Consider the following 41,812-nt stretch of genomic DNA (forward strand, 5'->3'; position numbering starts at 1 on the left):
CCTCGACGACCCGAACCGGCTGGAGCCCGTCGCCCCCGCCGCAGCTCTGAACCGTCTGCTGCGTTCCGCCCGGGGCCGGATCGCCGCCGAACGGCGCCGCGAAGAAAGGCTGGTGGAGCTGTTCGAACCGCTCATGCGGGCCGACGGCCCGCGCGGCGCCTCCTCGGACGTCCCGACGATCAGCGTCCTCAGCGGACTCGACCGCATCGGTGAGGTCATCACCGAGGCCATGGTCGCCAGTTCCGGCGAACTTCTCACAATCCAGCCGCACACCACCAACATCGTGGCCCACACCCCTTCCAGGAGGCATGTCGAAGCCCTGGTCCGCGACCAGGCGCTGCTCGACCGCGGCGGCCGTATCCGCACGCTCTACCAGCACCCCCTCCGCCACTCCCCCACAGTCGTCGCACGCTACGAGTACCTGCACGGCGACGTGGAGGCCCGCACGCTCGACGAAGTGACGGCACGCCTCATCGTCATCGACCGCACCGTCGCCTTCGTGCCCGCGAACGCGGACCGCACCCTCGCCCTCGAGATCCGCCACCCCGCCCTCGTCAAGTACCTCGCCACCCTCTTCGACCGGCTCTGGCGCCTGGCCACGCCCATGTACCCGGAGCCGGCCCGCCGCCCCAGTGTCAACGGCATCACCCCGCGCCAGCAGGCCATCGCCGCCCTCCTCGTGGACGGCCACACCGACGCCGTCATCGCCCAGCGGCTCGGCATGAACATCCGCACCGCCCGCGTCCACATCGCCAAGCTCGCCGACACTCTCGGCAGCGAGAGCCGCGCCCAGCTCGGCTACCTCATCGCACGCTCGGGGATCCTTGATCCGGAAGGCTGACCGCGTCCGAGGCCGGGTCGGGGGCCGTGCCCGGGGCCGTGCCGGAAACCCCGCTCGCCCCGCCCGGCGGCCGGTCCAGCCCCACCTGGGCTATCCGCACGCCGAGTTGGGTGCGGCTGGCCGCGCCCAGGGTCTCCGAGAGGCGGGCGATGTGGGCTCGGCAGGTGCGCACGCTGATGCCGAGGCGTTCGGCGATCACCGCGTCCTGGTGGCCCTCGGCGAGCAGCGCGGCGATGGACTGCTCCCGGTGCGAGATGCCCTCGATGCCGGTGTCGGGGAGCGGGGCGGTGAGCGGGATCGCGAGGCGCCAGAGACGTTCGAAAACCGTGACGAAGTACTCGACGAGGGCGGGGTGGCGCAGCTCCAGGGCCATCGTGCGGTCCGCGTTCGCGGGGATGAACGCCACCGTGCGGTCGAAGAGGATGAGCCGGTCGATGACCTCGTCCAGGGTGCGGGCCTCGACCGCGTCGCCCATCAGCTCCAGGTAGTTGAGCAGGCCCTGGCCGTGCCGGGCGACGTGCGTGTACAGGTCGCGCATCCGCACGCCCCGCCCGCGCAGGGCGACGGCCCGGTGCAGGCCCTCGGTCAGCTCCGACTCGCGCCGGATGCCGCCGGGCTGCACGGTCAGCACCTCCTGCGTGCACGCCTCCGTCGCCTCGTCCATGGCCGCCTGGATCCGGGACAGCCCGTCGAGCACCCGGATGGCCGCCGTGCCCTCCGCGGACGCCGAGACGGCCTGCAGATGCCGTCCCAGACCGGCGTACCACTCGAACGCCGCGACCGCCGACCCCATCCGCCGCTGGCTGTCCGTCACCTCGTCGTAGACCCCGCGCAGCAGCCGGGTCATGACCTCCTGCGGAGCGGTCGGCACCAGCCAGTCCATGTCGTCGGGATCGGGGTGCAGCAGCGCCAGTTCAAGCAGGCAGGGCACCACGTCGGCGTCCGTGCGCCGCACCCGGCCCCGGCGCACGGCCCGGGAGTACACCCGGTCCCCGGCGGCGCACAGCCGGTCGGCACCGTGTGGATGCTCCTCCGTCCCGTGCCCGGCCATCGCCCATTCCACCCCCGGTTTGCTGCCTCTTCCGCAGCGCAACTATGAGCGGTCCGGACCGGGTCCGCAACACGGCTCCCCTCGCACAGGGCGCCGTAATGCCCGGATGCGACCGGATATCGCACCGCCTCCGCCGACCACATTGCAACAAGATGACGGTGGTGGCAGGGGGGTGCGCGCGGCATCGTGAGAGCCGCTTCCCACGGGTGTCGCCGGACACCCGGCGGGGCCCCGGGCCATCCTCCCCCGATCGGGCCGGGGCCCCGTGCAACGCGCCCACGGGGGAGATGCGTTGCAGGGAGGGCCGCTCGCGGGCGCGTGGCGCGGCGGTCTCGGCGAATCCCCGAAATCCGCCAGTGATCGCCGCGTTACGTGCCCGCTCTAACGTCCCTCCATGGCGGACATATTCGACGCGTACGCGTTGGCCGACGCGTGGGACGAGATGTTTGTGCGGCCGGGTGAGGTCAGGACCGCCTATGAGCCGGTACTGGCTGCGCTCCAGCCGATCGAACCGAGTGAACTGCGGTTCCGGGCCGACCAGATGGCCCGGGCCTTCACCGACCGGGGGGTGACCTACGCCTTCGCGGGCGAGGAACGGCCCTGGCCGCTGGACCTGGTGCCGAGGATCCTCGACGCCCTGGAGTGGGATCTTCTGCGAAGAGGCGTGGCCCAGCGGGTCCGGGCGCTGGAGGCCTATCTGGCCGACGCCTACGGACACGCGCGGGCCTTCGAGGACGGGGTGGTGCCCTGGCGGCTGCTCCTTGGCTCGCCGCACTTCCACCGGGCCGCGCACGCGGTGGAGCCGCCCGGCGGGGTGCGCATCCATGTGGCCGGAATCGACCTGGTCCGCGACGAGGCCGGGGCCTTCCGGGTCCTCGAGGACAACGTGCGGGTACCGAGCGGGGTGTCGTACGTCATCGAGAACCGGCGTGCGATGACCCGGATCTTCCCCTCGCTCTTCGCCGAGCAGCACGTGCTCCCGGTGGACGGGTATCCGGGCCGGCTGCTCGCCGCCCTGCGGGCCGCCGCGCCCGGCGGGGCGGCGAGCGATCCCCGGGTGGTCGTCCTCACCCCCGGGCCCAGCAACGCGGCGTACTTCGAACACGCCCTGCTGGCACGGCTGATGGGTGTGCAGCTGGTGGAGGGGCACGACCTGGTGTGCCGGAGCAACCGCGTGTGGATGCGCACGACGCGCGGCGAGGTGCCCGTGCACGTCGTCTACCGGCGCCTCGACGACGACTTCCTCGACCCGCTGCACTTCCGCTCCGACTCGGTGATCGGCTGCCCCGGCATCCTGAGCGCCGCCATCGCGGGGAACGTCACACTCGCGAACGCTGTCGGCAACGGCATCGCGGACGACAAACTCCTCTACACCTACGTCCCGGACCTGATCCGCTACTACCTCGGGGAAGAACCGGTTCTCCCCAACGTCGAGTCCTACCGGCCTGATGAACCAGGCCAGTTGGACGCGGTCCTGGACCAGATCGACCAGCTGGTGGTGAAGCCCGTGGACGGGGCCGGCGGGCAGGGCATCGTGATCGGCCCGAAGGCCGACAAGGAGACTCTGGAACGCACTCGCAAAGCCGTCGCGGCCGACCCGCGCGGCTTCATCGCGCAGCGCCCGGTCGCCCTCTCCACCTCCCCCACCCTCTCGGGTGAACGGATGGCCCCGCGCCACATTGACCTGCGCCCGTTCGCCGTGAACGACGGCGACGGCATCTGGGTGCTGCCCGGCGGCCTCACCCGGGTCGCCCTCCAGGAGGGCAACCTGATCGTCAACTCCAGCCAGGGCGGCGGCTCCAAGGACACCTGGGTGCTCGCCGAGGGCCCGGCGGATCGCCCCGAGCCGGTCGGCGCGGGCCCGATCCCCGCCGTCGCCCCGCGCCGCCTCGGCCCCGACGGCACCCGTGCGGTCGTAGCGGAAGGAGCGCAGCAGCAGTGAACGACGTGATCCTCTCCCGTATCGCCGAGTCGCTGACGTGGACCGGCCGCTACGTCGAACGGGCCGACGCCACCGGCCGGATCCTCGACGCCTACCTGCACCGGCTGCTCGAGGACCCCTGGCGCGACGAGGACGCCGCCTGCCGGTCGCTGTACGCGATCCTCGGCGTGGACGCCGGTCCGGAACGGGTGGACATGCAGCAGGTCCTGGACCAGCTCGCCTTCGACGCCCGCTCCACCTGCTCCATCGAGGGCGCGCTCGGCGCCGCCCGGCTGAACGCGCGCAGCGCCCGCGAGGCCGTCTCCTCCGAGATGTGGGAGTGCCTCAACTCCACGTGGCACGCGCTCGGCGACCGGCGCCGCGCCGCCCGCCGCACCGGCCCCTACGCCTACCTGGAACTGGTGCGCAGCCGGGCCGCGCTCTTCTTCGGGCTCGCCGACTCCACCATGAGCCGGGACGACAGCTGGCGGTTCGTCGTCCTCGGGCGGAGCCTGGAGCGGGTGGACATGACGGTACGGCTGCTCTCGGTGCGCGTGCTGGACGCGGCGCACGCGCCGGACTGGCCGACGCTGCTCAGCGCGAGCGGCGCCGACGAGGCGTACGCCCGGGTGCACAGCGGCTTCGGGGACACCCCGAGGGTGGCCGAATTCCTGCTCCTGGACCGGGACTTCCCGCGGTCGGCGCTGCACGCGCTGACCACCGCCGAGGAGTGCCTGGCCGCGCTCGGCCGGCCCCGCCAGGATCCGGCCCGCTCCCCCGTCGGCCGGGCCCGCACCCGCCTCGAATACCTCGACACCGCCACCCTGGAGGAGCAGCTGCCGGTCCTGCTGCGCGACCTCCAGCAGGCCTGCATGGCGTCCGCCGACGCGGTGGCGGAGCGGTTCTTCCCGTACCAGGGGCCCGTGCAGTGGGCCCAGGAAGGAGCCTGAGATGGCTCGTCGCCTCCGCATCCGGCACACCACCCGGGTCTCCTACGCGCAGCCCGCGGCCTCCTCGCACAACGAGGTCCGGATGACGCCGCTGACCCTGCCGGGGCAGACCACGCTGGACGCGCGGGTCACGGTGCAGCCGGCGACCGCCGTCTGGTCGTACTGGGACTACTGGGGCACCCAGGTCACCGGCTTCGACCTCCTCGAACCGCACGAGGAGGTGACGATCACCGCGTCCAGCCTGGTGGAGACGGCGGCGCCGGGCCCGCTGCCGGCCGCGCCGGGGTGGCGGGAGCTGGCCGAACGCGCCTCGGGGTCACGGCTGTTGGAGTTCGTGACGCCGACCGCGCGTACGTCGGTGCCGAAGAAGCTGGTGAAGAAGGCGCTGGGCGCGGCGGCGGGGCTGGGCCCGCACGAGGCCGCGGTGGCCGTGTCCGGGATGGTCGCGGACCGGGTGACGTACCTGCCGGGGGCGACCGGGGTGAACACCTCGCCCGCGGAGGCGTGGGCCCAGCGGGCGGGCGTCTGCCAGGACATCACCCACCTCACCGTCGCCCTGCTGCGGGGGCTGGGGCTGCCGGCCCGGTACGTGTCCGGGTACCTGCACCCCGAGCGGGAGGCCGAGCTGGACCGGCCCGTCGCCGGGCAGAGCCACGCCTGGATCGAGTACTGGGCCGGCGACTGGTGCGGGTACGACCCGACGAACCGGGTGCGGGCCGGGGAGGACCACGTGGTGGTGGGCCGGGGCCGGGACTACGACGACGTGACCCCGCACAAGGGGATCTACCGGGGGGTGCCGGGAGGGGCGCCGGAGGTGACGGTGGAGTTCACCAGGGTCGCGTAGCCGGTCGGCTGCGGGCCGGTGGGGGTTGCTCGCGCAGTTCCTCCCCCAGCCTTCGGCCGGGGGGGGTACCCCCAGCGCCCCTTACGGGGCGCGGCAGAGGCGTCAGCCCCCGACTCCCGGCGACTCCCCTACTTGAGGCCCGCCTGCGCGCAAGCGGTCTTGTACGCGGCCGTGCAGATCTGCGAGATCTTGTAGATGCCGTCCGCGACGACGGTGTCCTTGATCTTGCTCTTGGTCACGGCGCTGACCTGCACCAGCTGGGACGGGATGTCCTTGTTGGTCGGGCTGTCGACGGTGTCCTGGGTGAGCGCGTCGAACTGGATGTCCTTGCCCTGGACCTTGTAGACGGCCATCTGGGCGGCGGCCTCGGCCTCGTCGGGGTACGGCTTGTAGACCGTCATGTACTGCTCGCCGATGAGGATCCGCTGGATGGCGTCGAGGTCCGCGTCCTGGCCGGTGATCGGCGGCATGTTGGTCACACCCGCGGCCTTGAGGGCCTTGACGACACCGCCCGCCATGGCGTCGTTGGCGGAGTAGACGGCGGCGATGTTGTCCTTGCCGAGCAGGTCGACGGCCTTGGTGACCTCCTGCTCGGCGATGTCCGGGTTCCAGTCCTTGGTGTCGTACGAGTAGCCCGCGGTCGTCACCTTGCCGTTCAGCTCGGACAGGGCACCCGTCTTGAACTGCTTGGCGTTGGGGTCGGTCGGCGAGCCGTTGATCATGACGACCTTGTCGGAGGTGTCGACGTTCGAGCCGAGCGCCTCCAGGAGGGTACGGGCCTGGACCTCGCCCACCAGCTCGTTGTCGAAGGACACGTAGGCGTCGATGGGGCCCTCGGCGAGGCGGTCGTAGGCGATGACCGGGATGCCCGCGGCCTTGGCCTTCTTCACCGTGCCCGCGATGGCGTGCGCGTCGACGGCGTCCAGGATGATCACGTCGTCCTTGTCGGCGATCATCTGCTGCATCTGCGTCGCCTGCGTGGCGGCGGACGAGCCGGCGTTCTGGTAGTCGACCTTGCCCTGGTTGTTGGTCAGCTCGGCGATCTTCGACTTCATGATCGGGTAGTCGAAGTTGTTGTAGCGGGTGTTGATCTTGTCCGGCATCAGCACGCCCACCGTGATGTCGTTGCCCTTCGTCGGGGTCGCGGACGTCGACGAACCTGTCGCGTTGAGCACGCCGCAGCCGGCAAGCGAAAGGGTCATCGTGGACGCGGCCACAAACATGGCTATTCGACGCATACGGGGGCTCACTTCAGGTGCGTTCCGGACGTGGGCTGCTTTGCGACCCAGATGTCTGAAAAGCCAACGCGTAGGCCACACCCGGCGTCAAGCGGAACTACTTAACGAGTGCGCAACACCACGCTCCGCTGCTTCTGTGAAGGCTCAGCGGAATCACCTCCAAACACTCTTTACGGACCCTCCATCCAACGGGAGTTCACGGGCAGGCAAAGATCAGTACAACCAACGCGGTTCCTCACGAGTCGACATCCGGAACGGCCGTTCCGGTCGTGCGGATGCGACCAGAGGATCGAATGAACCCAGCCAGAAGCGCCACGGCCGTCGCCGCGGTGTTCGCCACCGCCGGCACGTTGCCCGGCGGCGCCGCCTGCACCGCCTCGGCGGCCACGGCCTGCTCCTCCCCCGTCTTCACGCGGCAGTTGTTCGCGAACACCACGTTCAAGGGCACCCCGAAGAAGACCGCCTGCGACTCCGCGGTCGACGAGAGCTGGAGCGGTGCGCCGGCGTCCGGCCTCCCGAAGGACGACTTCGGCGTCCACTGGACCGTCACCCGCGACTTCGGCTCCGGCGGCCCCTTCGCCTCGCCGCCTCCGGCCTCGACGGCATCCGTGTCTACCGGGTGGTCCGCACCGACAGGGCGACCGGCGTCAGCAGCACGGTGGCCGGGTGCAAGCCGAACAGCTCGCAGGACCCGCCGCTGACGGATCCTCACACCTACTGGACCTGGACCGGCGACGCCCCCGGGTACGCCGGCGACCGCCAGATCAACGGCTCCTGCTGGGACGTCTCCGGCGCGTCCGAGACGACGTACGACTACACGGTCGTGACGATCGACCCGTACGGCCATGAGTCGCCGCCCGGTCCGGCGGCCACGGCGACCACGCCGGACAGGGTGCGGCCGGCCCCGGTGGAAGACCTGACGGCCGAACCCGTCCCGCTGGGCGTCCGCCTGACGTGGACACCGCCCGCCGACGACGACGTCACCGAGTACTACGTCTGGCAGGGCACGACCGACCCGGACACCGGCGAGACGGTCTGGAAGAAGAACTGCTGGAGCTCGGACTCGTCCGCGACAGGGATCGTCTGCCCGACCGTCCCGGACGGCGCCACCCACGTCTACCGTGTGGCCGCAGCGGACGGTCACCACCTGTACGAGAACGAGGGCCCCGACTTCTTCCACACCACGGCCGTCCAGGTCGCCCTGCCGGACACCCGGCCGCCCGGCTGGACCACGACCGGTGTCCGTGCCGACCGTTACCCGGAGCCGTACGTCACCTGCTCGGAGAGCTCCGGCCTCGGCGACTGCTCCCGGTTCGCCGCCTACCGGGTGGAGCGCTGGGACCCCGCGGCGGCCGCCTGGAGCACCCTGGCCGAGGGCCCTGCGGGCACCGCCGCGTCCTACATGGACACGACCGTGTCCGGGGACGAACTGGGCCTCTACTACTACCGCGTCGTCCGCCTGGACGCCTCGGGCGCCGAGGCGTCGGTCACCTCGGCGGCCTACGGCATCTGGGACTACTGAGGGGACTACTGACCGGACGACGAAAGGGGCCCGGAGGTCGTGACCTCCGGGCCCCTTCGCACGCGTACCGCTAGTCCTTGGCCTTCTTCGGCCGCCACACCACCAGCGCGCTGGTCTGCTGGACCTCCTGGTACGGGACCAGGTCGCGGCGGTAGGAGGCGTGGACGGCGGCCTCGCGCTGCTGCATCGCGGCCGCCGCGCCGTCGACGGTCGCCTGGAGTTCGGCGACGCGCTGCTGGAGTGCCATGACCTGGTTCTCCAGTTCGATGATGCGCTTGATGCCGGCCAGGTTGATGCCCTCGTCCTGGGACAGCGCCTGCACCTGGCGGAGCAGTTCGATGTCGCGGGCCGAGTAGCGGCGGCCGCGCCCGGCCGTGCGGTCGGGGGAGACCAGGCCGAGGCGGTCGTACTGGCGCAGCGTCTGCGGGTGCAGTCCGGAGAGCTGGGCCGCCACCGAGATGACGTAGACCGGAGTCTCCTCGGTCAGTTCATACGGGTTACGTCGACGGCCGTCCATCTGCGTCATGCTCCCTTCGCGGCATCGAACAGCTCGGCGCGCGGGTCCTCGCCCGCGGTCGCCTCGCGATACGCCTCCAATGCGTCCCGAGCATTCCCCGACAGGTCCTTCGGGACACTCACCTCGACGGTGACCAGGAGGTCGCCGCGGGTGCCGTCCTTGCGGACCGCGCCCTTGCCACGGGCGCGCATGGTGCGGCCGTTGGGCGTGCCCGGGGGCAGCTTCAGGGTGACCGGCGGTCCGCCCAGGGTGGGCACCCTGACCTCGCCGCCGAGCGCCGCCTCGGTGAAGGTCACCGGGACGGTCACCGTGAGGTTGTCGTCCTTGCGGCCGAACACCGGGTGGGTGTCCACGTGCACCATGACGTACAGGTCGCCCGCGGGGCCGCCGCGTTCGCCCGGTGCGCCCTTGCCGCGCAGCCGGATGCGCTGGCCGTCGGTCACCCCCGCCGGGATGCGGACCTGCATGGTCCGGGACGACTTGGCGCGCCCGCTGCCCTTGCAGTCGGGGCAGGGGTTCTCCGCGATCAGGCCGCGGCCCTTGCAGTCCGGGCAGGGGTCGGTCAGCGAGAAGCCGCCGCCGGAGCCCCGAGCAACCTGGCCGGTGCCGACGCAGGTCGGGCACACCCTGGGCGTGCCGTTCGCGTCGCCGGTGCCGGAACAGGCCTTGCAGGGGGCCTGCGAGGACATCCGCAGCGGGACCGTGGCGCCCTCGATGGCCTCCGTGAAGCTCAGCGTGACCTCGGACTCGATGTCCTGGCCGCGCCGCGGCTGGGTACGGCCGGCCGTGCCGCCGCCCCGGTTGAACAGGCCCCCCAGGACGTCACTGAAGCCGCCGCCGCCGAAGCCGCCCCCGCCCTGGGCGCTGCCCCCGAAGAGGTCGCCCAGGTCGAAGTTGAAGTTGCCGCCGCCCGCGCCCGGCCCCGGGCGGAACCCGCCGTTACCGAAGAGGGCGCGGGCCTCGTCGTACTCCTTGCGCTTCTTGGGGTCGCCGAGTATGTCGTTCGCCTCGGAGATCTCCTTGAAGCGCTCCTCGGCCTTGGCGTTGCCCTTGTTGGCGTCCGGGTGGAACTCGCGGGCGAGCTTCCGGTACGCCTTCTTGATCTCGGCCTCGGTGGCGTCCTTGGGGACGCCGAGGACCTTGTAGTAGTCCTTCTCGATGAAGTCCTTGGTGCTCATCCCCGACGCCCCTCCTTCCGCTCGGTACTTATTACGTCAGCCCTCCTCAGGGCCGTTGTCCTTCTCGTCGGCCGCGGGGGCCTCCTCGGTCCCCTCGGCCTTCGCCGGCGTCGCCCCCGGCTGGGGTTCGGCGACCGCCACCCGCGCGGGGCGGATGGTGCGCTCGCCGATGCGATACCCGGGCTGCAGGATGGCCACGCACGTCGTCTCGGTGACGTCCGGCGCGTAGCTGTGCATCAGCGCCTCGTGGATCGTCGGGTCGAAGGGCTCGCCCTCCTTGCCGAACTGCTGCAGGCCCATCTTCGCCGCGACCGTCTCGAGCGACTCGGCCACCGACTTGAAACCGCCCACCAGTTCGCCGTGTTCCCGAGCGCGGCCGATGTCGTCGAGCACGGGCAGGAGTTCGGTCAGGAGGTTCGCGATGGCGATCTCCCGGACCGTGATCCGGTCGCGCTCCACCCGGCGGCGGTAGTTCTGGTACTCGGCCTGCAGGCGCTGGAGGTCCGCGGTGCGCTCGCCGAGCGCGGTGCGTACCTGGTCCAGCTGCGCGGTCAGGCCGGCCAACTGTGCGCTTGCGTCCCCGGCCGGGGCCGCCCCCTGTGCGGGAGCGGCCTTCGGCTCGGCGTCGTCGGGGGTGGCGCCGGAGGGGACGTCGGGCTTCTCCTCGAAGCCCGGGGTCTCCTCCGTCACGCGGCACCGTCCTTGCGCTCGTCGTCGACGATCTCGGCGTCCACCACGTCGTCGGCGGCGTCACCGGCGGGGGCGCCGCCGGCCGCGGCACCCGCGGCCTGGGCGTCGGCGTACATGGCCTGGCCCAGCTTCTGGGAGACGGCGGCGACCTTCTCGGTGGCGGTGCGGATCTCGGCGGTGTCCTCGCCCTTGAGCTTCTCCTTGAGCTCCTCGACCGCGGACTCGACCTCGGTCTTGATCTCGCCCGGGACCTTGTCCTCGTTGTCCTTGAGGAACTTCTCGGTCTGGTAGACGAGCTGCTCGCCCTGGTTGCGGGTCTCGGCGGCCTCGCGGCGGCGGTGGTCCTCCTCCGCGTACTGCTCGGCCTCCTGGCGCATCCGGTCGACCTCGTCCTTCGGCAGCGAGGAGCCGCCGGTGACGGTCATCTTCTGCTCCTTGCCCGTGCCCAGGTCCTTCGCGGTCACGTGCATGATGCCGTTGGCGTCGATGTCGAAGGAGACCTCGATCTGCGGGACACCGCGCGGGGCCGGCGGCAGACCCGTCAGCTCGAACATGCCGAGCTTCTTGTTGTACGCCGCGATCTCGCGCTCGCCCTGGTAGACCTGGATCTGCACGGAGGGCTGGTTGTCCTCGGCGGTGGTGAAGATCTCGGACCGCTTGGTCGGGATCGTCGTGTTCCGCTCGATGAGCTTGGTCATGATGCCGCCCTTGGTCTCGATACCGAGGGACAGCGGGGTCACGTCGAGGAGCAGGACGTCCTTGACCTCACCCTTGAGCACACCGGCCTGGAGCGAGGCGCCGATGGCGACGACCTCGTCCGGGTTCACACCCTTGTTGGCCTCCTTGCCGCCGGTCAGCTCCTTCACGAGCTCGGCGACGGCGGGCATGCGGGTGGAGCCGCCGACGAGAACGACGTGGTCGATCTCGCCGAGCTGGATGCCGGCGTCCTTGATGACGTTGTGGAACGGCGTCTTGCAGCGCTCCAGGAGGTCCGCGGTCAGCTGCTGGAACTGGGCGCGGGTGAGCTTCTCGTCGAGGTGCAGGGGGCCCTCGGCGGAGGCGGTGATGTACGGCAGGTTGATCGAGGTCTCCGTGGAGGACGACAGCTCGATCTTGGCCTTCTCGGCGGCCTCGCGGAGGCGCTGCAGGGCCATCTTGTCCTTGCCGAGGTCCACGCCGTGGCCGGCCGCGAACTGCTTGACCAGGTAGTCGACGATGCGCTGGTCCCAGTCGTCACCACCGAGGTGGTTGTCGCCGTTGGTGGCCTTCACCTCGACGACGCCGTCGCCGATCTCCAGGAGGGACACGTCGAAGGTGCCGCCACCGAGGTCGAAGACGAGGATCGTCTGGTCGTCCTTGTCGAGGCCGTACGCCAGCGCGGCGGCGGTGGGCTCGTTCACGATGCGCAGGACGTTCAGACCGGCGATCTCGCCGGCCTCCTTCGTCGCCTGGCGCTCGGAGTCGTTGAAGTAGGCCGGGACGGTGATGACCGCGTCGGTCACCTTCTCGCCCAGGTAGGCCTCGGCGTCCCGCTTGAGCTTCTGCAGGATGAACGCGGAGATCTGCTGGGGGTTGAAGTCCTTCCCGTCCAGCTGGATCTTCCAGTCGGTGCCCATGTGACGCTTCACGGACCGGATCGTCCGGTCCACGTTGGTGACCGCCTGGCGCTTGGCGACCTCGCCGACCAGGACTTCGCCGTTCTTCGCGAAGGCGACGACGGACGGCGTGGTCCGGGCACCCTCGGCGTTGGTGATGACGGTGGGCTCGCCGCCTTCAAGAACGCTGACGACGGAGTTAGTCGTGCCCAGGTCGATGCCGACCGCACGTGCCATGGTGAATTCCTCCAGCTGACTTGAGTGGAACGGACTCAAGTGTGCATCAAGCCGCGCCCGGGGTCAACAGACCTGAGTCCAGCCGACTCAAGTCTTATCCGTTCCTTACACGCAAGTGCCCGCTGACCTGCGTCGGTACGGCGTTCTTCGCCCCGTACACCGGAACCCGAAGGAGGAGCAGCACGATGCTGAAGGTGACGCAGGCGACGCACGTGGCGCCGGTCCGGCCGACCCAGCCGCCGTGCACGAGCACCGCGACGAGCACCCCGGCGAAGGACGCGGCGCCGAGGACGACGGTTGCCCGCTGCGAGGTGAGCCCGAGGCGCCGCAGCCGGTGCGCGAGGTGGTCGGGCCCGCGCCGCAGCACCGGGCGCCCGGCGAGCAGCCGCGACAGCACGACGAGCAGCACGTCGCCGCTCGCCACGGCGGTGAGCGCGAACAGCACGCCCGCGCTGGCCGCGGGGTCGTAGCCGGACCGGGTGATCAGCGCGGCCGCGGCCAGCACGAACCCGGTGAACAGCGAGCCGGTGGCGCCGAGGGCGATCCGCGCGGGAGCCCAGTTGTGCAGCAGGAACCCGGTGAGCGCGGCCGCGAGCACGCTCAGCAGCACGGCGAGCCCGTCCATCACCTCGGCGGCGGCACAGGCCCCGACCCCGAAGGAGGTCACCACCCCGACGGTCCCGGCCAGTCCGTCCGCATGGTCGAGCCCCTTGAAGGCGACGGCGACGAAGGCGATCCAGGCCGCCCCGAGCACCCCGCCGACGATCCCGAACTCGCCGTAGGGCACCACGCACGCGGCCGCCACCGCCGTACCGAACAGCAGGAAACGCGTCTTCAGCCGCCACACGTCGGCGACCACCCCGAGCAGCGCCACCGCTCCCCCGGCGGCCACCAGCTCCCCGACCCCGGTGCCGAGCGGCGCGACCCGGGTCCAGTCGCCGGCGAACGCGACCAGACAGGTGGCGCCGACCACGGCGAGACCGCCCAGCGCGGGCACCCGCCGGGTCCGCCGCCGGTCGAGGAGCCCCAGCCGCAGGGCACACGGGCGGATCAGCGCGGCGAGGAAGGCGGCGAGCAGGAAGGCGGTGGTGGCGGCGGCGATCCCGTAGAGCACAGGTCCAAATTAGACCTAAATGTAACAATTCTGTACGAATAACACGATCGGGTTGGGGCGTACCGCCCAGGCAGACCTCAGCGATCCAGATCACCCCGCACCTGGCTACAGTGCGAGTAAAGATGCGGGTAGTCTCGAACCGACTGGATAAGTTACCGCTTAGTAATTTCGGGAACCCTCTCGAAGAGACCCGAAGAGACCACCCCTCGCAGGCCCGAGGAGCCCCCATGCAACTCGCCGCGATCATCGTGTCGCTGGTTCTGATCGTGGTTGGCGTGGCGTTGTTCGCCCGCGCCGTCCTGCAGATCTACAACTTCATGCGGCTCGGCCAGAACGTGCCCGCCGGCACCCGTACCGACGAGCCCGTCCAGCGGACCGTCACGGTGGTCAGGGAGTTCCTCGGCCACACCCGGATGAACCGCTGGGGCATCGTGGGCGTGGCGCACTGGTTCGTCGCGGTCGGCTTCTTCTCCCTCCTGCTGACGATCGTCAACGCCATCGGCCAGCTGTTCCAGGCCGACTGGATCCTGCCGGTCATCGGCGACTGGGCGCCGTACAACGTCTTCGTCGAGTTCATCGGCACCATGACGGTGCTCGGCATCCTCGTGCTGATCGCGATCCGCCAGCTGAGCAAGCCGAACCGGCCGGGCCGCAAGTCCCGGTTCGCGGGCTCCAACTTCGGCCAGGCGTACTTCGTCGAGGCCGTCATCCTGATCGTCGGCGTCTGCATCTTCACGCTGCACGCGCTGGAGGGCGCCCAGCACCACGTGGACTCCTACGAGGCGTCGTTCTTCATCTCGTACCCGGTGGTGTCCTGGTTCCGCGGCATGGACGTCTCCACGCTGCAGAACCTCACCTACTTCTTCGCCGGCCTGAAGATCGCGACCTCCTTCATCTGGATGATCGTGGTCGCCCTCAAGACCGACATGGGTGTCGCCTGGCACCGCTTCCTCGCCTTCCCGAACATCTGGTTCAAGCGGAACGCGACGGGTGGGACCTCGCTGGGCGCGCTGCTGCCGATGACCTCGGGCGGCAAGCCGATCGACTTCACCGACCCGGGCGAGGACGACGTCTTCGGCGTCTCGCAGGTGGAGCAGTTCTCCTGGAAGGGCCTCCTCGACTTCTCGACCTGCACCGAGTGCGGTCGCTGCCAGTCGCAGTGCCCGGCCTGGAACACCGGCAAGCCGCTCTCCCCGAAGCTGCTGATCATGTCCCTGCGGGACAACGCGCACGCCAAGGCGCCCTACCTGCTCGCGGGCGGCGGCAAGACCGCCGAGGGCGAGGAGAAGGGCTCCGAGGAGCAGCTCGCCGGGGTCCCCGCGGCGGCGCTCGCGGAGGCCGAGCGGCCGCTGATCGGCACCGCCGAGGAGAACGGCGTCATCGACCCGGACGTGCTGTGGTCCTGCACCACCTGCGGCGCCTGCGTCGAGCAGTGCCCGGTGGACATCGAGCACGTCGACCACATCGTCGACATGCGCCGCTACCAGGTGATGATCGAGTCCGCGTTCCCGTCCGAGGCGGGCACGATGCTCAAGAACCTGGAGAAGAAGGGCAACCCCTGGGGCCTGGCGAAGAAGCAGCGCCTGGAGTGGCTCAAGGAGGTCGACTTCGAGGTCCCGGTCGTCGGCAAGGACATCGAGGACCTCACCGAGGTCGAGTACCTGTACTGGGTCGGCTGCGCGGGCTCCCTGGAGGACCGCGCCAAGAAGACCACCAAGGCCTTCGCCGAGCTCCTGCACATCGCGGGCGTCAAGTTCGCGATCATGGGCGGCGACGAGAAGTGCACCGGCGACTCCGCCCGCCGCCTCGGCAACGAGCCCCTGTTCCAGGAGCTCGGCATGGAGAACGTGGCCGCGCTGAACATGGCGTTCGGTGAGTCCCTCAACGAGGAGGGAGAGGTGGACGAGTCGACCAAGAAGCCGAAGTCGGCCAAGAAGATCGTCGCCACCTGCCCGCACTGCCTCAACACCATCGGCAACGAGTACCCGCAGCTCGGCGGCGACTACGAGGTCATCCACCACACCCAGCTGCTCCAGCACCTGGTGGACGAGGGCAAGCTGGTCCCGGTCACCCCGGTCGAGGGCATCATCACCTACCACGACCCCTGCTACCTGGGCCGCCACAACAAGATCTACACGCCCCCGCGCGAGATCATCGCGAACGTCCCGGGCCTCAGGAACGAGGAGATGCACCGTCACAAGGAGCGCGGCTTCTGCTGCGGCGCCGGCGGTGCGCGCATGTGGATGGAGGAGCGGATCGGCAAGCGCATCAACAACGAGCGCGTCGACGAGGCCCTCTCCCTCAACCCCGACATCGTCTCCACCGCCTGCCCGTTCTGCCTCGTGATGCTGACCGACTCGGTCAACGGCAAGAAGAACGACGGCAAGGCCAAGGAGTCCATCCAGGTGGTGGACGTGGCCCAGCTGCTCCTCGACTCGGTGAAGACCCCGGTGGACCCGGCGGGCGCCGCGGAGCAGGAGAGCGAGCCGGAGCCGGAGCCGGTGAAGTAGTCCCGACGGCCGCCACGGCGCCCCGTGCCCTCGCCGGGCACGGGGCGCCGTCGTATGCCGGGGCGGGCCGCACCGGGGGCCCACCCGCTCCGAGAGGGTCCCGGTGCGGGCTGCCTCGCCGGAGCGTCACGGCCCGTCGGTCCGGGCGGCCGGTGCGTCGAGGAGGCCGTTCGCGGCGCGGTGGATCTTCGTCAGGGCGCTGAGCAGGTGCTGTCGTTCGGTGTCGGTGAGGTCCGCGGTCACCGCCGCCTCCAGGCGTCGGCGCTCCTCCTCCACCGGCTCCCGCAGGGCGCGTCCGGCGTCGGTGAGCCAGAGCCGGACCAGGCGGTTGTCGCGGTCGTCGGGGCGTCTGACGAGCAGGCCGGCGGCGGCCATGCGGGTGGCCATCTTGGTGACGGTGGGCGTGGTGACGTGGACCGCCGCCGCGATCTCGCCCGGAGTACGGCCGTCCGCTTCCCAGAGCGCCGCGAGCAGGTGGTTCTGGCCGAGGTGGAGGCCGTACTCCCGCATGCCGCGGTCGGCGAGCGCCCGCAGGGCCTTCGAGGTCTTGCTGTGCAGGTCCAGGAACTCGGGCATCGCGGCCTTCCGGGAGACGGCGTACGGCACCTGGCACGGGCGCCGGTGTCCGCAGCCGATCGATTGACGGCTAATCATTTCCCGGCTAACGTCCCGTGCTGCACCGAAGTCGTTAACCGGCAAATGAATGCGAGATGTCATGTTACTGCTCACCGGAGCGACCGGAAACATCGGCCGGGAACTCGTTCGCCGACTCGACGCACAGGGCGCGAAGTTCCGCATCCTCGTACGCGATCCCAGCCGCGCCGAGGACCTGCCGGACCGTGCCGAGCGCGTCGTCGGCGACCTGGACGAGCCGACCGGCCTCGCACCGGCCTTCGACGGCGTCGACCGCCTGTTCCTGCTCCCCACCGGCATCGGCACGGCCCACACCGAACACGCCCTCACCGCCGCCCGGACCGCCGGAGTACGCCGCATCGTGCTCCTGTCCTCCTTCAACGTCCTCGGCACGCCCATGCCGGCCATGGGCCACTGGCACCACGCACGCGAGACCCTCGTCCGCGCCTCCGGTATCCCCGCCACCTTCCTGCGGCCCGGCGCGTTCATGACCAACGCCCTGGACTGGCTGCCCACCCTCCGCGAGGGCGGCTACGTCCTCGACCCCGTCGGCCCCGGCCGCTACGCCCCGGTCCACCCCGCCGACATCGCGGCCGTCGCCGCGCTCGCCCTGACCGAGGACGGGCACGAGGGCGAGGCGTACGCACTGACCGGTGCGGAGACGTTCACCCTCGCCGAGCAGGTCGGCGTCCTCGCGGCGGTGCTCGGGCGCCCCGTCGAGGTCCGTCCGGTGACCACGGCGGCCGAGGCGGTACGGGCCCGCTTCCCCGCGGGTGCTCCGCCGGCGCTCGCCGAAGCCCTCGTGGAGGGGTTCCGGCTCCTGCGCGCCGACACCGTCGGTCTGCGCACGGAGACCGTCGAGCGGCTTCTCGCCCGCAGGCCGCTCACCTTCGCCGACTGGTGCACCGCCCACGCGGACGTGTTCCGGCAGGCTCTCGACGCCGCCTGAGCGGCCGTCGCCTCCCGCCCGTGACGAGGCCGGCCGGACGCGTCCGTACCCCGGACGGCCCTCTCCTGCTCGCGTATCCGCGGCCCGGCGGTTCGGCTGGCAGGAGGGCCGGATCGAGCGGGAGGTACGGGTGGCGGAGGACAGCGCGCGCGGGGACGGGGACGGGGACCGGTCCGACGACGTGCGGGAACTGCGGGCCCGGGTCGCGGCCCTGGAGAGCACGCGGGCCCGGCCGCCCCGGCACCACGTCAGGTCCCTGCTCGCCGTCGTCCTGATCGCCGTCGGCTGCCTGCTCGCCCCGCTCGCCGTGGTCGCCTCGTGGGCGGCCGACCAGGTGGGCGACACCGGCCGTTACGTGAGCACGGTCGCCCCGCTCGCCTCGAACGCCGACGTCCAGGACGCCGTGGCCAACCGGGCCACCGACGCCCTCATGTCCCACCTCGACCTGCCCGCCCTGCTCGCCGACGTGGTTCCCGCGGACCGGCCCCGCCTGCAGCAGGCGCTCGGCGGCAGACTCGGCGACGCGCTCGAAGGGGCCGTGCGCAGCTTCGTCCACGACAAGGCCCGCGAGGTCGCCGCGTCCGGCGCGTTCCGGACCGTCTGGACCGACGCCAACCGCAAGATCCACAGCAGCCTCGACAAGGCCCTCACGGGCAGCGGCGGCGGCGCGGTGCGGCTGACGGACGACAGCGTCACCCTCGACATCGGCCCCCTCGTGGACCAGGTCAAACAGCGCCTCGTCGAAGCCGGGCTGACCCCCGCCGAGCACATCCCCGCCGTGCACACCGACTTCACCCTCGTCAGGTCCGACCAGGTCGGCAAGGTCAGGACCTACGTCCGGCTGCTGCAGCTCGCCGGGGACTGGCTGCCCGTGCTGGCCGTGCTGCTGGTCGCCGCCGGGGTGCTGCTCGCGGTCCGGCGGCGCCGGGCCCTGGTGGCGGGCTGCCTCGCGGTCGCCGTCACCACCGGGCTGCTCGGCATCGGGCTGCGCGTGTTCCGCGTGTTCTACCTGGACCGGCTGCCCGCGGGCGTCTCCCCGGGCGCGGCGGCCGCCGTCTACGACGCGCTGACCCACTTCCTGCGCACCGGAGTGCGCATGGTGGTGGCCCTGGCCGTCGTCGTCGCGCTGGCCGCCTGGCTCTCCGGCCCCGGCCGGTACGCCGGGCTGCTCCGGAGCCTGTGGACGTCCGGGATCGACGCGGTACGCGCCACCGCCGACCGCGCCGGACTGCGCACCGGCCCGGTCGGGCCCTTCGTCCACCGCCACCGCACCTGGATCATCTGGGTCCTGGTGGCCGTGGCGGTACTGGTCTACCTGCTGTGGTCCTACCCCACCGGCTGGGTGGTGGTCGGCATCGCCCTGTGCCTGCTGTTCGCCCTGGCCGTGACGGAGTTCCTCGCGACGCCGGACTGACGGCGCCCGGCCGCTACGTCAGCCCGATCGCCGCGCACGCCGACCGGTACTTCGCGGTGCAGATCTGGGACACCGTGTAGACGCCGTCCGCGATCACCGTGTCCTTGATGTTGTCCTTCGTGAGCGCGACCACCGGGACGAGCGTCGCGGGGATATCCTTCTCGGTCGGGCTGTCGACCTTGTCCTGGGCCAGCGCGTCGTACTGGATGTCGCGGCCCTGCACCTTGTACACGGCCATCTGCGCGGCGTCGGTGGCCTCGTCCAGGAACGACTTGTACACGGTCATGTACTGCTCGCCCGAGACGACCCGCTGCACCGCGTCCAGGTTCGCGTCCTGCCCGGTCACCGGGGGAATCGTGGTGGCGCCCGCGTTCTTCAGGGCGTCGATGACGGCGCCGGCCATGCCGTCGTTGGCCGAGTAGACGGCGGCGATGTTGTGCAGGCCGACGGCCCTGATCGCCTTCTTCATGTTCGCGCCGGCGGTCGCGGGCGACCACTTGGCGGTGTCGTACTCCTCGGCGATGCGGACCTTGTTCTTCAGTTCGCCGAGGGCGCCCTTCTTGAAACTCGCCGTGTTCGGGTCCGCGGGGTCGCCGTTCATCATGACGACCTCGCTGGTGGCCGCCTTGTCGCCGAGCGCACCGAGGATGGCGCGGCCCTGCACCTCGCCGACGAGTTCGTTGTCGTGCGAGACGTACGCGTCGATCGGGCCCTGTGCGAGCCGGTCGTAGGCGATGACGGGGATACCGGCGGCCTTCGCCTTCCGGACGTCCGGTGCGATGGCCCTGGCGTCCACCGAGTCGACCAGGACGACGTCGACCTTCCGGTCCACCATCCGCCGGAGCTGCCGGCTCTGGGTGGCCGCGCTCGCCCCGGCGTTGGCGTAGTCGACCCTGCCCTTGCCGTGGGTGAGGGAGGCGACCTCCTTCTCGATGATGGGGCGGTCGAAGTTCTCGAACCGTGCGGTGTCCTTGTCGGGCAGGAGCAGCCCGACCGTGATGTCGTCGCCCTTCGTCGCGGACGCGGCGGCGCCGCTCCCGCCCACGCCGTCGACGACGCCGCACGCGGTGAGCGCGAGAGCGGACGCGGAGGCGGCCAGGGTGATCGTGAGGCGGGGCAGGGGGGTCCCGCGGAGGATGGGAACGCTCACATCAGGCGCCTTCCGAGTGGGGGGAGCGTCATGCGCAACCGATGGTGTGAAGGAAGCAAACGCGTAGCGGCCGGATACGTCAAGACGTCCGGACAACGCGGCAGTTGGGGGCGGGCCCAGACCTCACGCCGGCACATCCGACGTGACACCGTTGCCCCAGGTCAGGGCCGCACGGCGGGAGTTCGGCGGAGCGGCGGGACGGGCATCACGGAGGGGTGGGCGGCCGAACGGGCCAACGCACTCTCCGCGCGGCGGACTTCACCGAGCCTTCGCAGTTGCTACCCCACCTTCACAGTCGGCGTCCCGGCCGGGCAAGGACCGACCGGAATCTCTCCACCGGCCAATGTTGTGCATTCCATTGACCGCAGTCGCAAAGGAGCCCTAGATTCCCCCCTGCCTTCGTTCAGTGCACTGAGCACCGCTCCCCCGCCCGTCTCCCCCACCCCCCGCCCAAGGAGCCGTCGCCATGCCTGCCAGCACCCGTCCGCGGGCCTCCCGCGTCCGCCTGCGCATCGCCCTCGCCGCCCTGGCCTCGCTGGCGGCCACGGCGCTCACCGCCCTGCCCGCGCCCGCCGCCGAGGCGGACACGCCGGTCACCGGCAGCCTCACCGGCACCCTGTCCGACGGCGCCACCTGGATCGCTGACGTGCCCGAGCACTGGAACGGCACCCTGCTGCTGTTCAGCCACGGCTTCGGACCCCTCGTCGCCCAGGACGCCCCCACCGACGCCGTACGCACCGAACTGCTCGCCGAGGGCTACGCGCTGGCGGGATCGTCGTACGACCCCCATGGCTCGATGTGGGCCCTGGGCAGTGCCGAACGCGACCAGTTCGCCACCCTCGACGCCGTCACCGCGCGGGTCGGCACGCCGCGGCGCACCCTCGCCATGGGGCAGTCCATGGGCGGGCTCGTCAACGCGCAGCTGGCACGCGACGGCGCCGGCCGCATCGACGGCGCGCTCGGCCAGTGCGGCCTGGTCGCGGGCGCGACGGACCTGGACAACTACCAGCTGGACGCCGAATACGCCCTCGCCCGGCTGCTGTTGCCGGCCCAGGACGTGCAGCTCGTGGGATTCGGCACCGCCGGTGCGGCCGCCGCCACCGCGGACACGCTCGCCGCCGCCGTCACCGCCGCCCAGGCCACCCCGCAGGGCCGCGCCCGGATCGCGCTCGCCGCCGCCTTCCTCAACCTGCCCGCATGGTCGCCCGGGAAGGACCGGCCGGCCGCGACCGACTGGGCGGGCCAGGAGGCGCAGCAGTACGACTGGTTCGCGCACGGCATCCTGGCGTTCTTCGAGGGCGGCCGGTACGCCGTCGAGCAGTCGGCCGGCGGCAACAACTCCTGGAACCGCGGCGTCGACTACGCCGGCCTGCTCGCCGGTTCCGCCCACGCCCCCCAGGTCCGCGCCCTGTACAGGGCGGCCGGGCTGGACCTCGGCGCCGACCTGCGGACGCTGACCGAGGGCGCCACGGTCGACGCCGATCCCGCCGCGGTCGCCACCGCGCGGCGCACGTCCTCCGCGGGCCAGGGACTCGGGGTGCCGTTGCTCGACGTCCACACCACCGCCGACAACCTGGTCCCGGTGGAGCAGGAGAACCGCTTCGCCGACCGGGTGCGCGCCTCCGGTGACGGCGCGCTGCTGCGGCAGGCGTATGTCGAACGGCAGGGCCACTGCACGTTCACCACCGCCGAGACCGTGGCGGCCCTGCACGCCCTCGAACACCGCGTGGACACCGGCCGGTGGGACGACGCGGCGACCCCGGCCGCCCTCCAGGCGTCCGCCACCGCGCTCGGCCTGGACGGGGCGGCCTACGTCCGCTACCGGCCGGCCGAGTTGACGGTCGGACGCGACGGACGCGACGGACGCGGCTGAGGCGGTGCCCGCCGTCTCCGCCGTCACCGGTCCGGCGCAGGGAGTTCGATCTCGGCCCAGATGGTCTTGCCGCCGACGTGGTGACGCGTCCCCCAGCGTTTGGCGAGCTGGGCGACGAGCAGCAGGCCGCGGCCGCCCTCGTCGTAGGTGCGGGCCCGGCGCAGGTGCGGGGCGGTGCCGCTGCCGTCGGAGACCTCGCAGATCAGCGCGCGGCCCCTGATCAGCCGGAGCTGGACGGGCGGCTGCCCGTAGCGGATGGCGTTGGTGACGAGCTCGCTGACCACCAGCTCGGCCGTGAACGCCACCTCCGTCAGGTGCCAGGCCTCCAGCCGGGCCAGCACCTGGACGCGGGCGTCGGCCACCCGGGCCGGGTCGGAGGGCAGGTCCCAGGTGGCGACCCGGTCGGCGTCGAGGGCCCGGGTGCGCGCGACGAGCAGGGCGACGTCGTCCTCGGGGTGCGCGGGCAGCAGTGTCCGCAGCAGTTCGTCGCACAGCTCCTCCAGCGGCCGGGCGGCGGCCCGGCCGAGGGCCCGGCGCAGCCGCGCCAGGCCGCCGGCCAGGTCGTGCGCGGCGCCCTGGACCAGACCGTCGGTGTAGAGCGCGAGGAGGCTGCCCGCGGGCAGTTCCCGCTCGGCGGTCTCGAAGGGCAGCCCGCCCGCGCCCAGCGGCGGTCCGGGCGGCACGTCGAGGAAGTCCGCCGGGCCGTCGGGGCCGACGACGGCGGGGGGCGGGTGGCCCGCGCTGGCGGCCGTGCAGCGGCGGGAGACCGGGTCGTAGATCACGTACAGGCAGGTCGCGATGAGGTCGGTGCGGACCTCGACGTCGGGTTCGTGCTCCGCGGTGCTCTCCTCCTCGGCCGCGAGGAGGGTGACCAGGTCGTCGAGGTGGGTGAGCAGCTCGTCGGCGGGCAGGTCCACGTCGGCCAGGGTGCGTACGGCGGTCCGCAGCCGTCCCATGGTGGCCGAGGCCCGCAGCCCGTGGCCCACCACGTCGCCGGCCACCAGCGCGACCCGGGCGCCGGAGAGCGGGATCACGTCGAACCAGTCGCCGCCCGGCCCCGCCCGGGTGCGGGCCGGCAGGTAGCGGTGGGCCGTTTCGACCGCGTCCTGGGCCGAGAGCCGGCTGGGCAGCAGGCTGCGCTGCAGGGCGAGGGCGGTGCTGCGTTCGAGGGTGTACCGGCGGGCGTTGTCCACGGCCACGGCGGCACGCGCGGCGATCTCCTCGGCCAGCAGCAGGTCGTCGTGGGTGAAGGGCTCCTCGCGCCGGTGCCGGACGAGGACCGCCACCCCGAGGGTGATGCCGCGGGCGCGCAGCGGAACGACCATGATCGAGTGGATCCCGAACCTGCGCACCACACCCGACCGCCCGGGGTCGACGAGCTCCCAGTTGCGGATCGCCTCGTCCCCGGTGCTGTGCAGCGAGGACCTGCCGGTGGCCAGGCAGCGGACGGGGGGTGCGGACGCGGGGTACTCGTCCACCTCCCCCGGCTCGGTCAGCGCCTCGGGGACACCGGGCAGCACGGACTGCTGGGCCGCCCGCCGCAGCGGGACCCGGCCGGTCCCGGACGGTTTCGGCTCGACACCGCGGTACAGGGAGTCGAGCAGGTCGATGGTGATGAAGTCGGCGAGCCGCTCCACCGTGACGTCGGCCATCTCCTGCGCCGTGCGCATCACGTCCAGGGTGCTGCCCACCCGGGCGCTGATGTCGTTGAGCAGCGCGAGCCGCTCCCTGGCCAGGTACTGCTCGCTGACGTCCAGCGCGGAGACCTCCACGTGCCGGACCCGCCCCGCAGGGGTGACGAGCGGGGAGACGGTGACGGACCAGACCCGCTCGGGGCCGTCCGGCCGGACCCGGCCCCGGAGGCGGAACTCCTCGGGCTCGCCCGTCGTCAGCACCCGGACCATGCCCTCCTCGACCCGGTGGCACAGGTGCGGCGGCAGGATGTCGGTGACGTGCCGGCCGAGCATGCGCTCCTCGCGCAGGCCCAGTTCGCGCACGGCACCGGTGCTCGCCCGCACGACCCGCAGCGCGGAGTCGTACACCATCAGGACCACCCTGCACTGGGCGAACGCCTCGTCGCCGGTCACCGCGTCCGGCCGCGGCGGCGCCGGTGACTCCGGTGGCGTCACCACGAGGAGCCGCTGGGCGCGGCCCGCGCCGTCGACCCACGGATACGCCCGTAGCCACAGCGGCAGGGTCCGGCCGTCCCGGTGCCGGAACAGGGCCGTCGCCCCGGCGGGGGCCGCGAGGCCGTCCGAGGCGACCAGGCGGCTGACGGGGCTGCCGACGGCCTCCTGGACGGGGTAGCCCAGCAGCCGCTCGGCGCCCGCGCTCCACCCCGTCACGACGCCCCGGTCGTCGACCACCGCCGTGGCAGGGGCCGCAGGGTCGGCAGGGGCCGCCGGGTCCGCAGAGGCCACCGGGTCAGCAGGGGCCACCGCCCGGTCCGCAGGGGCCGCCGGGCCGGACGGATCCGGCGGTACGGCTCCGCTTCCGCCGCCCGGGGTGGCATCACGCATGCCGGTCACCGCCCGTTCTGCCGGCCCGTCCGCCACGGCCCGGGGCGAACGCCGAGCGGGCCGCAGGCCTCGGAGCCGACCCGTCTCACCGCGTCGTCCTCACCCTCTCCTCCATCGTCCTTCGCCCGCCCCGGCACGTCACCTCCGCGCCCGCCGCCCTCCCCCTCGGTTCGAGGCCGGGCGGGAACGGGAAACGGCCCGGGTACGGGACCCGGGCCGTTTCCGTGCGGTGCGGGGCGCTGTCAGGGCTTCTGCTTGACGAGGGCCGGGACGAAGCGCAGGGCGTCCACGGTGCCGACGCCGGTGGCGAGGTCGTAGCCGTTGACGGCCTTGTAGCCGGTCACGCCCTGGTAGCTGTTGTCCGTGCCGTCGTTGACGTCGACGATGCCGGTCAGCTTGGAGCGGTAGGAGGAGAGGTCGTAGAGCCGCTTCTGGATGTTGCCGAGGCGGTGGCCTGCGGCCTGGTCGGCGAGGGCGACGATGCCCGCGAAGAGCGGGGTGGCCTCGCTGGTGCCGCCGCTGACGTCCCAGCCGGTCGCGGTCGGGTCGAAGCTGGAGTAGATCCAGGCGCCGCCGTCGACCGCGGCGGACATCGAGATGTCCGGGGTGCCGCGGCGGGTCCCGACCACCTTCTTCACGCCGTTCTGGAAGGACGGGCGGGTGAACACGTGGGACTGGCCGCCGCCGCCGGAGCCGTAGTCGTTGTAGACGCTGTCCGGCTTGACGCGGTTGCCCTTGTCGTCGAGGTGGAGCTGGGTGCCGCCGACCGAGGTGACCAGCGGGTCGGAGGAGGGCCAGGAGTTGACGCGCTTCTTGTAGTACGTCTTGCCGTCCGCCTGGAGGTCGGTGGCGCCGCCGTCACCGGAGGCGGCGAGCACGGTCACCTTCTTGCGGTTCGCGTCCTGGAAGGCGTAGCGCAGCTTCCTGATGCTGGAGAAGTCCCCCTTGGCGAAGCCCGGGAAGGTGTTCTCGGTGGCGCCGAAGCTCTGGCTGATGACGTCGCCGACCCCGTGGTCGATCATGTACTTCTCGGCGTCCATCATCTCCGGCAGACCGGTGGTGCCCTCGGTCTCGGAGACGGCCGTCTCCACGACGACGATCTTCGCGGCGGGCGCCACCGCGTGCGCCATCTCGACGTCCAGGGTGGTCTCGCCGGCCCAGCCGGTCATGTCCGAGTTCTTGGGGTCGAAGGCGGGCACGTGCCCCCACTTGACGACCTTCACCTTGGTGCTGGGCAGCCCGAACTGCTTGCTGTAGACGTCGAGGTCGTGCTGGACGGTCGGGGAGCCGTAGGAGTCGACGATGACGATGGTGCGGCCCTTGCCCGTGACGCCCTTGCGGTAGAGGGCGTTCAGGTCGTACGCGGTGCGGTACTGGAGCGGCGTGTAGCAGTTGATCTGCCACTTGGCCTGGCACTGCGCGTCGGAGAGCGGGCTGCTCACGCGGTGCGCCAGGGTGTGCCCGACGACGGCCGGCACCGCGAGGGTGTGCGGTGCGGCGACGGGCGCGGCGGCCGTGAGTGCCGTGGCCGCGAGGGCGGCGACGGACGTGGCAGCCGCGACGCCCCGCCCGGTACGGGCTATCTGCATGGATCCCCCTGTGGTTCGGAGTCTCACGAAGTGATCTCGAGTGGTCTTCGCGCATCCCACCGGAGAGGTCATGCACAGATCAAGTGCGTTGAACCGACGATGCCGAACCCTTTACCCTGCGTTGTCCCGCTATTAGCCTTCCAGCCGTCGAGAGCAGGCCGGAACCCCGGTAGCGGTCTTTCCGTCTTCCCTCGTCGAACGGGACCTCAACCTTCCCTCAACCTCTAGCAATCGGCCGGAACTTGAGACACACATCACTGAGACCCTGGGCCGTGGCAGCTGCCACGGCCCTCGCGTTCCTCGTCGCACTGGAGGCAGCCGCACGCCACTACGGTCTGCCCGGGCCGCTCACCAACCAGGCCCGGGAGGTGATATGTCCCCCCAAGTCCGGGTTCCTGCTCTACGCCGGGCTGGCGTTGACGATGGTGGTGCTCACCTGGCGGCAGCGGTTCGCCGCCCTCGGCGCCGCGCTGGGCATCGACCTCGGCTTCGCGGCGGTCCGGTGGGCGGCCGGCACCGGGGTGACGCACGGCCAGCCGTTCGGCAACGGCGCCCTGTGGGTGCTGCTCGGCTGCGGAGTGGTCGCCGTGACCCGCCGCACCGGTCCGGAGCGCGTCCTGCTGCTGAAGGGCGTCGGTCTCGGCCTGCTCCTGGTGACCGGCCGTAAGACCGGCGACACCTGGCTGCTCATCACCTCGAAGACCCGCCCGGCGGTCCTCGACCAGTACGTGGCCACCGCCGACCACGCCCTGGGCAACCCGTCGTGGCTGGTGGGCCGGCTCGTCACGGCCACCGGCCCGGCCGGCTTCAACCTCCTCGACATCGTCTACGGCCAGCTCGCCGTGGCCGCGGTCGCCGTCGCGCTGTACCAGCTGCGCGGTGTGGCGGCTGACCGCCGTTTCCCGCGCCACCACCTGGTCCGCACCTTCCTGTTGATAGGCCTGCTCGGACCGGCCGTCTACATGATCTTCCCGGTGGTCGGGCCGGTCTTCGCCTACGGCACCGGCGCAGACCACTGGGCGTCGGTCAGCCTCTGGCCGGAGCGGCCCCCGCACGGCGGGCACTGGCCGGTGGCCGACCTGTGGCCCCGGACGGTGCCGCGGATCACCGCCCCGCACCCCGTGCCGTACGACGGGTTCACCCCCCGCAACTGCATGCCCAGCCTGCACACGGCCTGGGCCACCGCGATCTTCGTGCACTCCCGCAGGGGCCCCCGGGCGCTGCGCTGGGCGGGCGCGTTCTGGCTGGCCGCCACGGTCACCGCGACGCTGGGCTTCGGCTACCACTACGGCGCCGATCTCCTCGCCGGCGTGGTGTTCGCGCTCACCGTCGAGGCGGCCCTGCGCACCTTCGACCGCGACTGGGACCGCTCGGGCCTGAGGCTCGTCGCCCACGGAACGGCGGTCTTCGCCGCGCTCCTGGTCGCCTACCGCTGGCTGCCGCTGGAGATGGCCACGCACCGCTGGGTGGCAGGACCGCTGCTCGTGCTGGCGGCGGCCTCCGTGGTCCTCCACTACGTGCGCACCGTCAACCGGTGGGACCCCGCGCCGACGCGCCCCGAAGGGACGCCGGGAACTGCGCGGCCCGCCACGACGGCGCCGCAGACGAGCGACAGCCCATCGCCGCAGTTCCAGCGGAGCGCCTAGCCGGGAAAAGTGATCACCAGCATGGTTTGACGCCCTCCGGGGGGGCCGGGCGCCGTACGGCATGCCGGGAACTCCGGGTCGGGCCCGCCCACCGCGCCGCCTCCGGGCCCGATCACGGGACGTCGGCCGCGGGGAAGCCCTCCGGGGTGCGAACCCCCGCGAGGTCCGCGCGGGACCGGTCCGCGGGCGGCTCCGGGCCGAGCCACTGCTCGGTCCAGATGACCTTTCCGGCGGGGGTGTAGCGCGTCCCCCAGCGGTCGGCGAACTGGGCCACCAGGAAGAGGCCGCGGCCGCCCTCGTCCATGGTGGTGGCCCGGCGCAGGTGCGGGGAGACGCTGCTGGCGTCGGAGACCTCGCAGATGAGGCAGCGGTCGTGGATCAGGCGTACCCCGACGGGGCCCGTCGCGTGCCGGATGGCGTTGGTGACCAGCTCGCTCAGGATCAGCTCCAGGGTGAACGCCTCCTCCTTCAGGCCCCAGTCCCGCAGCAGCTCGGTGGCCGCGGCCCGGACCCCGGCGACGGCAGAGGGGTCGGACGGCACGGTCCAGTACGCGGTGTGCCGGTCGTCCAGCGCCCGGGTGCGGGCGACGAGCAGGGCCACGTCGTCCCGGCACGCCCCGGGCAGCATGGCGTCCAGGGCCGCCCGGCACATCTGGTCGGGCGTGCGTCCCGGCACCGCGAGGGCCCGGCGCAGGCGCTCGATGCCCTCGTCGATGTCCTCGTGCCGGTCCTCGATCAGGCCGTCGGTGTAGAGCGCGACGCCGCTGCCCTCGGGCAGCAGCACCTCGCTCGTCTCGTACGGCATGCCGCCCAGCCCCAGGGGCGGCCCGGCCGGTATGCCGGGCAGGCGGGCGTCGCCGTCCGGGAGCACGACGACCGGTTCCAGGTGCCCCGCCCTGGCCATGGTGCACATCCGGGAGACCGGGTCGTAGATCGCGTACAGGCAGGTGGCACCGGTGAGGGTGCGGTTGCCGCCTTCGCCGTCCCGGTCCTGGTCGATGCGGGTGACCAACTCGTCCAGGTGCCAGAGGAGTTCGTCGGGCGGCAGGTCGAGCGTGGAGAGGTTGTGCACGGCGGTGCGCAGCTGGCCCATGGTGGCGGCGGCGTGCAGTCCGTGGCCCACGACGTCGCCGACCACGAGGGCGACGCGCGCCCCGGGCAGCGGGATCACGTCGAACCAGTCGCCTCCCACGCCGCCGAGCCCGGCCCCCGCCGGCAGGTAGCGGTACGCCGCGTCGACCGCGTTCTGCTCCGGCAGGGCGTGCGGCAGGAGGCTGCGCTGCAGCGTGACCGCCATGGTGCGCTCCCGGGTGAAGCGGCGCGCGTTGTCGATGCTGGTGGCCGCGCGGGCGACCAGTTCCTCGGCGAGCGAGAGGTCCTCGTCGCTGAAGGGGGTCGGCTCCTTGGAGCGCCAGAAGGTCGCCACGCCGAGGAGCACGCCGCGGGCCCGCAGCGGGGCGGAGATCATCGAGTGGATGCCGTAGGCCACCAGCCGGCGGCCCCGGTCGGGGTCCTGGGCCTGCCAGCCGGAGAAGGCCGCCATGTCGGACTCCAGCACCATCCGCCCGGCACCGAAGCCCTCGCCCTGCGGGGTGAGGGGGTCGTAGTGGATGAGCGCGCCGGGCGGGTGGAGCGGCACGTCCGGCCGGATGCCGTGCAGGGCCACCCGGCGCAGCTCCGCCACGCCCGCCTGGTCCGGCTCCTCGCCGCTCAGCACGGTGTCGGCCAGGTCGACGGTGACGTAGTCGGCGAGTCCGGGCACGGCGAACCGAGCCAGTTCCTCGGCGGTGCGCGTCACGTCGAGGGTGGTGCCGATGCGCAGTCCGGCGTCGTACAGCAGCGCGAGCCGTTCCTGGACCACCTCGATCCGGCCCGTCAGCGCGGCGAGTTCGGTGGTGTCCCGCAGGGTGGCGACCGCGCCGCCCGGTCCGTGCGGGGCGTCCATGGGGCGCTGGCTGACGGCCAGCAGCCGGTCGCCGACCTCGATCACCTCGTCCGTGGCCGCCCTGCCGGACGCGAGGAGCTCTTCGGCCCTGGGGGCGATCCCCAGCTTCGTGACGGGCCGGCCGTCCACGTCGGCCGCCAGTCCCAGCAGACGCCGCGCCTCGTCGTTGGCCAGGAGCAGCCGGCGTTTCCGGTCGACGATCAGGACGCCTTCGCGCACCGAGTGCAGAACGGCGTCCTGATGCTCGTACATGCGCGTGATCTGCACCGGCCCCAGACCGCGCGTCTGGCGGCACAGGCGCCGGCCGACGAGTGCCGTGCCGGTGGTGGCGGCCGCGAGCGCCAGTCCCGTGCCGGTCAGGACGAGCGGCACCTGGCGGGCGGCCGCCAGACTCACCCGGTGGACGGTGATGCCCGCGGAGACCAGCCCGACGACCTTGCCGTCGGTGGCGGTCACCGGGACGACGGTCCGGACGGAGGGGCCGAGCGTCCCGGTCGTCGTCTCGGTGACCGTGCCGCCGTGCTGCGCCGCACCGATGCTGCCGATGTAGCGGCGGCCGATCTCGCCGGGGTTCGGATGGGTGTAGCGGATGCCCGCGGGGCTCATCACGACGACGAAGTCCACGTGCGCGTGCCGGCGGGTCTCCTCGGCCACCTGCTGGAGCGCGGCGGTCGGACGGCGCCCGGCCAGCGCCTGCCGCACGGTGGGGTCCGCGGCGACGGAGGCGGCCACGGCCTGCGTGTGGTTCCGTGCGTCCCGATCGGCGTCGGTCCGCGACTGCAACAGGAGGGCGGCGACCGCCGTCGCCACCAGAACCAGGACGACCCCGACCTGCATGAGGAACATCTGACCGGCAACGCCGCGTATCCCGTACCAGGACCGCAGCTGCCGGAGCATATGGTGCATACGGCTCATATAACACCACGCGGGTACGAGTCCATCACCCCCGGACCGCATCCGTTCCCGGCATCGGCGCACTCCGCGCCCGGGCGGCTACGGCACGTGAGCCCACGGCGCCGCCGCCGTCAGCCCCCTTCCCGCGGAATCCACTCGCTGCCGCCCAGCGGGTAGTCGTAGCCCGGGCGCCCGGCGTCGCCGCTGGTGCGGAAGGCGGTGCCGGCGTTGTCGACGTGGACGGTGCCGTGGCGGCTGCCGCTGGACCAGTCAAGGGTCAGGTCCCAGCGGACGTCGTGGGCCTTGGTGCGGGCGAAGACGTAGAAGACCTCCGGGTCGGACTCGCTGACCTTGTACGGGAAGTCGCGCTGGCCGTTCTTCGCGGTGACCGTGGGGCTGCCGTTGTCGAGGTCGATGTCGAACGACTTGGTCCCGACGCCACCGCCGCAGCCGACGCCCATCGAGTAGTCGTTCCAGGCGAGCGGCGCGCCCTTGCTGAGCACGCGCACGTGCAGCGCCTCCAGGACGACGGTCTGCGCGCCGGTGCCCTGGACGGTGAGGGCGACCTCCTGTTCGCCCGAGGACACCGCGCCGTACGCCGCGGCCCAGCGCGGGGCGTCCTGCTCGCTCGCCGGCGGGCCGACCTGCGCGGGCTCGCTGTCGACGAGGAAGTGCTGGCTGCACGGGTCGTCGTAGACGTACGGGCGCGTGTTGACGGTGAGCGGTACGGCGCTGCCGGTGGTGGTGCCGTCGGCGCCCTGGGCCCCGCCGCCCTGCTTGCCGTCGTCCGCCGCGCCGCCGCTCCCGCTCCCCGCGGACTCGGTGGGGGTGGCGGAGGACGAGGCCGAGGGCCTGCGTCCGGTCCCGCTCGGGGACGGGGAAGGAGAGGCCTTCCCGGTGTGCGGCGTGCCTCCGACCGCGGTGGCGTTCCCGGCCGCCTGCTCGTCGCCCGCGCCGCCGCGCCCGCCGCCGAGCGACGGATGGACGGCGAACACGACCGCCCCCAGCACGGCGGCCGCCGCGACGGAGCCGATCAGCGCGGTACGGCGCCGGCGCGGCGGCGCGGACCCGTGCGGCAGGTCGACGACGACCGGCTCGCCGCCGTCGGCGCCGGGGGGCGCGTCGGAGCCGGTGACCACCGGCTCGCCGGCAGCGCCGGGTCCGGAGGACGCGTCGGCGTCGTCCTTCCGCGGGGCGGCGGCCGTCGTCGTGGCCTGGTCCGTCCTGCTCCCGCGGGCCGCGTCCGCCAGGATCCAGCGCCGGTGCAGGTCGACCAGTTCCTCGGGCGTCGCCCGGCAGACCCGGGCGAGGCGCTCCACCGGCGCGTACTCCACGGGCACCGCCGTGCCGTTGCAGTAGCGGTGCAGCGTCGACGTGCTCATGTGCAGCCGCTTGGCCAGCACCCCGTAACTGAGCCCAGAACGGTCCTTGAGCTCCCGCAGCAGCAGCGCGAACGCCTCCGTCGCGTCCGCCCCTGTCGCCCCTGACACCCGTTCCCCCATCCCCTCGCGTCCCAGTCCCGCGTTCCAGGGTCTCGGTGTCCGCCCTGGTCGGAGCCCGTTTCCGCGTTCCAGTGTCCCCAACTGCCCGCCGTGCCTGGCGGTTGGGACGGATCGCCTCGCAGGCTTCGGTCATCCAATCACCACCGCCACCCGAACACCGAAGGGGCACGTCCACATGTCCAGCCTCCGCACCTCCCGCACCCGTCTCGCCGGCGCCGCCACCACCGTCGTCCTCGCCGCGCTGTCCCTGACCGCGTGCAGCGACGGCACGGGCGTCCACGCCGAGAGCGTCGCCGCCGCCACGCCGACGACCGCACACGCCTCCTCCCCCACGCCGTCCTCCGCCACCGGCGCGGCCGCCTCCGACACCTCCGCCACCTCCGCCCCGGCGGCCAGGGCCACCACCGGCTCGCGGAAGTCCACCGGCGGCACCGCCGCGTCGAAGGCGCCCGTCCAGGCCGCCAAGCCGGTCACCTGCGAGGGGTCCACCACCAAGACGGTCGCGGCCCCGCTGACCCGCCCCGTGAACCACATGCTCCTCACGGTGACCAACACCGGCAGCAGGACCTGCTACCTCTACGCCTACCCGGCCGTCCGCTTCGGCGAGGCCCAGTCCGTCCCGCCGGTGATCGAGGACTCGAAGCCGCAGGCCGTCGTCACGCTCGCGCCGGGCGAGTCCGGGTACGCCTCGGTGAACCTGTCCGCCACCGACGGCAGCGGCACGCACGGCCACACCGTGAACTCCCTGTACGTCTACTTCCACGGCCGCTCCGGCAACGAGAGCGTCGGCACGGGCGCCCACCCGCCGCTGCCCGCGAAGGGCGTCTACGTCGACGACTCGCTCAAGGTCACGTACTGGCAGCAGTCGATGGACGACGCCGTCAACTGGTGACGCCCCGGCCCCCGTTCGCAGCCCCGGCCCTCGGACCCGCCCCTCTCCCGGCAGGAAGGTGACCCGCCATGCACCGCACCCGCAGGATCTCCCGCTTCGTGACCGCCTATCTCCGCGCCGCCTTCCAGGTCGTCGTCCTGGGCGGCACCGGCAACCTGCCCCAGGCCGCGGCCGTCCGCCGCCGCGGGTAGCGGGGACGGACCGCGGACCCGCCTACCAGCCGATCCGGGCCGCCAGGAACGGCTCGTCCTCCGGTGCCTCCTTGCGGGCCCGCAGGACCCGCTCGGCGGGTGCGCCGGCCGGCACGCGCAGTGGGGGTGTGGGGTGGTCGATCGTGTCGGCCACCGTGGCGGCCACCAGCTCCGGGGTGACGGCTTCGCCGCGGAGCGCGGGCAGGGCCTCGGCGAGCGGGGCGTAGGGATCGTGCTCCCCGAGGAACACCCTGGCGCGCGCGGCGCCGCCCGAGGAGACCGCGCCGGGCTGTACGAGGCTCACCCGGACACCGAAGTGCCCCGTCTCGACGGCGAGCGTCTCGGCGAGCGCCTCCAGCGCCCATTTGCTGGCCGCGTAGGGACCGATCAGCGGCAGCACCAGGCGCCCCTGGATGCTGGAGACGAAGACGAGGCGGCCCGCTCCCCGCTCCCGCATGGCGGGCAGCACGGCCTGGGCCACTCGCAGCGCGCCCAGGGTGTTGAGCTGGAAGAGCCGTTCCACCTCGGCGAGCGGGACGCTCTCCAGGGGCGCGCGGATGGTGTCCCCGGCGTTGCTGACCAGGACGTCGACGTCGCCGGCGGCCCGGACGGCCCGGTCCACGCTCTCCTGGTCGGTGACGTCGAGGCGCAGGCGCAGGTCGACGGGGAGGTCGGCCAGGGTTTCCGGCCGGCGGGCGGTGGCGATCACCCGGTGGCCCCGGCCCGCCAGTTCGACGGCGATGGCCCGGCCGATGCCTCTGGACGCGCCGGTGATGAGCACGGACGACATGGTGCACCTCTTCTTGTCGTGGACGGATCGGCGGTGGACGGCTGCTTCGCGGGCAGCGCTTCGCGGGTGGCGCTTCGCGGACGGCGGCTTCGCTGGCGGCGACTCAGGCGGCAGCCCTGTCGCCGACGAGGTTGCCCCTCATCAGCCACGTCGGGCCCTCGGCGTACCCGGCGGCCTCGGCGAAGAACGCGGCGAAGTACGGGCCGGCCGCGTGCGCCTGGAAGGCGTCGAGGTCCGCGTAGACCTCGTTCAGGTAGAAGACGTCCGGATCCTCCTCGTCCGCGATGACCTCGAAGCGGTGCGAGCCGGGCTCGTTCGCGAGGGAGTCGCGAGCGGTCCTGCGGGCCGCCCGGACGAAGTCGTCGCGGCGGTCCGGCCGGACGGTGAAGGAAACGAGGAACTGGTACATGCGGCGCTCTCCTCACGGTCGGCACAGCCCGGCCGACCAGTTCAGTGACTGAACTGCCCCTGCCGACCACCGTAGCACCACCAGTTCAGTGAGTGAACCGACGCTGGTAGCATCGAGGACATGACCCTTCCCCACACCTATGCGGACGGGAACTGCCCCCTCGCGCGCACGCTGGAGGTCGTAGGAGAGCGCTGGACGCTCATGATCGTCCGGGACGCGTTCTACGGGGTCCGCAGGTTCGGCGACTTCGCCACCCAGCTCGGGATCCCGCGGGCCGTCCTGACCAGCCGGCTGAAGTCGCTGGTGCGGGAGGGCGTGCTCAGCCGCGAGAGCGACGGGGCCGGCGGCGTCGAGTACCGGCTGACGGACAAAGGCGTCGCGCTGTGGCCGGCCGTGCACGCCCTGATGAACTGGGGCGAGGCCTTCTACTCCCCGAACGGCGTCAAGCGCCTCCTCCGGCACGACCTGGACGGTGGGCTCCTCGACCCCGAGGGGCGGTGCCGGGACTGCGGTGCGGCCGTCCCGGTCCCCGAGATCCGCAGCGAACCCGGCCCCGGCCACCGGCCGCCGAGCGGCGTCGCGGACCCCGTCTCGGACGCGATCAACACGCCGAGGCGGCTCCTGCAGCCGATCACACCGGCCCCCGCACGCGGCTGAGCCGGGCCGGCCCCGCAGCACGGGGTGTCACCGCGGCGCGACAGACCGTGATGTGTGCCTAAAGTGGGCGGGTGACGGGCGTTTCCCCGGCGGCGCGGGTGGGCCGCAGGCTCCGGGTGCAGGGGCCGTCGGCGGCCCGGATCCTGGTGATCGCGGTGCTCTGCTGGCAGACGGCGCTGTGGGCCGGTGCCGACCAGCCGCCGGTGTTCGCGGCCATCGTCCCGCTGCTGTGCCTGCGCGGTGACTCCGCCACCTCCCTGGCGGCGCTGCTGCTGAGGATCCTCGGCGTGCTGGCCGGCGTGGCCATCGGCGTCACCGTGGTCAGCCTCTTCCGGCCGAGCACGCTCGTCCTCGCCGTCGTGATCGGGCTGGCCCTGCTCTGCGGGACCGTCGTCAGTTCGGGGACGGCCCTGAACGTGCAGGTCGCGGTGACCTCACTGCTGGTCTTCGCCAACCCCTCGCCGGAGTCGTACGGCTTCGCCCGGCTGTGGGAGAACGCGCTCGGGGGTGCCGTCACCGCCGTCCTCGCCCCGCTGCTCTGGCCGCCGGACCCCCGCAGAAAGGCGGCGGCGCTGGCCCGCAAGTGCGCGGACGGTCTCACGGAGGGCCTCGTGCGCACCACGCGCGGGATCGGGTCCCCGGACGCGGCACGCGCCAACCGGATGGCGGCGCAGGCGGCGGCGGACCGGTTGCGCGGCTACGGGGCGCAGGCGCGGGAGGCGGAGAAGGCCCTGCGGTTCAATCCGCTGCACCGCCGCCACCGCGCCGAGGTGACCGAACTGGTCGGCCGGATCGACCTCGCCGTCCGGGCGGCACCCCAGCTCCTCTCCCTGGCCGCCGAGGCCGAGTTCCTGAGCGTGCGCGACGGCCCGGCCCCGGCGCTCGTCCGGGCCCGGGCCGCACTGCTCCCGGTCGCCGAGGCCACCGGGCACGCCCTGGAGGCGGTCCTCGCGGGGCGGCATCCGGGCGCCGACACGGAGGCCGCCCGCGCGGCGCTGGCCCGGTACGCCGAGAGCGACAGGGAGCCGCGGGCCGTGGTGCTGCGCAGGCCGTTCACCCGGATCCTCGACCTCTGCGACGGCTTCCGCGGCTGAGCACGCCCGGAGCGGCCGCCTGGAAGATCCTCCCTAGGACAGATCCGGCCGGGCACAGGAGGATGGAGACGCTGGGTGTGCCGAGTACGCCGGAGGCGACCATGGGTGCGGTGCTTGGTGACGTGCTGGGTTTCGCAGCCGCCGTCGCGGTCAGCCCGCTGCCGATCATCGCGGTGATCCTGATCCTCGCCACCCCTCGGGGGCGCCTCAACGGCGTCCTGTTCACGGTCGGCTGGATCCTGGGGCTCGCCGTGCTGGGCGCGGTGATGCTGGCGATCGCCTCCCCCGCGCACGCCTCCGCCCACAAGCACCCGGCCACCTGGGTGGGAGCTCTCAAGCTCGCCCTGGGCCTGTTCCTCGTGGTCTTCGGCGCCCGGCTGTGGCACCGGCGTCCGAGGGATCCCTCGGAGGCCCGGCTGCCGAAGTGGATGAGCGCGATCGACGGCCTCGCGCCGGTCAAGATCTTCGCGCTGGGGGTGGCTCTGGCCGCGCTCAACGCGAAGAACGCCCCGCTGACGATCGCCGCCGGGGCCGCGATCGGCTCGGCCGGGCTGCCGGTGGGGCAGCAGATCGGGGCCCTGGCGGTCTTCGTGGTGGTCGCCACCCTCGGTCTGCTGGCCCCACTGGGGGTTTTCCTGCTCGGTGGTGAACGCGCCAGGACCACGCTCGGCGACTGGAAGGACTGGGCGGCTCAGCACAACGTCGCCGTGATGGCGGTCCTGTTCTTCGTCCTCGGGCTGAAGCTGCTCGGAGACGGCGTCTCCGTCCTCACTTCCTGACGATCCCGGTGGCGGAGCGCCGCCCGGTCACCAATAGTGACGTCGGCCGGCGACCGCGTGTCCCGTGGATCCCAGGATCCAGAAGACGGCCCCGACGACGAGCAGGATGATGCCCAGCGTCCACAGGATGGATATGCCCGTGAGGAATCCGACGATGAGCAGGATGACACCGAGTGCGATCATGACCGTACCTCCTAGCGCGTTCCACGGCCTCTGTCGGATGTCCGGGTTCCCCGGAGCGGCCCGGTCATACCGGAGCCGTTCGACCAGGTGACGGGGAAATCGAAAAAGGCGTCCGGACAGGGAAGCCGTCCCGGTCCCGCGGATTCCGACACGCCGACCACAGGCGCAGGCCCGTAGCCTCGACGGCATGCGTGTGCTGATCGTCGAGGACGAGCCCTATCTGGCGGAGGCCATCCGCGACGGCCTGCGCCTGGAGGCGATCGCCGCGGACATCGCGGGGGACGGCGCCACCGCGCTGGAACTGCTGAGCGTCAACAGCTACGACATCGCCGTCCTCGACCGCGACATCCCCGGGCCGTCGGGGGACGAGATCGCCCGGCGCATCGTCGCCTCCGGCAGCGGGATGCCGATCCTCATGCTCACCGCGGCCGACCGCCTCGACGACAAGGCGTCCGGCTTCGAACTCGGCGCCGACGACTACCTCACGAAACCCTTCGAGCTCCAGGAACTCGCCCTCAGGCTCAGGGCCCTCGACCGCAGACGCGCCCACAGCAGGCCCCCCGTACGGGAGATCGCCGGGCTGCGCCTGGACCCGTTCCGCCGGGAGGTCTACCGCGACGGCCGGTACGTCGCGCTGACCCGCAAGCAGTTCGCCGTCCTCGAAGTCCTCGTCGGCGCCGAGGGCGGCGTCGTCAGCGCCGAGGAACTCCTCGAACGCGCCTGGGACGCGAACGCCGACCCGTTCACCAACGCCGTACGCATCACCGTCTCGGCCCTGCGCAAGCGCCTGGGCGAACCCTGGATCATCGCCACCGTCCCGGGCGCCGGGTACCGCATCGACACCCAGCCGGAGCCCGGCCGCGCGGGAAGGTGAGCGAGCCGGATCGGGGGGTCAGCTCACGGTGAAGGTGTAGGAGCAGGGGACGAGCCGGATGCCGTCAGCTCGAGGCCGTGTCCCCGGCCACGGTCTGCGCCCGCCACGCATAGGTCTGTCCGTCGGCGAGCATGCCGCCCGACAGGACGCCCTTGGCCTCGTCCCCGGGGGTGGCGCGGTCACGGGTGACCGTCGCGGTCCGCGAGGGGTCGGCGACCGGCCACGCCTCGAACCGCACGCTGACCGGGGAGTTGCCGATGGCGTCCGTGGTTCCGGGGATGGCCTCGGACATGGTCAAGTGGTCCCTCCCGTGTGGATGCCCGCGACCGCGCGCGAATGCGCACAGGTGTACGGGCAGCGGGGGGGATCGTATGGGCGTGGCCCGGTAAGTCGCACGGGATTTGAAGAGAGTTGGGCGAACGGCGCACGACCGGCGCGGTCGGCGGAGCGCTCAGTTCTGCTGGACCTGCAGATGGATCGGTCCGCGCAGGACGGGGCTGCGTCGGTACGGGGGCGGGTCGGCGACCAGGGTGGGGGTGTTGAGGCGGTGTACCAGCTCGGTGAGGGCGATCTGGGCCTCGCGGCGGGCCAGTGGGCCGCCGAAGCAGAGGTGGATGCCGCTGCCGAAGCCGAGGTGCTGGTTGTCGTGCCGGTCGGGGTCGAAGCGGTCCGGGTCGTGGAAGCGGTGGGGGTCGCGGCTGCCCGAGGCCAGCATCAGCATGATCTGCGAGCCCTTGGGGATGACGGTGTCGGCGACGGTGATGTCGCTGTACGCGGCCCGCCACGGGATGATGTGCACGGGCGGTTCGTAGCGCAGGAGTTCCTCGACCAGCGGCACGATCAGGTCCGGTTCGCCGCGCAGCCGTTGCAGCACGTGCGGGTGGCGCAGCAGGGTCAGCATGCCGTTGGTGATGAGGTTGACGGTGGTCTCGTGGCCGGCGATCAGCAGCAGGTTGGCGGTGCTGATGATCTCCTCGTCGGTCATCCGCCCGTCCGGCCCGTCGTCGTTGGCCAGCCGTGACAGCAGGTCGTCGCTGGGGTGGCCGTGGCGTTGCTCCACCAGTCCGCCGAGGTACTGACGCAGGTCCTGGCGGGCCCGCACGCCGTTGTCGAGTTTCTCCTGTGGGTCGGTCCGCGCGTCGTAGTCGATCGCGTCGATGATGTCGTTGACCCACACCCGGAACCGCGGTTCGTCCTCGCGGGGCACGCCGAGCAGGTGGCAGATCACGGTGACGGGGAACGGGTAGGCGAGGTCGTCGACGATGTCGATCCGCTCCTTGTCCGCGACGCCGTCGAGCAGCCCGCCGACGGTGTCGGCCAGGGCCGGTTCCAGGGCGGTGACCAGCCCCGGTGTGTGCGGGGGCCCGAAGTGGCGCATCGCCATCCGGCGCAGCCGGTCGTGCTCGGGCGGGTCCATGTTGATGAAGGCCGGCGTGGTCGTGCCCTCGGCCGAGGGCATCGGATGCGCCAGGTTGCGGACGTCGGAGCTGAGGTGCGGGTCGTGCAGGATGTCCGCCAGCTCGCGGTACGTGCTGATGACGTAGCTGCCGTCCTCCTGCCGGGCCACCGGCGTCTCGCGCAGCTCGGCGTAGAGCGGGTACGGGTCGGCCCGGGAGCCGTAGTCGAGGATCCGGCGCAGCGTGTCGGGCGCCTCGGTGGTGGTCATCTCGCTGTCCTTTCCCCGCTACCGGTGGTGCTGGTGCGCGGCCGTGACGCGTCGTTCGCTCGGGTCGTGGCCGGTGACGACCACGGTGGCGCCCTGGGCGAGCAGGGTGGGGCCGGGGAAGTCGACAGGGACCGGTTTGGTGTCGACGGGCTGGTCGGGCGTGGGGCAGGGCGGCGGGAAGGGCGCGGCCGTCTCGATGAGCCGCCGGTAGTGGTCCAGCCACTTCGCGTTGTTGAAGGTCACCGCCGCGGTGACCCGGCCCTGGTAGCCGTACGCGGCGACGAAGCGGCGGTCGGACACCGACCCCTGGGTGACGACCACCTCGTCGGCGAAGGTCGGCACGCCGACGGACTTGATGTTGACGCCGAACTGGATCGACCAGAACCGCGGGATGGACAGGTGGGGCCAGCGCTCCGCCTGGCCGTTGACCATGTTGTGGGCGGCGACCTCGGCCTGCTCCACGGCGTTGGCCCAGTGCTCCAGCGAGATGAGCCGGTACTCGTAGACCGGGTTCGGGCAGCGCGCCACGTCCCCGGCGACGAAGACGTCGTCGGTGATCAGCCCGTTGAGGTCCATGGCGCGGCAGCCCGTGTCGCAGGCGACGCCCCAGACGCCCGCCGCCAGTCCGGAGCCCCGCAGCCACTCGGTGTTGCGGATGCCGCCGAGCGCGACCACCGCCACGTCGGCGTCGACCGTACTGCCGTCGTCGAAGTGGGCCCGGCGCAGCCGCCCCTGCGCGTCCCCCTCCAGCTGCGTGACCTTGACACCGCACCGCAGGTCGACACCGTGGGCGCGCTGCATGTCGGCCGCCACCTCGCCGATCATCGCGCCGAGCCCCCCGACCAGCGGGTACGGCGCGAGTTCGGCGACGGTCACCGGGATGTCCCGCTCCCGGCAGATGGACGCGATCTCGGAGCCGGTGAACCCCGCCCCGATGACCAGCACCCGGGACGGCCCGGCGGCCAGGGCCCGCTGCAGCCCTTCGGCGTGCTCACGGGTCCGGACGACGAACACCCCGTCCAGCGCCGCCTCCGACTCGACGAACCAGGGCCGGGCCCGTACCCCGGTGGCGATCAGCACCCGGTCGAAGGGGACCTCGCGCCCGTCGGCGAGACGCACGTGGTCCGTGGCCAGGTCGAGACCGCTCGCGGGCACGCCCAGCAGCCACTCCGCGTCGATGTCCCGCCGCCGCGGCAGCCGGGTGCCGTCGGCCGGCACCCACCCGGTCAGGACCTGCTTGGACAAGGGGGGACGGTCGTAGGGCTCGCCCAGTTCGTCGCCGATCATCGTCAGCGATCCGGTGAAACCCTCCGCCCGCAGGGACTCCGCGGCCCGCAGCCCCGCCAGTGACGCACCGACGATCACGATGCGGCCGTCGCGCTTGAATGCTCGCAGGTTGTCGGCGCTGCTCATGGCCTCGACGCCTCCAACGCTGCGTCCCGCCGCTCCGTCCGGCCCTCCAGCCGGTCGACGAGAATCGCCTGGACCGGGCAGGCCGCCGCGGCGCGCAGCACCCGGTCGCGCTGGGCGTCATCGGGCTCCGGGTCGTACATCAGCGCTTCCTCGCCGTGCATCCGGAACGCGTCCGGGGCCAGGAACGCGCACTGTGCGTACCCTTCGCATCGGGAAAGATCGACGACGACTCGCATCCCGGCCTCCACAGGAAGAATTCGGTGCTCGCGAGAGAGAACGCGAGAGAAAGGCGAGAAGGACCGGCCGTCGCGCGAAGGCGACCGGCGTTCCTGGAATTGCCTTTACATCGCGCTATTTCACCCGATCAGCGTATTCCGGAGGCACATCACCCGCACCCCGGGAAGCCGGATGTCCGGGGCCCGGCCGGGCGAAGGTCCTGGGGCGGGCCGCGCGACGCAGTCCGGCCCCGCGGGTCCCCCCCCCGCCCCGACGTTTGTGTGGGCTGCGGATCTCCGGGCTGCCGGGCCGGCGTAGACGCGCAC

At 72.3% G+C, this 41,812-nt stretch carries 37 protein-coding genes (1 of these 37 cut by a window edge); 16 read left to right on the forward strand and 21 right to left on the reverse strand.

Features of this window, described 5'->3' with window-relative positions; translation table 11 throughout:
• On the forward strand, positions 1-841 hold the 3' portion of the coding sequence (locus ACZ63F_RS26460; RefSeq protein ID WP_469714218.1) for a helix-turn-helix transcriptional regulator. Its footprint begins 143 nt before the window's first position; only the last 841 of its 984 coding nucleotides appear in the window; its start codon lies off the left edge, out of view; the stop codon is at positions 839-841.
• Here ACZ63F_RS26460 and ACZ63F_RS26465 read toward each other — a convergent pair.
• On the reverse strand, positions 804-1,892 hold the full coding sequence (locus ACZ63F_RS26465; RefSeq protein ID WP_469714219.1) for a helix-turn-helix transcriptional regulator: 1,089 nt from the start codon (positions 1,890-1,892) through the stop codon (positions 804-806). The two genes, ACZ63F_RS26460 and ACZ63F_RS26465, sit on opposite strands and share 38 nt — an antisense overlap.
• 394 nt (positions 1,893-2,286) lie before the next feature.
• Between ACZ63F_RS26465 and ACZ63F_RS26470 the strand changes: the two genes are divergently transcribed.
• From ACZ63F_RS26470 to ACZ63F_RS26480, 3 genes are read left to right on the forward strand one after another with little or no spacing between them, the layout of a single operon-like run.
• Entirely contained in the window at positions 2,287-3,834 is a 1,548-nt protein-coding gene (locus tag ACZ63F_RS26470; protein WP_469714221.1) for a circularly permuted type 2 ATP-grasp protein, read from the forward strand.
• Positions 3,831-4,763: an alpha-E domain-containing protein gene (locus ACZ63F_RS26475; protein ID WP_352364132.1), complete on the forward strand. Its 933-nt coding sequence runs from the start codon at positions 3,831-3,833 to the stop codon at positions 4,761-4,763. Before ACZ63F_RS26470 ends, ACZ63F_RS26475 begins: the two co-directional genes overlap by 4 nt.
• Before the next feature lies 1 nt (position 4,764).
• Positions 4,765-5,607 (forward strand): transglutaminase family protein, encoded by an 843-nt coding sequence (locus ACZ63F_RS26480; protein ID WP_469714222.1) that lies wholly within the window; start codon positions 4,765-4,767, stop codon positions 5,605-5,607.
• A gap of 128 nt (positions 5,608-5,735) precedes the next feature.
• Here ACZ63F_RS26480 and ACZ63F_RS26485 read toward each other — a convergent pair whose 3' ends face one another.
• Both ACZ63F_RS26485 and ACZ63F_RS26490 read right to left on the reverse strand, forming a co-directional pair.
• Positions 5,736-6,845: a sugar ABC transporter substrate-binding protein gene (locus ACZ63F_RS26485; RefSeq protein WP_469714224.1), complete on the reverse strand. Its 1,110-nt coding sequence runs from the start codon at positions 6,843-6,845 to the stop codon at positions 5,736-5,738.
• A gap of 235 nt (positions 6,846-7,080) precedes the next feature.
• Positions 7,081-7,395 (reverse strand): hypothetical protein, encoded by a 315-nt coding sequence (locus tag ACZ63F_RS26490; RefSeq protein ID WP_469714226.1) that lies wholly within the window; start codon positions 7,393-7,395, stop codon positions 7,081-7,083.
• 69 nt (positions 7,396-7,464) lie between these two features.
• Here ACZ63F_RS26490 and ACZ63F_RS26495 point away from each other — a divergent pair, with 69 nt between their 5' ends.
• Entirely contained in the window at positions 7,465-8,367 is a 903-nt protein-coding gene (locus tag ACZ63F_RS26495; RefSeq protein WP_469714227.1) for a fibronectin type III domain-containing protein, read from the forward strand.
• A 70-nt stretch (positions 8,368-8,437) separates the two neighbouring features.
• Here ACZ63F_RS26495 and ACZ63F_RS26500 read toward each other — a convergent pair whose 3' ends face one another.
• The 5 genes from ACZ63F_RS26500 to ACZ63F_RS26520 all read right to left on the reverse strand — a co-directional run bounded on the left by ACZ63F_RS26500 (position 8,438) and on the right by ACZ63F_RS26520 (position 13,698).
• Positions 8,438-8,884 (reverse strand): heat shock protein transcriptional repressor HspR, encoded by a 447-nt coding sequence (locus tag ACZ63F_RS26500; protein WP_352364124.1) that lies wholly within the window; start codon positions 8,882-8,884, stop codon positions 8,438-8,440.
• 5 nt (positions 8,885-8,889) lie between these two features.
• Entirely contained in the window at positions 8,890-10,062 is a 1,173-nt protein-coding gene (dnaJ, locus tag ACZ63F_RS26505; RefSeq protein WP_469714228.1) for a molecular chaperone DnaJ, read from the reverse strand.
• A gap of 36 nt (positions 10,063-10,098) precedes the next feature.
• Positions 10,099-10,752: a nucleotide exchange factor GrpE gene (gene grpE / locus ACZ63F_RS26510; RefSeq protein ID WP_093500374.1), complete on the reverse strand. Its 654-nt coding sequence runs from the start codon at positions 10,750-10,752 to the stop codon at positions 10,099-10,101.
• Entirely contained in the window at positions 10,749-12,584 is a 1,836-nt protein-coding gene (dnaK, locus tag ACZ63F_RS26515; RefSeq protein ID WP_469714230.1) for a molecular chaperone DnaK, read from the reverse strand. The genes grpE and dnaK overlap by 4 nt, the downstream gene beginning before the upstream one ends.
• Positions 12,585-12,678: 94 nt before the next feature.
• Positions 12,679-13,698: an MraY family glycosyltransferase gene (locus ACZ63F_RS26520; protein WP_469714232.1), complete on the reverse strand. Its 1,020-nt coding sequence runs from the start codon at positions 13,696-13,698 to the stop codon at positions 12,679-12,681.
• Between the two features lie 227 nt (positions 13,699-13,925).
• On the opposite strand from ACZ63F_RS26520, the gene ACZ63F_RS26525 reads away from it, so the two are divergent.
• Positions 13,926-16,208, forward strand: a complete 2,283-nt coding sequence (locus ACZ63F_RS26525) for a heterodisulfide reductase-related iron-sulfur binding cluster (RefSeq protein ID WP_469714233.1) — start codon at positions 13,926-13,928, stop codon at positions 16,206-16,208.
• A gap of 126 nt (positions 16,209-16,334) precedes the next feature.
• Here ACZ63F_RS26525 and ACZ63F_RS26530 read toward each other — a convergent pair whose 3' ends face one another.
• Positions 16,335-16,784 (reverse strand): MarR family winged helix-turn-helix transcriptional regulator, encoded by a 450-nt coding sequence (locus ACZ63F_RS26530; RefSeq protein ID WP_469714235.1) that lies wholly within the window; start codon positions 16,782-16,784, stop codon positions 16,335-16,337.
• Positions 16,785-16,923: 139 nt separating this feature from the next.
• On the opposite strand from ACZ63F_RS26530, the gene ACZ63F_RS26535 reads away from it, so the two are divergent.
• A complete protein-coding gene (locus ACZ63F_RS26535; RefSeq protein WP_469714237.1) occupies positions 16,924-17,790 on the forward strand; it encodes an NAD(P)H-binding protein in 867 nt (288 codons plus the stop codon).
• A 130-nt stretch (positions 17,791-17,920) separates the two neighbouring features.
• The gene (locus ACZ63F_RS26540; RefSeq protein WP_469714239.1) at positions 17,921-19,204 is read left to right on the forward strand and encodes a hypothetical protein; all 1,284 of its coding nucleotides are present in this window, start codon (positions 17,921-17,923) and stop codon (positions 19,202-19,204) included.
• A 13-nt stretch (positions 19,205-19,217) separates the two neighbouring features.
• On the opposite strand, the gene ACZ63F_RS26545 is transcribed toward ACZ63F_RS26540, so the two are convergent.
• Positions 19,218-20,354 carry a sugar ABC transporter substrate-binding protein gene (locus tag ACZ63F_RS26545; RefSeq protein WP_469714242.1) on the reverse strand — a complete coding sequence of 379 codons (1,137 nt, stop codon included), beginning with the start codon at positions 20,352-20,354 and terminating at the stop codon, positions 19,218-19,220.
• Between the two features lie 466 nt (positions 20,355-20,820).
• On the opposite strand from ACZ63F_RS26545, the gene ACZ63F_RS26550 reads away from it, so the two are divergent.
• Positions 20,821-22,227: an alpha/beta hydrolase gene (locus ACZ63F_RS26550; protein WP_469714245.1), complete on the forward strand. Its 1,407-nt coding sequence runs from the start codon at positions 20,821-20,823 to the stop codon at positions 22,225-22,227.
• A 23-nt stretch (positions 22,228-22,250) separates the two neighbouring features.
• Here ACZ63F_RS26550 and ACZ63F_RS26555 read toward each other — a convergent pair whose 3' ends face one another.
• Positions 22,251-24,746: a SpoIIE family protein phosphatase gene (locus ACZ63F_RS26555; RefSeq protein ID WP_469714247.1), complete on the reverse strand. Its 2,496-nt coding sequence runs from the start codon at positions 24,744-24,746 to the stop codon at positions 22,251-22,253.
• Between the two features lie 242 nt (positions 24,747-24,988).
• On the reverse strand, positions 24,989-26,335 hold the full coding sequence (locus tag ACZ63F_RS26560) for a S53 family peptidase (protein ID WP_469714250.1): 1,347 nt from the start codon (positions 26,333-26,335) through the stop codon (positions 24,989-24,991).
• A gap of 272 nt (positions 26,336-26,607) precedes the next feature.
• Between ACZ63F_RS26560 and ACZ63F_RS26565 the strand changes: the two genes are divergently transcribed.
• Entirely contained in the window at positions 26,608-27,981 is a 1,374-nt protein-coding gene (locus tag ACZ63F_RS26565; protein ID WP_469714251.1) for a phosphatase PAP2 family protein, read from the forward strand.
• Positions 27,982-28,093: 112 nt separating this feature from the next.
• Here ACZ63F_RS26565 and ACZ63F_RS26570 read toward each other — a convergent pair whose 3' ends face one another.
• Positions 28,094-30,832, reverse strand: a complete 2,739-nt coding sequence (locus ACZ63F_RS26570; RefSeq protein WP_469714253.1) for a SpoIIE family protein phosphatase — start codon at positions 30,830-30,832, stop codon at positions 28,094-28,096.
• A 119-nt stretch (positions 30,833-30,951) separates the two neighbouring features.
• Positions 30,952-32,310, reverse strand: a complete 1,359-nt coding sequence (locus ACZ63F_RS26575) for a helix-turn-helix domain-containing protein (protein ID WP_469714254.1) — start codon at positions 32,308-32,310, stop codon at positions 30,952-30,954.
• A 187-nt stretch (positions 32,311-32,497) separates the two neighbouring features.
• Here ACZ63F_RS26575 and ACZ63F_RS26580 point away from each other — a divergent pair, with 187 nt between their 5' ends.
• Both ACZ63F_RS26580 and ACZ63F_RS26585 read left to right on the forward strand, forming a co-directional pair.
• Complete coding sequence (locus ACZ63F_RS26580) at positions 32,498-33,214, forward strand: DUF4232 domain-containing protein (RefSeq protein WP_469714256.1); 717 nt, start codon at positions 32,498-32,500, stop codon at positions 33,212-33,214.
• A gap of 68 nt (positions 33,215-33,282) precedes the next feature.
• Entirely contained in the window at positions 33,283-33,405 is a 123-nt protein-coding gene (locus ACZ63F_RS26585) for a hypothetical protein (RefSeq protein WP_351956561.1), read from the forward strand.
• A gap of 22 nt (positions 33,406-33,427) precedes the next feature.
• Here the strand turns inward: ACZ63F_RS26585 and ACZ63F_RS26590 are convergent, their stop codons facing one another.
• Positions 33,428-34,195, reverse strand: a complete 768-nt coding sequence (locus tag ACZ63F_RS26590) for an SDR family oxidoreductase (RefSeq protein ID WP_469714259.1) — start codon at positions 34,193-34,195, stop codon at positions 33,428-33,430.
• 103 nt (positions 34,196-34,298) lie between these two features.
• On the reverse strand, positions 34,299-34,604 hold the full coding sequence (locus ACZ63F_RS26595) for a putative quinol monooxygenase (RefSeq protein ID WP_351956563.1): 306 nt from the start codon (positions 34,602-34,604) through the stop codon (positions 34,299-34,301).
• Between the two features lie 120 nt (positions 34,605-34,724).
• On the opposite strand from ACZ63F_RS26595, the gene ACZ63F_RS26600 reads away from it, so the two are divergent.
• The 3 genes from ACZ63F_RS26600 (at position 34,725) to ACZ63F_RS26610 (ending at position 37,134) form a co-directional block, all read left to right on the forward strand.
• Positions 34,725-35,261, forward strand: a complete 537-nt coding sequence (locus ACZ63F_RS26600) for a winged helix-turn-helix transcriptional regulator (protein ID WP_469714263.1) — start codon at positions 34,725-34,727, stop codon at positions 35,259-35,261.
• Positions 35,262-35,332: 71 nt separating this feature from the next.
• Entirely contained in the window at positions 35,333-36,355 is a 1,023-nt protein-coding gene (locus tag ACZ63F_RS26605; RefSeq protein ID WP_469714264.1) for an FUSC family protein, read from the forward strand.
• A gap of 101 nt (positions 36,356-36,456) precedes the next feature.
• Positions 36,457-37,134, forward strand: coding sequence for a GAP family protein (locus tag ACZ63F_RS26610; protein ID WP_469714266.1), 678 nt, complete (start codon positions 36,457-36,459; stop codon positions 37,132-37,134).
• A gap of 27 nt (positions 37,135-37,161) precedes the next feature.
• Here the strand turns inward: ACZ63F_RS26610 and ACZ63F_RS26615 are convergent, their stop codons facing one another.
• The gene (locus ACZ63F_RS26615; protein WP_093500398.1) at positions 37,162-37,317 is read right to left on the reverse strand and encodes a DUF6131 family protein; all 156 of its coding nucleotides are present in this window, start codon (positions 37,315-37,317) and stop codon (positions 37,162-37,164) included.
• 187 nt (positions 37,318-37,504) lie between these two features.
• Here ACZ63F_RS26615 and ACZ63F_RS26620 point away from each other — a divergent pair, with 187 nt between their 5' ends.
• Complete coding sequence (locus tag ACZ63F_RS26620) at positions 37,505-38,191, forward strand: response regulator transcription factor (protein WP_469714269.1); 687 nt, start codon at positions 37,505-37,507, stop codon at positions 38,189-38,191.
• A gap of 64 nt (positions 38,192-38,255) precedes the next feature.
• Here ACZ63F_RS26620 and ACZ63F_RS26625 read toward each other — a convergent pair whose 3' ends face one another.
• From ACZ63F_RS26625 to ACZ63F_RS26640, 4 genes are all read right to left on the reverse strand, one after another.
• The gene (locus ACZ63F_RS26625; RefSeq protein WP_469714271.1) at positions 38,256-38,483 is read right to left on the reverse strand and encodes a hypothetical protein; all 228 of its coding nucleotides are present in this window, start codon (positions 38,481-38,483) and stop codon (positions 38,256-38,258) included.
• Positions 38,484-38,642: 159 nt separating this feature from the next.
• The gene (locus ACZ63F_RS26630) at positions 38,643-39,857 is read right to left on the reverse strand and encodes a cytochrome P450 (RefSeq protein WP_469714273.1); all 1,215 of its coding nucleotides are present in this window, start codon (positions 39,855-39,857) and stop codon (positions 38,643-38,645) included.
• An 18-nt stretch (positions 39,858-39,875) separates the two neighbouring features.
• A complete protein-coding gene (locus ACZ63F_RS26635) occupies positions 39,876-41,270 on the reverse strand; it encodes an NAD(P)/FAD-dependent oxidoreductase (RefSeq protein ID WP_469714275.1) in 1,395 nt (464 codons plus the stop codon).
• Positions 41,267-41,506: a ferredoxin gene (locus ACZ63F_RS26640; RefSeq protein ID WP_352356478.1), complete on the reverse strand. Its 240-nt coding sequence runs from the start codon at positions 41,504-41,506 to the stop codon at positions 41,267-41,269. Before ACZ63F_RS26640 ends, ACZ63F_RS26635 begins: the two co-directional genes overlap by 4 nt.
• Positions 41,507-41,812 lie beyond the last annotated feature (306 nt).

This window comes from Streptomyces sp. NPDC104761, from assembly GCF_055583445.1.

What these genes read in the sequence shown, in the direction of transcription:
- ACZ63F_RS26465 (WP_469714219.1), bottom strand. Translation starts at nt 1,892, where the DNA reads ATGGCCGGGCACGGGACGGAGGAGCATCCACACGGTGCCGACCGGCTG.
- ACZ63F_RS26470 (WP_469714221.1), top strand. Translation starts at nt 2,287, where the DNA reads ATGGCGGACATATTCGACGCGTACGCGTTGGCCGACGCGTGGGACGAG.
- ACZ63F_RS26480 (WP_469714222.1), top strand. Translation starts at nt 4,765, where the DNA reads ATGGCTCGTCGCCTCCGCATCCGGCACACCACCCGGGTCTCCTACGCG.
- ACZ63F_RS26485 (WP_469714224.1), bottom strand. Translation starts at nt 6,845, where the DNA reads ATGCGTCGAATAGCCATGTTTGTGGCCGCGTCCACGATGACCCTTTCG.
- ACZ63F_RS26500 (WP_352364124.1), bottom strand. Translation starts at nt 8,884, where the DNA reads ATGGACGGCCGTCGACGTAACCCGTATGAACTGACCGAGGAGACTCCG.
- dnaJ (WP_469714228.1), bottom strand. Translation starts at nt 10,062, where the DNA reads ATGAGCACCAAGGACTTCATCGAGAAGGACTACTACAAGGTCCTCGGC.
- dnaK (WP_469714230.1), bottom strand. Translation starts at nt 12,584, where the DNA reads ATGGCACGTGCGGTCGGCATCGACCTGGGCACGACTAACTCCGTCGTC.
- ACZ63F_RS26525 (WP_469714233.1), top strand. Translation starts at nt 13,926, where the DNA reads ATGCAACTCGCCGCGATCATCGTGTCGCTGGTTCTGATCGTGGTTGGC.
- ACZ63F_RS26530 (WP_469714235.1), bottom strand. Translation starts at nt 16,784, where the DNA reads ATGCCCGAGTTCCTGGACCTGCACAGCAAGACCTCGAAGGCCCTGCGG.
- ACZ63F_RS26535 (WP_469714237.1), top strand. Translation starts at nt 16,924, where the DNA reads ATGTTACTGCTCACCGGAGCGACCGGAAACATCGGCCGGGAACTCGTT.
- ACZ63F_RS26550 (WP_469714245.1), top strand. Translation starts at nt 20,821, where the DNA reads ATGCCTGCCAGCACCCGTCCGCGGGCCTCCCGCGTCCGCCTGCGCATC.
- ACZ63F_RS26555 (WP_469714247.1), bottom strand. Translation starts at nt 24,746, where the DNA reads ATGCGTGATGCCACCCCGGGCGGCGGAAGCGGAGCCGTACCGCCGGAT.
- ACZ63F_RS26560 (WP_469714250.1), bottom strand. Translation starts at nt 26,335, where the DNA reads ATGCAGATAGCCCGTACCGGGCGGGGCGTCGCGGCTGCCACGTCCGTC.
- ACZ63F_RS26570 (WP_469714253.1), bottom strand. Translation starts at nt 30,832, where the DNA reads ATGCACCATATGCTCCGGCAGCTGCGGTCCTGGTACGGGATACGCGGC.
- ACZ63F_RS26580 (WP_469714256.1), top strand. Translation starts at nt 32,498, where the DNA reads ATGTCCAGCCTCCGCACCTCCCGCACCCGTCTCGCCGGCGCCGCCACC.
- ACZ63F_RS26585 (WP_351956561.1), top strand. Translation starts at nt 33,283, where the DNA reads ATGCACCGCACCCGCAGGATCTCCCGCTTCGTGACCGCCTATCTCCGC.
- ACZ63F_RS26590 (WP_469714259.1), bottom strand. Translation starts at nt 34,195, where the DNA reads ATGTCGTCCGTGCTCATCACCGGCGCGTCCAGAGGCATCGGCCGGGCC.
- ACZ63F_RS26595 (WP_351956563.1), bottom strand. Translation starts at nt 34,604, where the DNA reads ATGTACCAGTTCCTCGTTTCCTTCACCGTCCGGCCGGACCGCCGCGAC.
- ACZ63F_RS26600 (WP_469714263.1), top strand. Translation starts at nt 34,725, where the DNA reads ATGACCCTTCCCCACACCTATGCGGACGGGAACTGCCCCCTCGCGCGC.
- ACZ63F_RS26610 (WP_469714266.1), top strand. Translation starts at nt 36,457, where the DNA reads ATGGGTGCGGTGCTTGGTGACGTGCTGGGTTTCGCAGCCGCCGTCGCG.
- ACZ63F_RS26615 (WP_093500398.1), bottom strand. Translation starts at nt 37,317, where the DNA reads ATGATCGCACTCGGTGTCATCCTGCTCATCGTCGGATTCCTCACGGGC.
- ACZ63F_RS26620 (WP_469714269.1), top strand. Translation starts at nt 37,505, where the DNA reads ATGCGTGTGCTGATCGTCGAGGACGAGCCCTATCTGGCGGAGGCCATC.
- ACZ63F_RS26625 (WP_469714271.1), bottom strand. Translation starts at nt 38,483, where the DNA reads ATGTCCGAGGCCATCCCCGGAACCACGGACGCCATCGGCAACTCCCCG.
- ACZ63F_RS26630 (WP_469714273.1), bottom strand. Translation starts at nt 39,857, where the DNA reads ATGACCACCACCGAGGCGCCCGACACGCTGCGCCGGATCCTCGACTAC.
- ACZ63F_RS26635 (WP_469714275.1), bottom strand. Translation starts at nt 41,270, where the DNA reads ATGAGCAGCGCCGACAACCTGCGAGCATTCAAGCGCGACGGCCGCATC.
- ACZ63F_RS26640 (WP_352356478.1), bottom strand. Translation starts at nt 41,506, where the DNA reads ATGCGAGTCGTCGTCGATCTTTCCCGATGCGAAGGGTACGCACAGTGC.